Origin of the sequence: Agrobacterium sp. CFBP 3001 (assembly GCF_027871605.1) — a bacterium.
GTDB lineage: Bacteria > Pseudomonadota > Alphaproteobacteria > Rhizobiales > Rhizobiaceae > Agrobacterium > Agrobacterium leguminum.
Map to the genome: position 1 here is coordinate 1 of NZ_JAQAHD010000014.1, position 57,671 is coordinate 57,671.

General features: G+C 60.0%; 52 protein-coding genes (1 of these 52 running past the window's edge). 26 read left to right on the top strand and 26 right to left on the bottom strand.

Annotated features, from left to right (window positions below):
- Positions 1–107 precede the first annotated feature (107 nt).
- Together PH605_RS17310 and PH605_RS17315 are read right to left on the bottom strand one after the other, a co-directional pair.
- On the bottom strand, positions 108–2,351 hold the full coding sequence (locus tag PH605_RS17310) for a polysaccharide deacetylase family protein (RefSeq protein ID WP_142845532.1): 2,244 nt from the start codon (positions 2,349–2,351) through the stop codon (positions 108–110).
- Positions 2,352–2,524: 173 nt separating this feature from the next.
- Positions 2,525–2,914: an acyl-CoA thioesterase gene (locus PH605_RS17315; RefSeq protein WP_035260778.1), complete on the bottom strand. Its 390-nt coding sequence runs from the start codon at positions 2,912–2,914 to the stop codon at positions 2,525–2,527.
- A 173-nt stretch (positions 2,915–3,087) separates the two neighbouring features.
- Here PH605_RS17315 and PH605_RS17320 point away from each other — a divergent pair, with 173 nt between their 5' ends.
- The gene (locus PH605_RS17320) at positions 3,088–3,282 is read left to right on the top strand and encodes a hypothetical protein (RefSeq protein ID WP_003519634.1); all 195 of its coding nucleotides are present in this window, start codon (positions 3,088–3,090) and stop codon (positions 3,280–3,282) included.
- A 30-nt stretch (positions 3,283–3,312) separates the two neighbouring features.
- On the opposite strand, the gene PH605_RS17325 is transcribed toward PH605_RS17320, so the two are convergent.
- Positions 3,313–5,121 carry an ABC transporter ATP-binding protein/permease gene (locus PH605_RS17325; protein WP_142845534.1) on the bottom strand — a complete coding sequence of 603 codons (1,809 nt, stop codon included), beginning with the start codon at positions 5,119–5,121 and terminating at the stop codon, positions 3,313–3,315.
- Between the two features lie 292 nt (positions 5,122–5,413).
- On the opposite strand from PH605_RS17325, the gene PH605_RS17330 reads away from it, so the two are divergent.
- The 7 genes from PH605_RS17330 to PH605_RS17360 all read left to right on the top strand — a co-directional run bounded on the left by PH605_RS17330 (position 5,414) and on the right by PH605_RS17360 (position 17,142).
- A complete protein-coding gene (locus PH605_RS17330; RefSeq protein ID WP_142845535.1) occupies positions 5,414–8,740 on the top strand; it encodes a transglutaminase family protein in 3,327 nt (1,108 codons plus the stop codon).
- A 1-nt stretch (position 8,741) separates the two neighbouring features.
- Positions 8,742–11,147: a circularly permuted type 2 ATP-grasp protein gene (locus PH605_RS17335; RefSeq protein ID WP_020808587.1), complete on the top strand. Its 2,406-nt coding sequence runs from the start codon at positions 8,742–8,744 to the stop codon at positions 11,145–11,147.
- Between the two features lie 4 nt (positions 11,148–11,151).
- On the top strand, positions 11,152–12,030 hold the full coding sequence (locus tag PH605_RS17340; protein ID WP_142845536.1) for a transglutaminase family protein: 879 nt from the start codon (positions 11,152–11,154) through the stop codon (positions 12,028–12,030).
- A gap of 167 nt (positions 12,031–12,197) precedes the next feature.
- On the top strand, positions 12,198–13,436 hold the full coding sequence (locus PH605_RS17345) for a vWA domain-containing protein (RefSeq protein ID WP_142845537.1): 1,239 nt from the start codon (positions 12,198–12,200) through the stop codon (positions 13,434–13,436).
- Positions 13,437–13,560: 124 nt separating this feature from the next.
- Positions 13,561–15,183, top strand: coding sequence for an ABC-F family ATP-binding cassette domain-containing protein (locus PH605_RS17350; RefSeq protein WP_078052130.1), 1,623 nt, complete (start codon positions 13,561–13,563; stop codon positions 15,181–15,183).
- A 60-nt stretch (positions 15,184–15,243) separates the two neighbouring features.
- The gene (locus PH605_RS17355) at positions 15,244–16,254 is read left to right on the top strand and encodes a 2-hydroxyacid dehydrogenase (RefSeq protein ID WP_142845538.1); all 1,011 of its coding nucleotides are present in this window, start codon (positions 15,244–15,246) and stop codon (positions 16,252–16,254) included.
- A gap of 135 nt (positions 16,255–16,389) precedes the next feature.
- The gene (locus tag PH605_RS17360; RefSeq protein WP_080819594.1) at positions 16,390–17,142 is read left to right on the top strand and encodes a FadR/GntR family transcriptional regulator; all 753 of its coding nucleotides are present in this window, start codon (positions 16,390–16,392) and stop codon (positions 17,140–17,142) included.
- A 56-nt stretch (positions 17,143–17,198) separates the two neighbouring features.
- Here PH605_RS17360 and PH605_RS17365 read toward each other — a convergent pair whose 3' ends face one another.
- Positions 17,199–17,996 (bottom strand): carbohydrate-binding protein, encoded by a 798-nt coding sequence (locus tag PH605_RS17365; protein WP_142845539.1) that lies wholly within the window; start codon positions 17,994–17,996, stop codon positions 17,199–17,201.
- A gap of 10 nt (positions 17,997–18,006) precedes the next feature.
- Entirely contained in the window at positions 18,007–19,794 is a 1,788-nt protein-coding gene (locus PH605_RS17370) for a heparinase II/III domain-containing protein (RefSeq protein ID WP_142845540.1), read from the bottom strand.
- 247 nt (positions 19,795–20,041) lie between these two features.
- Here PH605_RS17370 and PH605_RS17375 point away from each other — a divergent pair, with 247 nt between their 5' ends.
- The 9 genes from PH605_RS17375 (at position 20,042) to PH605_RS17415 (ending at position 30,969) form a co-directional block, all read left to right on the top strand.
- Complete coding sequence (locus PH605_RS17375; protein WP_425292531.1) at positions 20,042–20,971, top strand: carbohydrate ABC transporter permease; 930 nt, start codon at positions 20,042–20,044, stop codon at positions 20,969–20,971.
- 3 nt (positions 20,972–20,974) lie between these two features.
- Entirely contained in the window at positions 20,975–21,811 is an 837-nt protein-coding gene (locus PH605_RS17380) for a carbohydrate ABC transporter permease (RefSeq protein ID WP_078052136.1), read from the top strand.
- 4 nt (positions 21,812–21,815) lie between these two features.
- The gene (locus PH605_RS17385; protein ID WP_142845541.1) at positions 21,816–22,988 is read left to right on the top strand and encodes a glycoside hydrolase family 88 protein; all 1,173 of its coding nucleotides are present in this window, start codon (positions 21,816–21,818) and stop codon (positions 22,986–22,988) included.
- 13 nt (positions 22,989–23,001) lie between these two features.
- A complete protein-coding gene (locus tag PH605_RS17390) occupies positions 23,002–24,111 on the top strand; it encodes an ABC transporter ATP-binding protein (protein ID WP_003519648.1) in 1,110 nt (369 codons plus the stop codon).
- Positions 24,112–24,130: 19 nt separating this feature from the next.
- Positions 24,131–24,835, top strand: coding sequence for a DUF624 domain-containing protein (locus tag PH605_RS17395; protein ID WP_142845542.1), 705 nt, complete (start codon positions 24,131–24,133; stop codon positions 24,833–24,835).
- A 48-nt stretch (positions 24,836–24,883) separates the two neighbouring features.
- Positions 24,884–26,164: an ABC transporter substrate-binding protein gene (locus PH605_RS17400; RefSeq protein ID WP_125145029.1), complete on the top strand. Its 1,281-nt coding sequence runs from the start codon at positions 24,884–24,886 to the stop codon at positions 26,162–26,164.
- A 70-nt stretch (positions 26,165–26,234) separates the two neighbouring features.
- A complete protein-coding gene (locus PH605_RS17405) occupies positions 26,235–28,100 on the top strand; it encodes a DUF2264 domain-containing protein (protein ID WP_142845543.1) in 1,866 nt (621 codons plus the stop codon).
- Positions 28,101–28,105: 5 nt separating this feature from the next.
- Positions 28,106–29,773, top strand: a complete 1,668-nt coding sequence (locus tag PH605_RS17410; protein ID WP_142845544.1) for an acyltransferase — start codon at positions 28,106–28,108, stop codon at positions 29,771–29,773.
- A 50-nt stretch (positions 29,774–29,823) separates the two neighbouring features.
- Positions 29,824–30,969 carry an alpha-hydroxy acid oxidase gene (locus PH605_RS17415; protein ID WP_003519654.1) on the top strand — a complete coding sequence of 382 codons (1,146 nt, stop codon included), beginning with the start codon at positions 29,824–29,826 and terminating at the stop codon, positions 30,967–30,969.
- A gap of 38 nt (positions 30,970–31,007) precedes the next feature.
- On the opposite strand, the gene PH605_RS17420 is transcribed toward PH605_RS17415, so the two are convergent.
- Entirely contained in the window at positions 31,008–31,352 is a 345-nt protein-coding gene (locus PH605_RS17420; protein ID WP_142845545.1) for a hypothetical protein, read from the bottom strand.
- 235 nt (positions 31,353–31,587) lie between these two features.
- Here PH605_RS17420 and PH605_RS17425 point away from each other — a divergent pair, with 235 nt between their 5' ends.
- Positions 31,588–32,529 (top strand): bifunctional helix-turn-helix transcriptional regulator/GNAT family N-acetyltransferase, encoded by a 942-nt coding sequence (locus tag PH605_RS17425; protein ID WP_142845546.1) that lies wholly within the window; start codon positions 31,588–31,590, stop codon positions 32,527–32,529.
- 73 nt (positions 32,530–32,602) lie between these two features.
- On the opposite strand, the gene PH605_RS17430 is transcribed toward PH605_RS17425, so the two are convergent.
- The 15 genes from PH605_RS17430 to PH605_RS17500 form a co-directional block, all read right to left on the bottom strand.
- Entirely contained in the window at positions 32,603–33,634 is a 1,032-nt protein-coding gene (locus PH605_RS17430; RefSeq protein WP_125145035.1) for an L-idonate 5-dehydrogenase, read from the bottom strand.
- Between the two features lie 65 nt (positions 33,635–33,699).
- Positions 33,700–34,374: a 4-carboxy-4-hydroxy-2-oxoadipate aldolase/oxaloacetate decarboxylase gene (locus PH605_RS17435; RefSeq protein WP_078052143.1), complete on the bottom strand. Its 675-nt coding sequence runs from the start codon at positions 34,372–34,374 to the stop codon at positions 33,700–33,702.
- A 90-nt stretch (positions 34,375–34,464) separates the two neighbouring features.
- On the bottom strand, positions 34,465–35,301 hold the full coding sequence (locus PH605_RS17440) for an ABC transporter substrate-binding protein (RefSeq protein WP_065656613.1): 837 nt from the start codon (positions 35,299–35,301) through the stop codon (positions 34,465–34,467).
- 32 nt (positions 35,302–35,333) lie between these two features.
- Positions 35,334–36,101: an amino acid ABC transporter ATP-binding protein gene (locus tag PH605_RS17445; protein ID WP_142845547.1), complete on the bottom strand. Its 768-nt coding sequence runs from the start codon at positions 36,099–36,101 to the stop codon at positions 35,334–35,336.
- The gene (locus PH605_RS17450) at positions 36,098–36,859 is read right to left on the bottom strand and encodes an amino acid ABC transporter permease (protein ID WP_035225052.1); all 762 of its coding nucleotides are present in this window, start codon (positions 36,857–36,859) and stop codon (positions 36,098–36,100) included. The genes PH605_RS17445 and PH605_RS17450 overlap by 4 nt, the downstream gene beginning before the upstream one ends.
- Positions 36,856–37,563 (bottom strand): amino acid ABC transporter permease, encoded by a 708-nt coding sequence (locus tag PH605_RS17455; protein WP_003519671.1) that lies wholly within the window; start codon positions 37,561–37,563, stop codon positions 36,856–36,858. Before PH605_RS17455 ends, PH605_RS17450 begins: the two co-directional genes overlap by 4 nt.
- The gene (locus PH605_RS17460; RefSeq protein WP_142845548.1) at positions 37,560–38,360 is read right to left on the bottom strand and encodes an SDR family oxidoreductase; all 801 of its coding nucleotides are present in this window, start codon (positions 38,358–38,360) and stop codon (positions 37,560–37,562) included. The genes PH605_RS17455 and PH605_RS17460 overlap by 4 nt, the downstream gene beginning before the upstream one ends.
- 169 nt (positions 38,361–38,529) lie before the next feature.
- A complete protein-coding gene (locus PH605_RS17465; RefSeq protein ID WP_142845549.1) occupies positions 38,530–39,465 on the bottom strand; it encodes a 2-hydroxyacid dehydrogenase in 936 nt (311 codons plus the stop codon).
- 9 nt (positions 39,466–39,474) lie between these two features.
- Positions 39,475–40,230, bottom strand: a complete 756-nt coding sequence (locus PH605_RS17470; RefSeq protein WP_142845550.1) for an SDR family oxidoreductase — start codon at positions 40,228–40,230, stop codon at positions 39,475–39,477.
- Complete coding sequence (denD, locus tag PH605_RS17475) at positions 40,227–41,213, bottom strand: D-erythronate dehydrogenase (protein ID WP_142845551.1); 987 nt, start codon at positions 41,211–41,213, stop codon at positions 40,227–40,229. Before denD ends, PH605_RS17470 begins: the two co-directional genes overlap by 4 nt.
- Before the next feature lie 43 nt (positions 41,214–41,256).
- Entirely contained in the window at positions 41,257–42,765 is a 1,509-nt protein-coding gene (locus PH605_RS17480) for a tripartite tricarboxylate transporter permease (RefSeq protein WP_142845552.1), read from the bottom strand.
- Positions 42,762–43,214 carry a tripartite tricarboxylate transporter TctB family protein gene (locus PH605_RS17485; RefSeq protein ID WP_142845553.1) on the bottom strand — a complete coding sequence of 151 codons (453 nt, stop codon included), beginning with the start codon at positions 43,212–43,214 and terminating at the stop codon, positions 42,762–42,764. The genes PH605_RS17480 and PH605_RS17485 overlap by 4 nt, the downstream gene beginning before the upstream one ends.
- 72 nt (positions 43,215–43,286) lie before the next feature.
- On the bottom strand, positions 43,287–43,955 hold the full coding sequence (locus PH605_RS17490) for a 4-carboxy-4-hydroxy-2-oxoadipate aldolase/oxaloacetate decarboxylase (protein ID WP_142845554.1): 669 nt from the start codon (positions 43,953–43,955) through the stop codon (positions 43,287–43,289).
- Between the two features lie 94 nt (positions 43,956–44,049).
- Positions 44,050–45,003: a tripartite tricarboxylate transporter substrate binding protein gene (locus PH605_RS17495; RefSeq protein WP_142845555.1), complete on the bottom strand. Its 954-nt coding sequence runs from the start codon at positions 45,001–45,003 to the stop codon at positions 44,050–44,052.
- Between the two features lie 94 nt (positions 45,004–45,097).
- The gene (locus PH605_RS17500; protein WP_065656623.1) at positions 45,098–45,985 is read right to left on the bottom strand and encodes a LysR family transcriptional regulator; all 888 of its coding nucleotides are present in this window, start codon (positions 45,983–45,985) and stop codon (positions 45,098–45,100) included.
- A gap of 197 nt (positions 45,986–46,182) precedes the next feature.
- Here PH605_RS17500 and PH605_RS17505 point away from each other — a divergent pair, with 197 nt between their 5' ends.
- A complete protein-coding gene (locus PH605_RS17505) occupies positions 46,183–47,112 on the top strand; it encodes a DMT family transporter (RefSeq protein ID WP_142845556.1) in 930 nt (309 codons plus the stop codon).
- Here PH605_RS17505 and PH605_RS17510 read toward each other — a convergent pair.
- Complete coding sequence (locus PH605_RS17510; protein ID WP_142845557.1) at positions 47,081–48,007, bottom strand: DMT family transporter; 927 nt, start codon at positions 48,005–48,007, stop codon at positions 47,081–47,083. The genes PH605_RS17505 and PH605_RS17510 overlap by 32 nt on opposite strands.
- Positions 48,008–48,200: 193 nt before the next feature.
- Between PH605_RS17510 and accB the strand changes: the two genes are divergently transcribed.
- Genes accB through PH605_RS17540 form a run of 6 tightly spaced genes read left to right on the top strand, consistent with a single transcriptional unit; the run spans position 48,201 to position 52,988 of the window.
- Complete coding sequence (accB, locus tag PH605_RS17515; RefSeq protein WP_065656626.1) at positions 48,201–48,665, top strand: acetyl-CoA carboxylase biotin carboxyl carrier protein; 465 nt, start codon at positions 48,201–48,203, stop codon at positions 48,663–48,665.
- A complete protein-coding gene (gene accC / locus PH605_RS17520; RefSeq protein WP_142845558.1) occupies positions 48,662–50,053 on the top strand; it encodes an acetyl-CoA carboxylase biotin carboxylase subunit in 1,392 nt (463 codons plus the stop codon). Before accB ends, accC begins: the two co-directional genes overlap by 4 nt.
- Positions 50,050–50,490 (top strand): acetyl-CoA carboxylase biotin carboxyl carrier protein, encoded by a 441-nt coding sequence (locus tag PH605_RS17525; RefSeq protein WP_142845559.1) that lies wholly within the window; start codon positions 50,050–50,052, stop codon positions 50,488–50,490. The genes accC and PH605_RS17525 overlap by 4 nt, the downstream gene beginning before the upstream one ends.
- On the top strand, positions 50,487–51,200 hold the full coding sequence (gene pxpB, locus PH605_RS17530) for a 5-oxoprolinase subunit PxpB (RefSeq protein ID WP_142845560.1): 714 nt from the start codon (positions 50,487–50,489) through the stop codon (positions 51,198–51,200). Before PH605_RS17525 ends, pxpB begins: the two co-directional genes overlap by 4 nt.
- Positions 51,197–52,195 carry a biotin-dependent carboxyltransferase family protein gene (locus tag PH605_RS17535; RefSeq protein ID WP_142845561.1) on the top strand — a complete coding sequence of 333 codons (999 nt, stop codon included), beginning with the start codon at positions 51,197–51,199 and terminating at the stop codon, positions 52,193–52,195. Before pxpB ends, PH605_RS17535 begins: the two co-directional genes overlap by 4 nt.
- 25 nt (positions 52,196–52,220) lie before the next feature.
- On the top strand, positions 52,221–52,988 hold the full coding sequence (locus tag PH605_RS17540; protein WP_142845562.1) for a 5-oxoprolinase subunit PxpA: 768 nt from the start codon (positions 52,221–52,223) through the stop codon (positions 52,986–52,988).
- A 148-nt stretch (positions 52,989–53,136) separates the two neighbouring features.
- Here the strand turns inward: PH605_RS17540 and PH605_RS17545 are convergent, their stop codons facing one another.
- From PH605_RS17545 to PH605_RS17560, 4 genes are read right to left on the bottom strand one after another with little or no spacing between them, the layout of a single operon-like run.
- Positions 53,137–54,240 carry an ABC transporter ATP-binding protein gene (locus PH605_RS17545; protein WP_142845563.1) on the bottom strand — a complete coding sequence of 368 codons (1,104 nt, stop codon included), beginning with the start codon at positions 54,238–54,240 and terminating at the stop codon, positions 53,137–53,139.
- Positions 54,241–54,249: 9 nt separating this feature from the next.
- A complete protein-coding gene (locus tag PH605_RS17550) occupies positions 54,250–55,326 on the bottom strand; it encodes an ABC transporter substrate-binding protein (protein ID WP_142845564.1) in 1,077 nt (358 codons plus the stop codon).
- Positions 55,327–55,351: 25 nt separating this feature from the next.
- Positions 55,352–56,155, bottom strand: coding sequence for an ABC transporter permease (locus PH605_RS17555; protein WP_003519698.1), 804 nt, complete (start codon positions 56,153–56,155; stop codon positions 55,352–55,354).
- Positions 56,152–57,066 (bottom strand): ABC transporter permease, encoded by a 915-nt coding sequence (locus PH605_RS17560; RefSeq protein ID WP_237680932.1) that lies wholly within the window; start codon positions 57,064–57,066, stop codon positions 56,152–56,154. The genes PH605_RS17555 and PH605_RS17560 overlap by 4 nt, the downstream gene beginning before the upstream one ends.
- Positions 57,067–57,514: 448 nt before the next feature.
- Here PH605_RS17560 and PH605_RS17565 point away from each other — a divergent pair, with 448 nt between their 5' ends.
- Positions 57,515–57,671 carry the beginning of a pyridoxal phosphate-dependent aminotransferase gene (locus PH605_RS17565; protein WP_078052162.1) on the top strand. Its footprint extends 1,046 nt past the window's final position, so only the first 157 of its 1,203 coding nucleotides appear in the window; it begins with the start codon at positions 57,515–57,517; its stop codon lies beyond the right edge, outside the window.

Consider the following 57,671-nt stretch of genomic DNA (forward strand, 5'->3'; position numbering starts at 1 on the left):
ACGCCCTATGGGATGCCGTCGGCACATTGATCCCCCGATTCACATCCGCAGAATGCGCAAACTACTTCAGGGCTGCAGGATATGACCCGGATTGAACAGGATCTGCTCTAGATGAACCGGAAGGGCAGGCCCGAGATGAGCGCCTTGACGAAGCGCTTTTTCTGAAAGCGTCCATTCAGCGATACACGCGGTAACTGCGTCGGCTTTTCAAGGCTGTGGGGACCGATAACGCCCGCCTGCGTGGTCACTGCCGCGGAAAATCCTGCATCTTGAACCGCTTTCGCTTCCCGTTCTCCCACGGCCTTTACCCAGCCATAGGGATAGGAAAAGGACCGTGGCCGATGGTCGGCATAGGCTTCCACCCGGCGCGTCGATTCCGCGATCTCATAAGCCAGACGCGCCGCATCGACCTTACGCATATTCACATGCGTCATGGTATGCGCGCCGAAATGCACCAGAGGGTCCTTCGCCAGCGCCCTGAGCTCATCTTCATCCATGACAAGTTCGTCCACGATCGCGATGGGATCGACGCCATGCTGCCTCGCGACATGATCGATCCTTTCCACCGCCTCGTCTTCGGAAAAGTTCTGGACAAAATCTTCAAGCCGCATGAATGCCTCCGCTTTCTGCGAAGGGCTGGCGCATGCCACATGCTCCGGCCCCGCCCCGAAATCGAATTCGAACGACGCGGCTTTCTGCGTCAGGGCAGCGGCGGTTTCCCACCAGAGGCTGCGTGTTCGCTCCACAAAACCCGGCGTGATGAAAATCGTGTAGGGAACGGCATATTTACGGAAGATCGGCGCGGCATAGTCGGCATTGTTTCGATAGCCGTCATCAAGCGTGAAGGCGCAGAACGACCGGCCCTCGTGATTATCGGCAAGCAGAGCCGGCAGATCGTGCAGATGCACGGGAACGAGACCGCATTCGAGTGCGGCCTGTATCGCCTCTTCCAGAAATTGCGGCGTGACGGACAATTGCACATTGGGTGCGAAAGCCGAAACAGCGCCTCCGGGGCGCACATGATGAAGCGTGAAGATCACACCACGGCCGGCAAAAGACGGAAATGCCGAACGGACGGCCGGGAGAGAACTCACCTCCAGCCCCGCCCTTATGGCTCCATATTTCACAAGGCGTTTTATCGGCTGAAAGAAAATTCTCCCCGATTGTCCTGATGTCAGGCTGGGAAGAAGGCGTTTTCTCACGACTCTCGAGACCGTCAACGGCAGATCGATCAGGCCCGGCAAGGGATCGTTCGGCGCAAAGGCGGCCCAGCTGCGGATATTGCGAAGAGAAGCGAAATAGTCGCCGATTTTCGCCTGCCCCCTTCGGGCCAATGTGAAGGCGGCAACGGAATCGCGGACAAGATAGGACCAGGAAACGCCCTGCCGCGCATTGCCGGGCTGGCCGACCGGCTCGCCATTGGCGACCCGCCATAGCAGGGCGCCAAGGTCGATGCCCGCTGCAGAGCAAAGGCCAAACCATGACCATGGGCGTGGATTGACATCGAGAAGCTTCAGTTTTCCGTCCCGGCCGTCGAGCTTGAATTCCGCCTCGACCAGCCCGCTATGACCGGCCGATTTCAGTATTTTTCGGGCCGCATCCACCGCCTGCCCGTTGTCGACGACCTCGACGCTGGTGCTGGTATAGCCGAAATCGACAGGATATTGCCGAGCGCGCCGGGCAGTGAATTCCGCTACCGGCTCTCCGTTCAGCCAGAGCGCGGCGTAGGAGAACTGGCTTTCTCCCCCACCCGGAATGAGTTCCTGTACGACGACATTGCCAGCGCCGATCTCTCCACTCGCATCGGCAAAAGCCGTTTTCAGAGCATGTCGGTCATCGGCGCGAATGACTTTCGCTCTGGCGATGGTGGTATCGCCACCGCCCATATTCGGCTTGAGAATGACGGGAAACAATATGTCCAGCGTATCGATGTCAGCGGCCGATGCCAGCGCATAGGTTCGCGGAATACTGACGCCAAGTTCTGCGGCGCGCTGGTAAAGCAGCGGCTTTTCGCAGAGCCATTGCAGCGCAGTCCAATCCGGCAGGATGATTTTGTAGAGCGAGGACAGTTCCTCACGATGCTGCGCAACAAGCTGGACCTCTCCATCGCCGGACGGCACCAGCAGACAGCCCTTCAAACCATGCTTGTCGGCCATTTGACGCAGGAACGGCAGTGCCCCGGCATCATGCGGGCCGGCCCAGCGGATTGTTTTCCGCACGAAACGCGACCAACCCGGCAAAGGAGAATCGTGGGTGAGGTAATAAACGGGCACATTCAGGGCGCCGAGGCTTCGGGCAAGGGCGAGCGTACCGTGAGCGCCGCCGACAATAACAACACCTGGAATGGTCAAAGCCTGATCCCCGTCCTATTCCATATCTTGATCGCAAAAATTGATAAATAAATTGGATATTTCTAAAGTATTGAGCGGACCGACATCGAATTGCGAAAAATCCGAAACGCCGATGCTTTTAATCTTTTGCAGGCGCTTCGGAATTGCTTTGAAAAGAAAATGAGGATGCCGCCTCACGCCTCCTTGCGGACGGGACGCGGATCGCCGTTGTCGTCCACCGCGACCATGATGAAAACGGCCTCCGTCACCTTCTCGCGTGAATCCTGATAGTGCCTGCGGGTCCAGGCCTCGATCTTCAACGTGACGGAGGTGCGGCCGATCTTTTCGATTTTGGTATAGACACACAATGTGTCGCCGATCTTGACCGGCTTCTTGAAGACGATCTCATTGACTGCGACGGTGACAGTGCGGCCGCCGGCCACATCATTGGCGCGGACGAAAGCGGCAAGGTCCATCTGCGACATGACCCAGCCGCCAAAAATATCGCCGGCGGGGTTGGCATCGGCGGGCATCGCAAGCGTTCTGAGCGTGAGTTCCATATCGGCGGGCGGTTGCTGGTCCATATCTCAAAGTCCTTTCACAAGCCTCCCGCTGCCGGACTTAAACAACCGCGCCCCATCCGCCAATAGCCGATTTGTCGCGGCAGCCCTTCCAAAACAGCAAGGAATCACAGAGCCATCGTAATCTTCGGTTAACCATGATGAGGCACGATTCCAAAAAACGCGAGGGCATCCGAATGGCCTACGACTGGAGTGGAAACAACACAATACAGCAGCGCTACGACCGTATCGTCCTGGCGGTCGCCAGCGTCGTCGCCATCAGCCTGGCGACCGGCACCCTTGCCCTGCGTTCTCAGGTAGAGCCGGACACCACCATAAGCCTTGCCAAACAGCAGCGGCTCGATTCGGACAAATGGCATTTGCGGCTCTAGTCCGCTCGGACCAGCCCGATATCCAATGCCCTATTGCGGAGCACTCCCGGGCCTGGAGATATTTTCCTTCTGCGCGGTGTGGTCGAGATGCGCCACAGCCGGGGCGAGCACCGACAGGAATGTTTCCGACCGGCCGATATAGACGATCGCCGCACCCTCGATCCCGTTCAGAACTTCCGCCAGCGTATCCTGCGTCTGTTTTTCCAGCCCTTCGAGCAAATCGTCGATAACGACGAATTTCGGCTTCAGCAGCAGGGCATTGGCAACCCGAATGCTGGCCTGCTCATCCGAATCCAGTTTTTTATCCCAGCGAATGTTTTCCTCGAGACGCGATGCCATCTCGCCAAGCCCGCAGGCTGTGAGCGCCGAGACATAATCCGCATCGGCGAAACGCTGGGGCGCGCGCGGATAGGCGAGAATTTCACGCAGCGATCCCGCCGGCAGATAGCCGTGCTGGGCGATGAAAAGCGTGTCGGACTGCTCGGGCATCTCAATCCTGCCCTGCCCCCAGGGCCACAGGCCCGCCATGGCCGCAAACAGCAGCCTTCGGTTCACGCCCTGCTCGCCATTGATCATCAGCCGTTCGCCCGGCCCGATCTCGACTTCGCTCTCGCGCAGCTGGAAGCCGCGATCCAGATCCTGCCCACCCGCATCGCGGCAGATCACCACCGACTGGAGACGGATTTTTTCATTCTCCGCGCTGCGTTGCAGATCGATCGCCAGGCCGTGCTGTTCGACGCTGTCCATCTGGATAAGGGCGTTACGGAACACCGAAACGCGCTGCAACGTCGCCTTCCAGCTGGCGATCGGCCCGAAATTGTCAATGTACCAGCGCAGTGCCGTGTTGACCTGGTTGAACGCACCGACAGCCATCATCAGCCCGCCGAAGGTGAGGTTGCCGGAGAAATAAACCGGAGCCGCGATCAGGATCGGCGCCACCACCGCCAGCCAGCCATATCCTGCCGAAACCCATGTCAGATGCGTTAGCGCCATAGCGAGCCCGCGAATGACGCCGAGCACCGCATCAATATCGATGCCTATCCGCCGCCTTTCGTTCTTTTCGCCACGTGCAAGGGCAATGGCGGCAAGATTTTCGCTGGCCCGCATCAGTGAGAAGCGAAGCTCCGCCTCTTTGGAATAACGCTCGGCATTCAGCCCCACCAGCCGATAACCGACGAGATTGCTGAGCAGGGAAGCGGAACCGGCGTAAAGGATCGCCGCCCAGACCATATAGCCGGGGATCGCATAGGTATCGCCGCTGATGGTGATGGCGAAGCCGGCCGAGAGCGACCAGAGGACGCCGATAAAGCTGACGAGCAGGATCGTCGCATTGACGAGACCGATGGAAAGCGCCGTGCTGCTTTCAGCCAGATTGCGGACATCGTCATGCAGGCGCTGGTCGGGGTTGATCGCAATCGTGCCGAAACCGGCAAGACGCGCGGCCCGTCCCGGTTTCAGCCATTGATCCACCATATCCTTGGCAAGACCCTCGCGCATGTTCAGCGCCGTCATCTGGTTCAGCCAGGTCTGGATGACGTTGAGGAGAAGCAACAGCCCCGCGATGATGGCGAAGACCTCCAGCTGGTGAATGAAGGCGGCAAGATCGCGCCGCTCCAGCGCGTTGTAAAACGGCGCGTTCCATTCATTGAGCCTGATCTGCCCATAGGCGGTGAGCAATATCACCGTGAGCAGCGCTATCGACAGCAAGATCAGCCGGGTGCGCACCGGCGAGGTCCAGAAGGCACGCCCCATCATGCGCAGCTGCGCCGGGAAATCGAGATCGAAACCCGAAGGATTAGCCGCGCTTTTGCGCTGATCGTCGGTCACCGTTGTTGCCATTCATTCCATTCCGAAACGTCAGTCGGCAAAGAAAGCGGGTCGCGATTCTGCGCCTTTCGTTGCCAAGCAATAACACGCCGTTCGACCTTGTCCACAATCCCGGCGAAATCTCAGCGGCGATGATTGAAAAGCCCGGACAATTCTTACCGCGGGCAAATATCGCGACCTCGACCAACAATGCGGTTGCCCCCGGAAATGATCCTTGCTTTCTTTTCCTGCATTGCACAAAATCCGAATAATTTCAGAGGGGCGGACAAACCGCATAAGCCGGAAAACCGGGCAAGGCAGATTAATGGCGATCAAAGCGAGCATCTATCATCTGACGCATTATAAATACGACAATCCGGTTCGCCTTGGACCACAGATCATAAGATTAAAGCCCGCCTCGCACTCCAGAACCCGCGTTATCAGCCATTCGCTCAAGGTTTCGCCCTCCAATCACTTCGTGAACCTTCAGCAGGATCCCTACGGCAATTACCTCGCCCGCTTCGTTTTTCCCGAGCCGGCGACGGAATTTAAGATCGAGGTCGATCTTGTCGCCGATATGACGGTTTACAATCCGTTCGATTTCTTTGTGGAGGAAGAGGCGACAAAGTGGCCCTTCGACTATCCGCAGGAATTGCGCGACGATCTCTCCATCTACATGAAGCCGGAGCCGACAGGCCCGCTGCTTGCCGCCTTTATGGCCACCGTCGACCGCACGCCGGGGCAGCAGACGGTGGATATGGTCGTTGGCCTCAATGCCCGCCTGCAACAGGAGATCGGTTACGTCATCCGCATGGAACCGGGCGTCCAGACGCCGGAGGAAACGCTTGCTTCCGGCAAGGGGTCCTGCCGCGATACCAGCTGGCTGCTCGTGCAGGTTCTGCGGCATCTTGGCCTCGCCGCCCGTTTCGTGTCGGGATATCTCATTCAGCTCACCCCCGATCTCAAAGCGCTGGATGGCCCATCCGGCACCGAAGTGGATTTTACCGATCTGCATGCCTGGGCCGAAGTCTATATGCCCGGCGCGGGCTGGATCGGCCTTGACCCCACCTCGGGACTTCTGACGGGCGAGAGCCATATTCCGCTGGCGGCAACGCCGCATTACCGCAATGCGGCGCCGATTTCCGGCGGTTATTACGGCCATGCCAACACGGAATTCGCCTTCGACATGCAGGTCCGGCGGGTTGCCGAAACGCCGCGCATCACCAAACCCTTTTCGGATGAAAGCTGGGAGGAACTCAACGCGCTCGGTCAGGAGGTCGATGACGTTCTGAACAGCCATGATGTCCGGCTGACCATGGGCGGAGAACCGACCTTCGTTTCCATCGACGATTTCGAATCCGACGAATGGAACACCGGCGCGGTCGGGCCGACAAAGCGTGAAAAGGCCGATGCCCTGATCCGCCGCCTGCGTGAGCGTTTCGCACCGGGCGGCTTTCTACATTACGGGCAGGGGAAATGGTATCCGGGCGAAAGCCTGCCGCGCTGGACCTTCTCGCTCTATTGGCGCAAGGACGGCCTGCCGATCTGGCAGAACCCGGCGCTGATCGCCGAGGAGGGCGCAAATACGGGCGTCAAGGCGGAAGATGCGCAAAAACTGCTGGGCGGCATAGCCTCCCATCTCGGCATCGAGCCTGAGCTGGTGCTGCCGGCCTATGAGGATCCGGCCGAATGGATCATCAAGGAAGGCAGCCTTCCCGACAATGTCGACCCGTCCAATTCCAAACTCAAAGACCCGGAGGAGCGAAACCGCATGGCCCGCGTCTTCGAACGGGGACTGACGACACCGACCGGTTATATTCTTCCCGTTCAGGCATGGAATGCGCGCGCCGCCGGCAAACGCTGGATCAGCGAAAAATGGAAGACGCGGCGCGGTAAAATATTCCTGGTTCCGGGTGACAGCCCGGTGGGTTACCGCCTGCCGCTCGGCACCCTGCCCTATGTGCCGCCATCCGCCTATCCCTATATTCATGAAGCCGATCCTTCGATCCCCCGCGGTCCGCTTCCCGATGTGCTGAGGCCATCGGGCCGCGCCATGCCCGAAGCCTCCTTCCATGCCAGCGAGGCCGCAGGGCAGGAGCGCATCGAACAGACGCTCGGCGAAATCGGCGGCGCGGTGCGCACCGCCATGTCGGTGGAACCGCGTGACGGAAGGCTCTGCGTCTTCATGCCGCCGGTCGAGCGCATCGAGGACTATCTGGAACTGATTGCAGCAGCGGAGGCGGCTGCCGCCGAGCTTGGACTGCCGGTCCATATCGAAGGTTATGCGCCGCCGCATGACGAGCGCGTCAATGTCATCCGCGTTGCACCCGATCCCGGCGTCATCGAGGTCAACATCCATCCCGCCGCGGGCTGGAAGGATTGCGTCGACATCACCACGGCTGTTTATGAGGAAGCGCGTCAGTCGCGTCTCGGCGCCGACAAGTTCATGATCGACGGCCGCCACACCGGCACCGGCGGCGGCAACCATGTGGTCGTGGGCGGCGCCAACCCCAATGACAGCCCCTTCCTGCGCCGGCCCGATCTTCTCAAAAGCCTCGTTCTGCACTGGCAGCGGCACCCCTCGCTCTCCTATCTCTTCTCAGGCCTCTTCATCGGCCCGACGAGCCAGGCGCCGCGTATCGACGAAGCCCGCCACGACAGTCTCTACGAGCTGGAGATCGCGCTTGCGCAGGTGCCTGCCCCCGGAGAAGGCGTGCCGCCCCTGCCATGGCTGGTCGACCGGCTGTTCCGCAATCTTCTGACGGATGTGACGGGCAATACCCATCGCGCCGAAATCTGCATCGACAAGCTGTTTTCCCCTGACGGGCCGACCGGCCGCCTTGGCCTTGTGGAATTCCGTGGTTTCGAAATGCCGCCCAACGCGCGCATGTCGCTCGCCCAGCAATTGCTGGTGCGCGCCCTCATCGCCCGTTTCTGGAAAAACCCGGCCGCCGGCAAATTCGTGCGCTGGGGTACGGCGCTCGCCGACCGCTTCATGCTGCCGCATTATATCTGGGCGGATTTCCTCGACGTGCTTGCCGACCTCAGGGAAAACGGTTTCGACCTCAAGCCGGAATGGTTCACCGCCCAGCAGGAATTCCGTTTCCCCTTCTTCGGGGAAGTGGAATATGAGGGCGCGAAGCTGGAATTGCGCCAGGCCCTGGAGCCCTGGCATGTGATGGGCGAACAGGGCGCCATCGGCGGAACCGTGCGTTATGTCGACAGCTCCGTCGAGCGCCTGCAGGTGCGGCTGGAAACCTCCAACCCTGCCCGTTACGCGGTTGCCTGCAACGGCCGCGCCGTTCCGCTGACCCCGACCGAAAACCGCAGTGTCGCGGTCGCCGGCGTTCGCTTCAAGGCATGGCAGCCCGCTTCCGGCCTGCATCCCGTTCTGCCCGTCAATTCACCCTTGACCTTTGACATTTATGATACATGGTCGAGGCGATCTATCGGCGGATGCATCTACCATGTTGCTCATCCGGGCGGGCGCAATTACGAGACCTTTCCCGTCAACGGCAATGAGGCCGAGGCACGCCGCCTCGCCCGTTTCGAACCATGGGGGCATACGGCAGGGCAATATCCGCTACAAGCGGAAACCATGTCGCCAGAATTTCCGCTGACGCTCGATCTGCGTCGGCCTTACGGAGTGTAAATTGTCCAAAGCCCCGGCAACGGAACGCAAGACGGAAACGAGCGCGCAACCGCGTGGGCTTGAATATTCCCCTTTGCCGGGCGTTGCCGACGAAATGCTCGATACCAACGGCAAGGTCAGGCCGGTCTGGAAGACCCTGCTCGACGCCCTGTCGCGCATGTCGGAACGGGAATTGCATGAGCGCTTTGCCCGCACCGACCGCTACCTGCGCGATGCCGGCGTGTTCTACCGCGATTACGGCAAGGGCAGCAGCGAAAGAAACTGGCCGATCTCCCATATTCCGGTGCTGATCGACGACAGGGAGTGGGCGGTTCTCTCCGAAGGGCTGAAACAGCGCGCCAATCTTCTCGAAGCCATGGTCGCCGATTTTTACGGCGAAAACCGGCTGGTCAAGGAAGGTTTCGTACCCCCGGCCTTGATCGCCTCCAATCCGGAATATCTGCGGCCCATGGTCGGCGTGAAACCGGCAAGCGGCCATTATCTGCATTTCTGTTCCTTCGAGATCGGGCGCGGACCTGACGGCAACTGGTGGGTGCTGGCCGACAGGACGCAGGCGCCTTCCGGTGCGGGTTTCGCGCTGGAAAACCGGGTGGCCACCACCCGTGCACTTTCCGATATCTATGCCGAAACCCATGTGCACCGTCTGGCCTCGTTCTTCGGCGCTTTCCGCGACACGCTGCAGGCGCAAAGAAAGCACCCCGACGACCGGATCGCCGTGTTGACGCCCGGCCCCGCCAACGAAACCTATTTCGAACACGCCTATATCGCCCGTTATCTCGGCTTCATGCTGCTGGAAGGCGAAGACCTCACCGTCGTCAACGGCCGCGTCATGGTCAGAACCGTAGCGGGGCTGAAACCGGTCGGGGTTCTCTGGCGGCGTCTCGACGCCTCCTATTCCGATCCGCTGGAACTGAACCAGCAATCCCATATCGGCACGCCGGGCATGGTGCAGGCGCTGCGCAATGAGGCGCTCACCGTCGTCAATGCGCTCGGCAGCGGCATTCTCGAAACGCGGGCGCTGCTCGCCTTCATGCCGCGCATCTGCCGCCACATTCTGGGCGAGGAGCTGAAACTGCCATCGATTGCCACCTGGTGGTGCGGGCAGGAATCGGAACGCCGCCATGTCGCCGGCAATATCGAAGGCATGGTCATCGGCCCGGCCTACTCAAGGCTTCCCTTCTTTGACGACAACGGACAATCCGTGCTCGGCTCATCGCTGCGCGAAACGGCAAAGGAATCGATCAGCGACTGGCTCGCCTCCGACGGCCACAGGCTGGTGGGACAGGAAGTGGTGACGCTTTCGACAACCCCGGCCTATATCGACAACAAGCTCGTGCCGCGCCCGATGAGCCTTCGCGTTTTTGCCGCGCGCACCCAGGATGGCTGGCAGATCATGCCCGGCGGCTTTGCCCGTATCGGCAGCAGCAACGATGTCTCCGCCATCGCCATGCAATCGGGCGGAAGCGCTGCGGATGTATGGATCGTCAGCGACAAGCCGGTGGAACGCACCACGCTACTGCCGGCGGAAGAAAGCTTTACACGCAATATGCCGGGCAGCCTCCCGAGCCGCGCAGCCGACAATCTCTTCTGGCTCGGCCGTTATATCGAGCGTTCGGAAGGCGCCCTGCGCATCCTGCGCGCCTGGCACGGACGTTATGCCGAATCCGCCGATCCGCGCCAGCCTCTGCTCGCGCATGTGACACGCTATCTCGAAGCGCTCGATGTGGAGATGAGCGATGCCGTGCCGGAAAGCCTGCTGAACAACATCAACAGCGCGCTTTATTCCGCCAGCAATATCCGCGACCGCTTTTCGCCTGACGGGTGGCTGGCGCTGAACGACCTTGCCAAGACCGCCCGCCGTTTCCACGCGAAAGTGGCCCCCGGCGACGACGCTACCCATGCCATGACGATCCTGCTGCGCAAGCTTGCGGGCTTTGCCGGTCTCGTGCACGAAAACATGTATCGCTTCACCGGCTGGCGTTTCCTGTCGATCGGCCGCTACCTGGAGCGCGGCCTGCATATGACGCGTCTTCTCGGCCATATGACCGGCCCGGACGCACCTGACGGCTCCTATGACATGCTGCTCGAAATAGGCGACAGTGTCATGACCCATCGCCGCCGCTACAACGTCAATACGGCCGGCCTGACCGTGACCGACCTTCTGGCGCTCGACCCGCTCAATCCCCGCTCGATCCTGTTCCAGCTGAACGAGATCCGCACCGAGGTGGAGCAGCTTCCGAACGCTTTCGTCAACGGCCAGATGTCGCCTTTCTATCGCGAGGCGATGCGTCTGCATTCCGGGCTCGCCGTTATGACGCCGGAAAACATGAACGGCGCGATCTATCGCCAGCTCGAAACCGACATGGAACATCTCTCCGATGTTCTGGCCCGGACCTATCTCGGATAATCCTATGCTTTACGATCTTTCCCTGCATATGGGTTACACCTACGACACGCTGGCCCACGGCGCGCGCCACATCATCCGTGTCCTGCCGCTCTCCATCCCCGGCCGGCAGCGGCTTGTCGCCGGCTCCATCGATGTTTCGCCGGTGCCGGAAGAACGTGCCACCTTCGAGGACTTCTTTCATCAATCGGCCACGTCAGTGCATCTGCGCGCTCCGCATGAAAAGCTGGATATCCGTATGCAGGCCCGCGTGATGGTGGAGGCGCCGGCGCTGACGGCGGATTTTTCGCCCGAGCTTTCCCGCCTGCCGCAGGACCTGGCCGATGTCTGGTCGCTCGATTTCCAGTCGCCGCACCACTTCATCGGCGCAAGCCCAAGGATCGGAATGGATGCGGCAATATCCGCCTATGCCCGGGAATTGCTGCAACCGGGAATGACCATTCGCGAAATCGCGCGCTCTCTGTGCAAACGCATCCATAAGGACTTTACCTATGACGGCGAAGCGACGACCGTCGATACGACGCCATCGGAAGCCTTCAAGCTGAAGCGCGGCGTGTGCCAGGATTTTTCGCATATCATGATCATGGCGCTGCGCAGCCTCGGCATTCCCGCAGGTTATGTCAGCGGTTTCCTGCGCACCATTCCGCCACCGGGCAAGGAACGGCTTGAAGGTGCCGATGCAATGCATGCCTGGGTTCGCGTCTGGTGCGGAGAAGCAGCCGGTTATCTGGAACTCGATCCCACCAATGATATCGTCGCCGGAAGCGACCATATCGTCGTCGGTTACGGCCGGGACTATTCCGATGTCGCCCCTGTGATCGGTGTCTTGAAGAGCTATGGCAACCAGCAGATAAAACAGGCCGTCGACGTCATCCCCGTCCAATAATGACACGATGTGTATTATTGCGGCCATCGCGCCAACAATTCTTGAAAATACTTCGAAAACTGCTCCAATTTGATCGCTGCGTAAAATTGAACCGATCACGTTAGCGGATTTTACATCGTTTGCGGCTTCTCTGTGCTCAGTCGAATATTCTAATCCGTGAGCCCGTCATGACCGCCTCTGCACATCAAAAACCGAAGCGCCGTTTTCTTGCCGATACCAGCGGGAATTTCGGCATGATGACGGCCATTCTGCTGCCGGTGTTGCTGGGTTTTGCCGGCGCCGGCATGGAGTTGGCCAATGTGATGCAGGTGAAAGCGGATATGCAGAATACCGCGGATTCGGCAGCCCTTGCGGCGGCCACCGAAGCCCGTTTGAAAATGGGCGACCTGACGGACGAGCAGATCAAGGAAATCGCCAAGAACTTCATCGCGGCCCAGATGGAAAAGAACCTGACCGAGGAAGAGAAAAAGGAACTGGAGCAGAATTCTCCGACCAATATCACAAAGACGGAAAATGCCCGCGGCAAAACCTACACCGTCGAGACCACGATCAACCACCGCGTACAGCTCAATCCGCTGCTCGGGTTCATTGGCGCAAAAACACTCGATCTTTCGGTAACGGGCACCGCAAAGAGCACCGTCAACAAGGGCGCACCGATCTCCATGTATCTGGCGCTTGATCGTTCCGGTTCGATGTCATTCAAGACGGATACCATCAATACCGCGAAAAAATCGTGCCCGGTTTATACGGCTGACAATTGGGGTACCAGCGAAGCGAAGGCCACATCCAGTCCCTGCTATGTCAACAAGGCCACGTCGCTCAAAACCGCCGTCGGGTTCCTCGTCGCAACATTGAACAAGGCTGATCCGACCTACACGGCCAACGGCGGTTCAGAACTCGTCCGCACCGGTGCCTCGGTCTATACGCACGAGACATATGCTGCTCAGCCCATCAGCTGGGGTACGGGCAGTGTCGCCAGCTATGTCAACAAACAGATCCCGGAATTTCCCTCCGGCGGCACGGATGCCCGCAGCAGCCTGAACGCCGCCTATAACGCCCTTAAAAAATCCAACACTGACGAAGCGAAAGCACACAAGGACAAAGGCAGTGAATCGTTCGAGCGCTACATTGTTCTCATGACCGACGGTGAAATGACGGGCAACAGCGCCTCGTGGAATTCCAGCATCGACCAGTCCGTGCGCACCACCTGCGAGACCGCCAAGAAAGACGGGATCAAGATTTTCAGCGTCGCCTTCATGGCGCCGGACAAGGGCAAGTCGCTGTTGCAATATTGCGCATCCAGCCTCGACAATTATTACGCGCCGGAAAACATGGAGCAGATCGTCACAGCCTTTGGCGAAATCGCCCGCAAGGCTGCCGGCAGCATAGCCACGCTCACCAACTAACTCTGTTTCCGGAGGGCTGCTCCGGAGCGTCTTGTCGGCTGCATGGCTGACAAGACGTGTGCGGCAGGTGACAGCGGCGGCGGCCCGTGGCATAGGAGGGCCGCTCCCATTCACAGGCCCTGTCATGATCCGCATCGAAAACATCAGCAAGTCGAACAGTCACCGCATTCTCTATATCGAGGCCTCCGCCGCGCTCAATCGCGGTGAGAAGATCGGCCTTGTCGGTCCGAATGGCGCCGGCAAGACCACGCTGTTCCGGATGATCACCGGCGAAGAGCAGCCCGACGAGGGCCAGGTCGTCGTCGAAAAGGGCATGACGGTCGGTTATTTCGATCAGGATGTCGGTGAAATGTCCGGCCGCTCGGCCGTCGCGGAAGTCATGGAAGGGGCAGGCCCGGTCAGCGAAGTGGCGGCGGAGCTTCGGGAACTGGAAGCCGCCATGTCCGATCCCGACCGGATGGACGAGATGGACACCATCATCGAACGTTACGGCGAAGTGCAGGCGCGTTATGAGGAACTGGACGGCTACGCGCTGGAAGGCCGTGCGCGCGAAGTGCTGGACGGGTTGAGCTTCAGCCAGGAGATGATGGACGGCGATGTTTCCAAGCTTTCCGGCGGCTGGAAGATGCGCGTGGCGCTTGCGCGTATCCTGTTGATGCGCCCGGACGTGATGCTCCTCGACGAACCGTCGAACCATCTCGATCTCGAAAGCCTGATCTGGCTCGAGGATTTCCTGAAAAACTACGACGGCGCTTTGCTGATGACGTCGCATGACCGCGAATTCATGAACCGCATCGTCACCAAGATCATCGAAATCGATGCCGGCAATCTCACCACCTATTCCGGCGATTACGGCTTTTACGAACAGCAGCGCGCGCAGAACGAAAAGCAGCAGCAGGCGCAGTTCGAACGCCAGCAGGCCATGCTTGCCAAGGAAATCAAGTTCATCGAACGCTTCAAGGCCCGCGCTTCGCACGCCTCGCAGGTGCAGAGCCGCGTGAAGAAACTCGAGAAGATCGACCGCGTCGAGCCGCCAAAACGGCGTCAGACGGTGGCTTTCGAATTTGCCCCCGCTCCTCGCTCAGGCGAGGATGTCGTGGCGCTAAAGAAGGTGAACAAGGCCTATGGCAGCCGCACGATCTATGGCGAGCTCGATTTCATGGTGCGGCGCAAGGAACGCTGGTGCATCATGGGCGTCAACGGCGCTGGAAAATCGACGCTGCTGAAGCTGGTGACCGGCACGACGGAACCGGATTCCGGCAATGTCACGCTCGGCGCCAGCGTCAAGCTCGGCTATTTCGCCCAGCACGCCATGGATGTTCTGGATGGCGACAGCACCATTCTCGAATGGCTGGAGGAGCGTTTTCCGAAGGCGGGGCAGGCGCCGTTGCGCGCCCTTGCCGGCTGTTTCGGCTTTTCCGGCGACGACGTGGAAAAACGCTGCCGTGTTCTTTCCGGCGGTGAAAAGGCCCGTCTCGTCATGGCCGCCATGCTGTTCGATCCGCCGAACTTCCTCGTGCTGGACGAGCCGACCAACCATCTCGATCTCGACACCAAGGAAATGCTGATCAAGGCCCTGTCGGATTATGAGGGCACGATGCTGTTCGTTTCGCACGACCGCCATTTCCTCGCCGCGCTTTCCAACCGGGTGCTGGAACTGACGCCCGATGGTATCCACCAATATGGCGGCGGCTATACCGAATATGTCGAAAGCACGGGACAGGAAGCACCGGGCCTTCGCAGCTAAGCCACCTGCCGGACGCGTCGCACTGTAACGGCAGCTTTCGTTTGGAGACTGGAGAAACAGATGCGGATCGTGGTCTACAGCGCCAAACCCTATGACAGGCAGTTCCTTGACGCTGCCGCTCACGCTGGCATGCGGATGCAATATTGCGAAGCACGCCTGTCTCTCGAGACAGTGGCGCTGGCGGAGGGAGCGGCGGCCATCTGCGCCTTTGTAAATGACGACCTGTCGCGGCCAGTGCTTGAAAAGCTTGCGGAAATGGGTGTTCGGCTCATCGCCCTGCGCTGCGCCGGTTTCAATCAGGTCGATCTAGCCACGGCCGAAAAGCTCGGCCTGACCGTTGCGCGCGTGCCGGCCTATTCGCCCTATGCGGTCGCCGAACACACCATGGCGCTCATCCTGTCGCTCAACCGCAAGATCCATCGCGCCTATAACCGTGTCCGCGAAGGAAACTTCGCCCTCGACGGTCTTCTCGGCTTTGATCTTCACGGCAAGACGGTCGGCATTGTCGGCACGGGTAAGATCGGAGCGATTTTCGCGCGCATTGCGGCCGGCTTCGGCTGCCGTCTCGTTGGCCATGACGTACGGCCAAATCCGGATTGCGAAGCACTGGGCATGGTCTACCTCTTGCGCGAGGAACTGTTTCGAACATCGGACATTCTGGCGCTGATGTGCCCGCTCACACCGGAGACCCGTCACCTCATTCGCCGGGAGACGCTGCCGCTTTTGAAAAAGGGCGTGATGCTCGTCAATACCAGCCGCGGCGCCATCATCGACACGCAGGCGGCAATTGCGGGTCTGAAAGACGGCACAATCGGCAGTCTCGGCATCGATGTCTATGAAGAAGAGGCCGATCTCTTTTTCGAGGATCTTTCCAACGACGTGCTGCGCGACGATGTTTTCGCGCGGCTGCTGACCTTCCCCAATGTTCTGGTCACCGGCCATCAGGGCTTCTTCACGCAGGAGGCCCTCAGGAACATCGCGGACACCACGATCGGCAATATCGAAAGCTTTTTCAGGACCGGCAGGGCGCTATATGCCGTTTCCACGGAACAGTTTGCCGGCCCGGTCTAGTGTCTCCCGGACGATTTTTAATACCATTCCGCGCGTCCTTTATATGAAAGCGGGTAAAATTGGTATGATCATTGAGTTTTACTGAAATTCATCATACATATTTGAGAGGCTTCACGCCTGCCTCGATTTTAATGCATGGTGACCGACGTGCCTGAACAGCAAAAACAGCGCAGCAAATCCTCCGGTTCTCTGGTCAGCAGAGTTAGCCTCAGCCTGAGAAATGCGATTGCCTCCGGGCAATATGGACCCGGCGACCGCCTGCCCAGCGAAATCGAGATGACGGAAACCCATGGCGTCAGCCGCACCGTGGTGCGCGAGGCGGTGACGGCGCTACGCTGCGACGGGCTGGTGGAGGTGCGTCAGGGGGCGGGCATTTTCGTGCTGAAACGTGAAAAAGACGCGTCACCCACACCCGGTATCGACCGCGCCCGGCTCTCTTCCGATCTGGAGGTGCTGGAAATCAGGACGCCGCTCGAAATCGAAGCGGCAGGGCTCGCCGCCCTCCGCCGTTCGCCTTCGCAGGAGGAAGCGATTTTCGACTGTCACGCCCGGCTTCTGCAATGTATCGAAGAGAACCGCTCCATTCGCGAGGCGGATCTGGCGCTGCATCTTGCCATTGCGGCCGCCACCAACAATCCGCTTTTCACACAGTTCCTCGAGCTGCACGGTCAGGCCGTGATTCCACAATCGCGCGTGGTTTCCGAAACCGGCGAGAACGACCAGACAGCTTACCGGCGATTGATCCACAAGGAACATGAAGCCATCGTCATCGCCATATCGGACCGGAACGAACAGGCCGCGAAGCTGGCGATGCAGGCGCATCTGCGCGGTAGCCAGCACCGCTACCGCGACATGATGCGCGACATGCGCGGCATCGCGCACAGCTAAAGGATTTTCAGTAAAACCGGGTCGTCGCTCTGTGCTCTGCAAGCCGCAATCAGGCGCTACGGTGCCTCCCGCAGATCCGCTCCCCAGACCTCGATCTGCGTCAGCGCGGGAAAGGGCGAAGGGTCGTCGGCTTTTTTAAGATCATGCAGACGGATCCATTCCACCTGGCGCGGCGCGACCGGGAAACTCTGGGCAGCCCCGGTTTTTTGCAGGAAAAAGCTCGCGCTTTCGCCGTCGGAAAAAGTGACGCTCGCTTTTTCCCACCAGGCATCATGGGGAAAGTCCGCCCGCAGGTAAAAAGTCAGCTGGTCGATGAGGACTGCGCGGCCGAATACGAGGGTCAGCGAAGCTTCGGGATCGCGGTTGATGCCCCAGCTTGTGTAGGGCCAGAAGCCGTGGCCCGCGCTCGCCTTTTCACCATCGATGACGTTGCGGGCTGCGAAGGCCGCCTCCCCACGCGTTTCCGTGCTCGCATAAACGTGCGGAAACAGCGAGGTGTTTTCATGATCGTCAAACGGGTTGAGGGCCAGATTCCTGCGAACCCCGATTTCACCGGCAAGTGTGCGGCGCGCGGCGATCCGGTGAAGGTTACCGCTGAAAGCCTGCGGCGGATAGGATTTGCGTTTTGCCGCAGAGGGAACGGGCAGGATGAATTGGTTTCCGTGCAGGAAAACCAGCGTCGGCGGCATGCCGGCATCGAGCGCAAGCCAGATATGACCGGGCTGCGAAACCTCGACGACAAGCCTGTCGCCCTCGCAATATTCTGCGCGATAGACGAGCAAAGCTTCGTCCTCCGCTCCGGCTTTCGCCAAAATATCACCCACCGCATTGACGACCTTGAGTGTAAGTTTCATCGGCACTTCCTTAACTGATCGTCAGGCACAGACGCTGGGCTGCGATGGGGATGAGAATGCGATAGATCACCGGCGGCCAGGACTGGCGAAGACGGGCATCGTTGATTGCTATGGCTTCGATGGCGGGTTCTCCTGCCCCTTCGCAGGCTATCTCTCCCAGCCCCGCAAAGATCAGCCGACCCGGCATGACAGCGGGCTTTTCGGCAGCCATCAGCGACAGAACCGCCTCCTGCCCGCCCTGATAGTCGTCAAGGACTTCCACATGGCTGCCACGCAGCAGTCGGACGCGGCGGCGATAGTGCTCAACACGCGCCACGGCGGGATAGGCCCCGGCTATATCGAAAGAGACTTCCGCCTGCTCTTCAGAGAATTCGGTCACAAAATCTCTCGCCGCAAACTCTGCCCCGGCGGCCTGCATGACGCCGCCGAAAGTCGGCAGATTGTGAAAGGCCGATTGCATCGTCCAGATGTCGTAGCGTTGCGGCGAGAAGGTTTTTGCGGTGTAGGTTTCCACCCCGACATCGATGATGAACGGCCGGCCGTTCTTATAAAGCGTGAAACTGCCGACATCGTTGTGGTTGTGGCTCTCGCCATTATTGCCCGCCTTCACGGCAAGATCGAAGACCCCATCGCGGGCAATCGCCAGACCGATGCCGGGATAGGCGATGTCGGTCTTTGCCGGTTGCACCGGAACAGGCGCGGACAATTCCGGGATGGCAAGCACCGCCTGAACCCGATACCAGAGGTTCCACTCCTTGCACATCAGCCGGTCCGGTGAGCGGTTCCAGCAGGCGGCAGCGAAAGCCTGCAGCGGCGGCGAAGAAACGGCCTTGCCGAAAAGATATTCCCGCACGCCGGATGTCTCGACCTTCGCCGGCGCATCGGCGAAGTTGAAGAACCGGTCTTCCGCCACGTGCATGTTGAGAATGAATTTGGCCATGCTGCGCAGCTTCGGCGCATGAAAGAGCGGCGCCATGGAGCCGGGCGCAGAGGCTTCGAGAATGCTCATCGCCCCGAACAGGCAAAGTGCCGCATGGCCATAATAAAGAACGCCCTCTTCGCAGGCGCCGTCTTCCGCATAATCCTTCTGAAACGCATCGAGACTCTTGAGCGCCTTTTCCACGACCGAACGCCTTGTCGACTGGTCTGTGGGCAATAGCAGGGTCGAGAGAAGGACATTCTGGGTAATCCAGGCCGTCCAGTTGTTCATCCGCTCGTCGCCATTCCCCATCCACCAGAAAGGCCGGGTGAGATAAGGCGTGGTGATGCGCCGGTCGATCTCGACGCGGACGCGGGAAACGAGGTTTGCATTTGCCCTTTCCAGTTCCGGTGCCAGCAGATGCAGGCACAAAGCGAGATTGGCGCCCGTTTCGGCAGCGAACAGGTCGATCACCGGGTTTTGCGGATCGGGCAGCGGATATCGCGGGCCGCCGCGAATATGGGAATTATGGGCGGGCAATTGCCAGCCGCTCTCCTCGCATATCAGCCAGAGACCATCGATGATGGCGTCGAGAAAGCGGCCCTGCCCCTCGGCGCATTCTCCAAGAACAAGCGCGTTCAGCTTCAGTCGTCGGGAAAAATAAAGCGCCTCGAAACGATCGCGATTGCCGGTGCGACTATATTCCCGGTAGTCGCCCGCGAGAATGACGGACCAAGGCTCGTCAAGGATCTGCTCCGCCGCCTCGATGAGACTACGGGAAACCGCGCCCGGTGCTGAAGACCTCATTTTCTGCGCCGTCAGTTCCGCGCCGAAATCGGCGAACCGTTCTGGCAGAAGCCGCACCATTTCGACAAACACGCCCTCAAACCTCCCGCGCGTTCCGCAATCCGATATGGGCCTCCTATCATACGTATTTTTGAAAAACCAGAAAATTTGTCTGACTTTATGCAAAGTTGTTTGACCAATATCGATATTGTGTTATCCAGAGCGCGGGAGGCGGCAGGGCGAAGACCCGGACCGCAATGGAAAATGCAGGCAGCCGACACGGATGAAACAGTGAAACGGCGGCAATGGGAGATATGCTGTGGCAATCGCAACCGCGACCATGTCCGACAAGCAGGCGACTCCGTATCGCAGGAAAAAACTCCGCATCGTCTCTAAACGGCGGCGCAGAATAGAAAATGCGCTCGTCGCCTATTCCTTCATTGCGCCCAATTTTCTCGGCTTTGCGATTTTCACGCTCGGACCGATCCTCTTTGCCTTTGCTCTGGCCTTCATGCATTGGGATGGCTCCAATGCGATGCGTTTTGCCGGTCTCGATAATTTCTGGCGACTTTTCGAGGACAGGGCCTTCATCGCGGCCTTCTGGAACACGGTCATCTACACCGTCGCGTCGGTGCCGGCCACGCTCGCCTGCGCACTCGGGCTTGCGATCCTGCTCAACCAGAAAATCCTCGGCCGCAATTTCTTCCGCACGGCCATGTTCTTTCCCTATGTCGCATCGCTGGTCGCCGTGGCCGTCGTCTGGAACATGATTTTCAATCCGGAGATGGGTCCGGTCAACATGCTGCTCTATACGCTCGGCCTCGATCCCGCCGACATGCCGGGATGGGCGGCGGACCGTCACTGGGCCATGGTCACGGTCATTCTCTTCGGCGTGTGGAAAAGCATGGGTTATTACATGGTCATCTATCTCGCCGGGCTGCAGGGCATCAATTCGGAGCTTTATGAAGCCGCGGGACTGGATGGCGCCAATGCCTGGCAGAAATTCATCCACGTCACCCTGCCACAGCTTGCGCCGACGACCTTTTTCGTGACCGTCATGCTGACGATCCAGTCCTTCAAGGTTTTCGATCAGGTCTACATGATCACACAGGGCGGTCCCGGCACCTCAACGCTGGTTCTCGTCTATCACATCTACAATGAGGCCTTCATCTCCTGGGATCTCGGCTATTCCAGCATGATCGCCCTCGTCCTGTTCTTCCTCGTCCTGCTGGTCACCATCGTCCAGTTCAAACGGCAGCGGGAGGATTGATCCATGCGCATCATGGGCCGCAAAATCCCCGCCGCCACGGTTGGCATCTATCTGACGGTCATCGTCGTCACCATCGTCATGCTTCTGCCCTTCGCATGGATGCTGTCGGCGTCGCTGAAGCTCAGCCGCGATGTCTTCGCGTTCCCGATCGAATGGATCCCCTCGCAGCCGCGGTGGGAAAACTATGTGGAAATCTGGACGAAAATCCCGCTGGCGCTGTTCATCTACAACACGTCGAAGCTGACGATCATCGTCACATTGCTGCAATTGCTGACTTCAAGCTTCGCAGCCTACGCCTTCGCCAAGCTGCATTTTCCCTACAAGAACACGCTGTTTCTCGGCTATATCGCCACCATCGCCATGCCCTGGCAGGTTTATATGGTGCCGCAGTTTCTGTTGATGCGCGAATTCGGGCTCAACAACACCCATCTCGCCCTGATTTTCCTGCAGGCCTTTACCGCCTTCGGCGTTTTCCTGATGCGGCAGTTTTACATGTCGATCCCGAACGAACTCTGCGAGGCGGCGCGCATCGACGGCATGAACGAATACCAGATCTGGGCGAAGATCATGCTGCCGCTTTCCAAACCGGCGCTTTCCACCTTGACGATTTTCACCTTCGTCACGACCTGGAACGACTTCATGGGTCCGATGATCTATCTCACCAAGACCGAGCTGAAGACCATCCAGATCGGCCTGCGCATGTTCATTTCGCAATATTCGGCGGAATACGGATTGATCATGGCCGCCTCGGTCGTGGCGCTTGTCCCGGTTCTCGTCGTTTTCCTCGCATTGCAGCGCTTCTTCGTCGAAGGCGTCGCCTCCACCGGCCTCAAGGGTTGATTTCATGCTCGATTTGACCACGTCCCTCCCAACCCCGATCACCGCCGCCGAAATCGATGCGGCGCTGGCCGTGGCCGTCGCGCAGGTCAGGCGCAACCTGCCGCAATTTACCTATGCGGCGCAGAACCATTCGAGCGTGAAGAATTTTTACCCGGCAGTCGCCAACGATCAATGGACCGCCGGTTTTTGGCCGGGCCAGATATGGCTCGCCTTCGAACATACCGGCGACAGGACCTTTCAGCATGCGGCGCAGATTCAGGTGCAGAGTTTCCTGCACCGTATCGAAAACCGCATCGAGACCGATCATCACGATATGGGCTTTCTCTACTCGCCCTCCTGCATCGCCGCATGGAAACTGGTGGGCGATGAGGATGGAAGACGCGCGGCGCTGATGGCGGCAGACCAGTTGATGGAGCGGTTCCAGCCGGTCGGGCAATTCATCCAGGCCTGGGGCCGCAGGGACAATTCCAACGAATATCGCTACATCATCGACTGCCTTTTGAACCTGCCGCTGCTTTATTGGGCAAGCCGCGAAACCGGCCGGGAAGACTACCGCACCGTGGCGCTTGCCCATGCCCGCACCACGCTTGCCCACTCCGTCCGGCCGGACGATTCCACCTATCATACATTTTACATGGACCCGGAGACCGGCGCGCCGGTGCGCGGCGTCACAAAACAGGGTTACAGCGATGAGAGCTACTGGGCCCGCGGACAGACCTGGGGCATTGCCGGCATGGCCATTTCCTATCGATATGAGCGCCTGCCCGCCTATCGCGACACCTTCGAGCGGCTTCTCGCCTTCTATCTCAAACGCCTGCCCGACGATCTCGTACCCTATTGGGATCTGATTTTTGCGGATGGCGATGGCGAACCGCGCGATAGCTCGGCGGCCGCCATCGTCGCCTGTGGCCTCCTGGAAATGGCGGAGCTGGAGACGCCGGAAAAGGCGGCGGAATATCGCGATCTGGCAAGGCGCATGGTGAAAAGCCTCGCCGACATCTATTCGGTGCGCGATCCCGCGATCTCCAACGGGCAGCTTCTGCACGGCACCTATTCCAAGAAGACGCCCCATAATACCTGCCGGGGCGAAGGCGTCGACGAGTGCGTTTCCTGGGGCGATTATTATTATCTGGAAGCGCTGATCCGGCTTTCGCGCAACTGGTCTTCCTATTGGTGAGCGCGAGGAACAGATGGCTAGCATTTCCCTGAAAAAACTCAACAAGACCTTCGGCGCGCTCAAGGTCGTTCACGATATCGATCTGGATATTGCCGACAAGGAATTCATCATCCTGGTCGGCCCTTCCGGATGCGGAAAATCCACGACGCTCAGGATGATCGCCGGGCTGGAGGAAATCTCCGGCGGCGAGTTGCGCATCGGCGAGGACGTGATGAACGATGTCCCCTCGAAGGATCGCGACATCGCCATGGTGTTCCAGAACTATGCGCTTTACCCGCACATGACGGTCTACAAGAACATGGCCTTCGGTCTGGAACTCAGAAAGGCGCCGCGCGATCTCATCGACACCAAGGTCAAGGATGCGGCGAAAATTCTCGACATCACCCATCTCTTGAACCGCAAGCCGAAAGCGCTCTCCGGCGGCCAGCGCCAGCGTGTCGCGCTCGGCCGGGCCATGGTGCGCAATCCGGAAGTCTTCCTGCTCGATGAGCCACTTTCCAATCTCGACGCCAAGCTGCGCGGCACCATGCGTTCGGAAATCTCCAAGCTCCACAAGCGGCTGGACGCCACCTTCATTTACGTTACCCACGATCAGGTGGAAGCCATGACCATGGCGGACCGCATCGTGGTGATGAAGGACGGACATATCCAGCAGGTGGATACGCCGCAAAACCTTTACGACCGGCCGATCAACATGTTCGTTGCGGGTTTCATCGGCGCGCCGCAGATGAACATGCTGCCAGTCACGCTGCGCCGCGACGGCGACCGCTTCACCGCCCTGTTCGACGGCAATCCGCTGCCTCTGCCGGCAGGCATCGATACCGCACGCCTGCTCCCCCATGAAGGAAAGGACATCGTTCTCGGCATCCGGCCGGAAAACTTCCACGAATTCGCCCCGGCGGATATCGATGCCGCCAATGTCGCACCCTTCCGGGCGACGGTGGAACTGGCGGAGCCGATGGGATCGGAAGTGCATCTCAACCTTGTCTCCGGCGGCAGAAACCTCGTCGCACGCGTCTCGCCGCGTTTCAGGGCGAAGATCGGCGATCCCGTCGAACTGGTGGCCGATCTGACGAATGCGCAGCTTTTCGATCCCGCCACCGAGCGATCGATCCTTTATTGAGGCGATGGGGAGAAACGCGATGCAATGGCTGGAAGGGTTATGGACGAAGGAAGGGGCCGGGATCGACAAGAACGCCCCGCCGCTGACCGGCCTTGCCCTTTTCCTCGATATCATCAAGCGCGAATGGTGGGAGATGGTGAAGCTCAACCTCCTCTTCATCATCGCCAGCCTGCCGGTGGTGACGATGCCGGCGGCGATGCTGGCCATGGCCCGCATCTCTGTTTCCTTCGCAAATGACGAGAATACCTATCTGCTGCGCGACTTTCTCGAGGCCTTGCGGAAATTCGCCCTGCGCGGCACCGCGCTTGTGGTTTTAAGCGCGCTGCTGGTGAGCGCCGGTGCTTATGCGACCGTCAGCTATGCCAGTGCCGCCCGGCTTCAACTCGTCTATAGCCTGCCTTTTGCGATCAGCCTGGCGGTCACGCTGTTTCTAATCCTCCTCAGCGCCTATGCCAGTGTTGTTCTGGCCAAGCGGGACCTGCGGCTTTCGGAGACCCTGCGGCAGGCGGCGTTTCTGGCGCTCACCAGGCCATTGCCGATGCTTGCGGTGCTCGGCTTCGTCGCGGCGCTCTGGCTCGCGCATATCCTCTTTTATCCGGTGTCAGTGTTCATGCCGGCCACCATCAATTTTTCGCTCGGCATGTTCGCCCTCTGTTTCGCAGCGAGAAACGCCGCCGCAAAAACACGCGCGCGGATGCCCGAACCGGCGGGGAGCGGCACTTAAAGCAGACCAGAATCAAAACGACATCAGTCAGGGAAGGAGAAACGGGCTATGGAGTTTAAGACAACCAGACGTGCATTCGCTCTCGCAACCGCCGGTCTCGGCATTGCCATGGGCATGGGAGGAACGGCGTCCGCTGCGGGCGATGCGCCCGTTACGCTGAAATGGGCGCTGTGGGATCTGGACAAGGGCGCATATTTCAAGCCCTTGATGGAGGCCTACAAGCAGAAGCATCCGAATGTGACGTTCGAGGTGGTCGACCTCGGCTCACAGGATTATACGCAGATGATATCCACGCAGCTCACCGGCGGCTCCAAGGATATCGATGTCGTCACCATCAAGGATGTGCCCGGCTACGCCAATCTGGTGCGCGCCGGCAACATCACCGATCTCAGCGGCTTCATCAAGGACCAGAAGATCGAGACGGCCCCCTATGGCGGCCTGATCGAGGAGCTGACCATTGACGGCAAGATTTACGCCCTGCCGTTCCGCTCGGATTTCTGGGTGGTCTATTACAACAAGGATATTTTCGACAAGGCGGGCGTGCCTTACCCCACCAATGACATGAGCTGGGCGCAGTTCGATGAGATCGCCGGCAAGCTGAAGGGCGGCATGGGCGCAAACCGCACCTATGGCGCGCTGCTGCACACCTGGCGTTCGACGGTGCAGCTCCCCGGTATTCAGGATGGCAAGCACACGCTTGTGGACGGTAATTATGAATTCCTGAAACCCTGGTATGAGCGTGCGCTTGCCCTGCAGAAGAGCGGCGCGATACCGTCCTATGCCTCGCTGAAAACATCGAACACCCATTATTCCGCTCTGTTTTTCAACGGAACGATCGGCATGCTGCCCATGGGCACATGGTTTGTCGGCACTCAGATCGCCAAGGTGAAATCCGGCGAGTCGAAAAGCGTCAATTGGGGCATCGTGAAGTTCCCCCATCCGGATGGTGTGGCGGCAGGCGCGACGGCCGCGCAGATTGCCGGATTGTCGGTCAATGCCAATTCCGGCCACAAGGAAGCGGCGCTTGACTTCATCCACTTCGTTACCGGACCTGAAGGTGCGGCGATCATCGCCTCTACCGGCACTTTCCCTGCACTCAGAACCGATGATGTGGCCGAGAAGATCGCAGCGCTGCCGGGCTTCCCGCAGGACCAGAACAGCAAGGACGCGCTGCAGGCCGGCAAGGCCTATCTGGAAATGGCGGTCAACCCGAATGCGGCGAAGATCGAAGTCGTTCTTAACCGCGTGCATGACGCGCTGATGACCGACAATATCTCCATTGATGACGGCATCAAGGACATGAATGACGGCGTCAAGGCCATCAAATAATTGCCACAGGGCCGCGGGCGATGAGCCTGCGGCCCTTTCCTTTGATCATGAATTCCGGACATCCGTCACCGTGCCTCACGAGACCGCCACAGCCAATCCGCTCTTTCACAATCCGCTTCTCGGCAGGGACGATCTCGCAAAGGCGGTGATCGATCTCTTCAACCCGCTGCTTGCCTGTTTTTCACCGGGCGGCTCGCGCGTCCGGCTTGGAGCAACGGGGGCGATTTTCGATTTTCCTGCGGCGGAGCTGGAGGGTTTTGCCCGGCCATTATGGGGCATCGTTCCGCTCGCCGCCGGCGGTTATGATTTTCCCCATTGGGATCTCTACAGGCGTGGACTGGCCAAGGGCGCCAACCCCGCCCATCCCGAATATTGGGGCGATACGGCTGATCGGCACCAGCGGCTGGTCGAACTGGCGGCGATAGGATTTGCGCTTGCCATGGTTCCCGAACATATCTGGGAGCCGCTTGCCGAAACGGACAGGCAGGCTGTCGCCGCCTATCTTCTGTCCGCCCGCGAGCGGGAATTCGTCGACAATAACTGGAAATTCTTCCGCGTTCTGATCGATCTCGGGCTGGAGCGGGTCGGTGTGGAATTCGACCGGACCAAGACCCAAACCTATCTCGATGAACTCGAGGCTTTCGATATAGGCAACGGCTGGTATCGCGACGGGCCGGTGCGCCGGGTCGACCATTATATTCCCTTCGCCATGCATTTTTACGGCCTGATCTATACGGTGCTGGCGAAAGGCGACGACACGCGAAAGACACGCTTGCTCGAACGCTCGCGCATTTTCGCGCGTGACATACGCCACTGGTTCGGCCCCGACGGGGCCTCGCTCGCCTTCGGGCGCAGCCAGACCTACCGTTTTGCGGCAGGCGGTTTCTGGGGCGCTCTTGCCTTTTCCGGTCTGGAAGCGCTGCCGTGGCCAGAGATCAAGGGTTATTACATGCGCCATATCCGCTGGTGGTCGAAGCGGCCGATCGCGGACCGCGACGGCGTCCTGTCGGTCGGATACGCCTATCCAAATCTTCTGATGAGCGAGAGCTACAATTCTCCCTGCTCGCCCTATTGGGCGCTCAAATTTTTTCTGCCGCTGGCGCTGCCCGCCGATCACCCGTTCTGGACTGCGGAAGAAGCCGAACCGCAGGAATTTGCCGAACCGGTTCCCCTCGCTGAGCCGGGCATGGTGGCCTTTCATACGCCGGGCAATATCGTGGTCCTGTCCTCCGGGCAGCAGCACGACAGGATGCGCGGCGCGCAGGAAAAATATTCGAAATTCGTCTATTCCACCCGTTATGCCTTCAATATCGAGGCGGATGACCGGCATTTCGCCGCTGCGAGTTTCGATGGCATGCTCGGCCTCTCCGACGACGGCGTGCACTTCCGCACCCGCGAGACGATGGAAGAGGCGTTGATCGCCGAGGATTGCCTCTATTCTCGCTGGCGGCCATGGGCGGATGTCGAGATCGAAACCTGGCTCGTGCCGCAAAACCCCTGGCACATAAGGCTGCACCGCATCCGCACACCGCGCCCGCTGCAAACATCAGAAGGCGGATTTGCCATAGAACGCGCCGATTTCAACCGCGACCGCACCGAGGCGAGTGAAGGTCGCGCCGTCTGTTACGGACAGACTGACACCAGCATCATCGTCGATCTTTCGAGAGATATAAGGCGCGAAGGCGTGTGCCATCAGGCAATCGCCAATACCAACCTCATTCACGCCAGAACGCTTGTTCCGCAATTGCGCGGCGCCATCGCCTCCGGCGAAACGCTGCTGGTGACGGCGGCCCTGGCACTGCCGGCCGGCAAAGAGGCAGAGGCCGCATTGGCTGCCCTCCCCGAAAGTCCCGATCTCCCGAGGTTGGAAGAGATATTCAAGCGAGCGGGGCGGCGCATTCCCGCCCATGCTCTCGATGAAAACCGCGCAGGCTGACGGAGATGACATACGACACACCGGGTGTTCCCCAGAGACCGGATCGGCTGAACATCCTGACCTGGGAGCGGAAGCAGGAGGATATCGACAGCCCCGACCATCAGGCGCGGCTGCGTGGCCTCGAGCGCTCTGCCAACGCCGTTTTCGGGCAGGGCGTGTACATTGCCGACAAGGCGGAGGTGCATACGGACAGGCTATTGATGGGTGCGCAGTCGTGGATCGCCGGTTACGCAATCGTACGCGGCGATATCGAACTCGGCGAAAATGTCTCGATCAACCCCTATGCCTGTCTTTCCGGTAAGGTCACAATCGGCAACGGCGTGCGCATCGCCTCACATGTCAGCATCGTTGGCTTCAACCATGGCTTCGACGACATTGAAACTCCGATCTATCGCCAACCGCTGACCTCACTCGGGATAGAGATCGGCGACGACGTCTGGATCGGCGCCAATGCGGTTGTGCTGGATGGCGTGAAGATAGGGTGCGGCGCAATTATTGCCGCAGGCGCCGTGGTGGCGAAGGACATTCCCGCCATGGCCATGGCAGGCGGCGTTCCCGCCCGGGTTCTGCGATATCGCGGAGAAAAAGCGGCTGCGCCGACGCTGATGGAACCCGATGGCCTGCTGCAACAACTCGGCAAGGAGATTGCCGACGACTGGCTTGCCGCTATCCGCTCCTATGGCGAGGATGGCATCTATCGTTCCGCCGATGCATCCGGACGTGAGGTCGAAAGCGTCAGGCACCTGTGCGATGCCATCGAGATCGCAGCAGCCTTCGGGCAGGAGACTATTGCTTTCGATGCCGTAAAAACCGTGGCCACTCTTCAGGCCCTGCAGAATCGGGAAACGGGGCTGTTTCTTAACCGTCACCACCGCCCCTCGACGCCTCCCGAGAAGGACCCTGCCGTCCTCTATAATATTCTGGCTGCCGGATATGGGCTTGAATGTTTCGGTGCTACGCCGAAACAGCCAATCGCTTTCGTGGAGCGTCTGCGCGCCGACGAACTCATCCTCCTGCTGGAAGAATTGCCATGGCAAAGCCGTGCATGGCATTGCGGCGCCACCATAGACGCCATTGCCACCGCGCTTTATTTCAACAGGCGCTATTTCACATCCGGCGACAACCTCACCGTTCTCTTCGGCTGGCTGGCGATGAATGTGGATAAAACCACCGGGCTTTGGGGTGAGCCGACTGCCGCACAGGGCCTGCTGCAACCGGTCAACGGCTTTTACCGGCTTACCCGCGGCTCTTACGCACAGTTCGGCCTGCCCCTTCCCCATCCGGAAGCAGCAATTGACTCCGTTATCGCCAATTATCGTGCCTATGGCGGTTTCCATGGCGAGGATTTTAATGCCTGCAACCTGCTCGATACGATCCATCCGCTTCTTCTGTGCCTGAAACAGACGGATCACCGGCAGGACGAGGCGAAGGAAATCGCCCGCGAAATTCTGCGCCAAAATGAGGGACGCTGGCAAAGAAACAGGGGATTTGCCTTCGCCGAGGGGCATCCGGCCGGGCTGCAGGGCACGGAAATGTGGATGTCGGTTCTCTGGCTTTCAGCGAAGCTTCTCGATGCGGAACATCTCCTGCCGTTTCAACCTCGCGGCATCCATCGCTTCGAGCCTGCGGAAATCGTCCGTGGCCTGATTGCCCGCTCTAAATCTCCGGTATAGGTTTCCGACACTCTTTTGAAAGCTTTCAAACCGGACCGGTCGAGTAAAAGATGCAACTCAAAGACTGCTATAATTTCCACGATTTTCGCCGCATGGCCAAACAGCGTCTGCCCGGACCGATCTTCAATTATATAGACGGCGCCGCCGATGACGAGGTGACGTATCGGCGAAACACGGCCGCCTTTGAAAAATGCGATCTCGTTCCCGATGTGCTGCGGGGCGTAGCGGATGTGGATATGTCGGTCACCGTCATGGGGCAGAAGCTTTCCATGCCGGTCTATTGTTCGCCGACGGCGCTGCAACGCCTCTTCCACCATCAGGGGGAACGGGCGGTTGCGGCAGCGGCGGGGAAATACGGTACGATGTTCGGCGTCTCCTCGCTCGGCACCACGAGCCTTGAAGAAGCGCGCCGGATCAGCGGCGGCCCGCAGGTCTATCAGTTCTATTTCCACAAGGATCGCGGCCTCAACCGCGATATGATGGCGCGCGCCAAGAGCGCCGGTGTCGAGACGATGATGCTGACGGTGGACAGCATTACCGGCGGCAACCGCGAGCGCGACAAGCGGACCGGCTTTGCCATTCCGTTCAAGCTCAATCTTTCCGGCATCGCGCAATTCGCCATCAAGCCGGCCTGGGGCATCAATTACCTAACGCATGAGCGCTTCAGCCTGCCGCAGCTCGACGACCACATTAAAATGGACGGCGGCGCTCTTTCCATCAGCCGCTATTTCACCGACATGCTCGACCCTTCGATGAACTGGGACGATGTGGCGCAAATGGTGCGCGAATGGGGCGGGCCGTTCTGCTTAAAAGGCATCATGTCGGTGGATGACGCCAGACGCGCCGTGGAGATCGGCTGCAGCGGCATCGTGCTTTCCAATCACGGCGGGCGTCAGCTCGATGGCTCCCGCAGCGCCTTCGATCAGTTGGCCGAGATCGTCGATGCGGTCGGCGACCGGATCGACGTGATGATGGATGGCGGCGTACAGCGCGGCACCCATGTTCTGAAAGCATTGTCTCTCGGCGCAAAAGCGGTGGGGCTCGGCCGCTATTATCTTTTCCCCTTGGCTGCTGCCGGGCAACCGGGCGTCGAACGGGCGCTCGAGCTGATGCGTATCGAAATAGAGCGCGGCATGAAGCTGATGGGCTGCACCTCCGTCGATCAGCTCACACGCCGGAACCTTCGGTTCCGTTGAACAGGCGGGCGTTAGGGAAGAACTGGGGCGAAGCGCGGTCACAACCGACTACTGAAACCGCATGCCGTTTCAGCCGCGTTTCGTCGCTGTTCCTGAAGAGCTATGCCGATATTCCAGACGAGCGCCAGGCAAACAAGTCCGCAAAAACAGGCTGAAATCAGCGAGCGATGGCGTTTGGCTCCGGAGAGAAACATCCAGCCGATAATTGCATAGGCCGCAAGCGCCGGCACGGCGGCAATCAGAACGGATATGGGGCCATCGCAATCGACGGCCTCGACGCCGATGGCGCGATATTCGTTCGGGGTTGCCACCAGACCGAGGACGGCCACGGGAAACATGGCCGCTAAAACCGCGTAACGGAAAAATCGGGGCGTGTCGGGCATGCCTGCTCCATAGCCGGATAATCAACTGCCGCAAACGGCGCAGGTAAAGTCCCGCCGCGCGATCTCAGCGAATATCCATCTTGCCGATAATATCGGTTTAGCCGCCATTGTCGGCGACCGGAAGAGCAGATTGCCCGCTTTTGCTGAGAAAGCCAGCCTTTTACGTCGGGAGCAATCTTGGCAAGTCAGGCGGAATATGATTATGGTTGCATGATGCAACCATAATGGATTGAACGTGCCCCAACAGCCATTCCCCATAAACGACATACGGTCCACCTCCCGCCGGCTCGTCCGCGAACTCGGCTTCATGGGGGGAGATTTTGCAGGCACCGATCTGCCGCCCTCCGCCGTGCATGCCCTGATTGAGATCGAGGCATGCCCCGACATCACGGCGCGGGATCTGGGAAAACTTCTGCGGCTTGAAAAATCGAGTGTCAGCCGCATGCTGCGCAAGCTCGTCCTGTCGGGCGATGTTCGCGAAGAAACGGATGAAGGAGACAGCCGCATCAAGCGGCTGCGTCTTACAGGTCAGGGACAAGAACAGGTGAGCGCCATTCATGGCTTCGCGAACCGGCAGGTCTCCGGCGCCCTGACGCAGCTTACATCGACGGATGCCGACACGATCCTCCAGGGGCTTCGTCTTTACGCCGATGCGCTGGGAGACAGGACCGATACCGTTGCTCCCTCCATGGAGATACGGGAAGGATACAGACCCGGCATCATTGCCCGGATCACGCAGATGCATGCGCTTTATTACGCCCGGACATCCGGCTTCGGCCAACGTTTCGAATCCGTCGTGGCCGAAGGCCTCGCCGCTTTTTCCAACCGGCTCGAAAGCCCGAAGAATGCCATCTGGGTCGCAATGCGCGGACAGGAGATCATCGGCTCCGTCGCTATCGATGGCGAAGATCTCGGAGCGGATATTGCACATCTGCGCTGGTTCATCGTTGATGACGGCGTGCGCGGTGGCGGTGTCGGACGCAGGCTGCTGGAAACCGCACTGGCCTTCGTCGATGAAAAGGGCTTTGCCGAAACCCATCTCTGGACATTCAACGGCCTTTTGGCCGCACGGCACCTTTACGAAGCCCATGGTTTCGCATGCGTCGAGGAACATCCGGGCAGCCAGTGGGGAAGCGAGGTTCTGGAACAGCGCTTTGTCCGGTCACGGCCCGAATGATCTTTCAACCGCGCACAAACGGCCGCAATCGGAATCGTCCTGCGGCCGTTTCGAAATCGGGTACCGGCACCCGTTAAAAGGCGAGTTGAACCTTCATCGACCTGCTCCTGTCACCGGCGGTTTCGAATGCCGCAACCGCCTCTTCTAGCGGAAAGGTTCCAGTCAGCAGGGGCTTCAGGTCGACACGGCGCTGGTTGATGAAATCGACGGCAAGTCCGAATTCCTCATGGAACCGGAAGGTGCCCTTCATCTCGATTTCCTTGGCGACCACCATATTCTGCGGAATGGACACATCGCCGCCAAGACCGAGCTGAACCACGGTGGAACGCGGTTTCAGCGCTTCAAGACCAGAACGGACGGCTCTTTCATTGCCGGACGCCTCGAATTGCACATCGAAATAACCCTTGTTTGCCGAATAGGCGGAGAGCGCATCCGGGTCATCGGCGACATTGATGACACGGTCGGCGCCGATGGCGAGCGCCTTTTGCAGAACCGCATCCATGACATCGGTTGCGACGATTTCCCGGGCGCCATGGGCGCGGGCGGCGATGATGGCAAGCGCACCGATCGGCCCACAGCCGGTGACGAGAACGCGTTTGTCGGTCAATGCGCCGGCACGGTTGACGCCATGCAGCGTTACCGCGAAAGGTTCGGCCATGGCCGCTTCATGGATGGAGACGCCATCCCGTACCTTGTGGCACTGATATGCCTCGGCGACGAGACGCTGACGGAATGCCCCCTGAATATGCGGCATGGGCATGGCGGAGCCATAAAAGCGCATGTTCAGGCACTGGTTCTGCTGACCCTTCAGGCAGAATTCGCAATGGTTGCAGGGCCGGCTCGGCGATACGGCAACGCGGTCGCCAACGGCAAGGCCGGAGACACCCTCTCCCAAAGCCTTGATGGTGCCGGCCACCTCATGGCCGAGGATCATCGGCTCCCGCACGCGCACGGTGCCGAAGCCGCCATGATTGTAATAATGCAGGTCGGAGCCGCAGATGCCACCCGCTTCGATAGCCACCTCGACCTGCCCCGGACCGGGCTGCTCGGTCTCCCGTTCCTCGATCCGCAGATCCTTCGCCGCGTGGATGACAACCGCTTTCATAGTCTCTCCTCCCATAAGGCTCACACGGCGGCAGTCGCCGCCGTTGCCCATTGTCCGGACTTGTCTCAGATATCGACCACGAGGCCCTTGGCTTTCAGAACCGGCTCGAGCTTGCTGACCTCGATCACCGACTTGCCCTGCTTGTAGGCTTCGATGTAACCGGCCTCGGCATCTTCGCGGGCCTGCGAAAGCCTGGCCGCTTCCTGTGCCTCCTCGCGCCTGACGACCACAAGGCCATCAGCGTCGCCGACGATGATATCGCCCGGATTGATGATCTCGCCGCCGACGATCACCTGATCGTTGACCGCCGCAATGGTCTCCTTGACCGTACCCTTGATGCAGACGCTGAGCGAGAAGACCGGAAAGCCGAGGTCCCGCAGCTGCAGCGTGTCGCGCACGCCGGTATCCGTTACCAGGCCGCCGATGCCTTTTGCGAGGCAAGCATTGGCGAGCACGTCACCGAAGGAGCCGGCTTCTTCATATTCGCCGGCGGAAACGACGATGATGTCACCCGGCTTGGCATAGTTGATGGCAAGCTGCAGCATGATGTTGTCGCGCGGCGCGCATTTGACCGTGAAGGCCGGGCCGCAGAGTTTCATGCGATAATCGACCGGCTTCAGCCGCGAGGACAATGCGCCGCGACGTCCCTGCGCCTCATGGATCGTGGCGGGAGAGAATTTGGCAAGCGCTTCGACATCCGCCTTGGCCGGACGCTGCGCGATATCTTTAATGTGGATCATGAAAACCTCCCACGTTGAAGCTGTCGGCGAGAGCGTCTCGCCGACCGATAGTGTTGAAGAGTTGGAAATTGGCCGAGGCTGAGCCGAAGCTCAGGGGATCGGGTCGAACTTCAGTTCGGACAGAGGCACGACCTTGTCGGTCCGCGTCATCTTGTATTCGGTGTTCGGGCCAAGCCACTTGTCCCAGATGCGGTTGATTTCACCATCCGCATCGAGCTTGCGCAGGATTTCGTTGATCTTCGCGGTCAGCGCCGGGTTGTCCTTGGCCATGCCGATGCCGATGGGCTGGAAGAGCATCGGCTCTTCGATCATGCGCATCTGCTTGCCCTTGGTCTTGGATTCATTGACGAACTTGGTCATCGTCATGGTGTTGCCGACGATGCCGCGCGCCTTGCCCTGCTGCACGGCGAGATAGGCGGATGCCGTGTCTTGGAACGTCAGCGGCTCGGACTTGTTGAGCTTGACGGAGAGTTCCGATGTCGAGCCCTTGCTGGACGCGATGCGCTGGCCGACGAAATCGGACTTCTTGGTGCCGGGGTCATCGACCGGAACGATCAGCATTTCCTTCGCCAAGTAATATGGGTCGCTGAACTGGATCTGTTCGGCGCGGCTCTGGGTGTAAGCGAGGTTGGCGACCGAGAGGTCGACGCGGCCGAGCTTGACTTCGGGAACGCGCGCTTCGACCGACACTGGCTTGATCTCGGCCTTGACGCCCAATTCCTTGGCGATAGCGCCACACAGATCGACGTCGAAGCCTGCCATTTCGCGCGTCTTCGGGTCCGGCGAGGCGAAAGGCGGCACATCGGCGAATGTCGCGCAACGCAGCGTCTTGTTCGCCATGATCGTGTCGAGCTGGTCGGCCTTGGCCGGCAGAACCGCAGCCGAGGTTGCCAATATGGCGGTAAGAGTAATGCACTTCCAGTTCATTTCAGTTCTCCCTGTTATTATAGAGGTTGGGTCTAGTGTCTCAAATCGGCAAGAAACCGCTGGGCACGCGGATGTTGCGGATTTTTGAAAAACTCGTCCGGTTTTGCCGTTTCGAGAATGCGCCCTGCATCGATGAACCAGATGCGATCGGCCACTTCACGGGCAAAACCCATTTCATGGGTGACGCAGAGCATTGTCATGCCTTCGGCGGCGAGGCTCTTCATGACGGCGAGCACTTCGCCAACCATTTCCGGATCGAGCGCTGAGGTCGGCTCGTCGAACAGCATGACCGGCGGCTCCATGGCGAGCGCCCGCGCGATGGCGACGCGCTGCTGCTGACCGCCGGAAAGCTGGGCGGGATAGGAACTGGCTTTGTCGGCCAAGCCGACGCGGTCGAGAAGCTTCAGCGCCTTGTCATGGGCGACGGCCGGAGAAACGCCCTTCACCCGGACCGGCGACATGGAGACATTCTCCACCACCGACAGATGCGGGAAGAGGTTGAAGCTCTGGAAGACGAAGCCCACCCGGCTGCGCAGTGCATTCAGCTCTTTTGCGCGCATCTGGGCATGGATGTTCCTTCCGTCCAGCATGATCGAGCCGCTGCTGATCTCTTCCAGACGGTTGATCGTGCGGATGAGGGTGGACTTGCCGGAGCCCGACGGCCCGCAGATGACCACGACCTCGCCACGGGTGACGTTTTCGTTGACATCCTTTAGCACCTGATAATCGCCATAGCTTTTGCAGACCTGCGAAAGCGTGATGGTGTAGGCGTCCTGAGTGGCGGAAACTGGCGCGGTCATAGCTGCTCCGTAGCGATATTGGCGGGGGCCGGTGCCGTGTCTGCGGCAAGCTTGCCGCGCGGGCCGGCCCGGCGGCGGGCGATGCGCCGCTCGAGAAGGTTGGCGACATGGGTGAGCGACCAGCAGATGATGTAATAGACCAGCGCCAGAATGAGGAAGACCTGGAAGGGCTGGGTCAGAAGCTGATTGTTCACCTGGTTCGCCGCAAAGGTCAGGTCCGGCACATTGATGACGTAACCGAGCGTCGTATCCTTGATGGTGGATACGAAGGTCGAGATCAGGCTCGGGATCATGTTGTAGAGCGCCTGCGGCAGGATGACATAGCGCATCGCGCCGAAATAACCGTGGCCGAGCGCCCGTGCCGCATCCATCTGCCCCGTGCCCAGCGATACGATGCCGGCACGGACGACTTCGCTCATGAAAGCGCCCTGATAGATGACGAGCGTGGTGAGCATGGTGACGAAGCTCGGCACATCGGCGCCGGTCCAGAGCGGAACGAGAAAATAGCTCCAGAGAATGAGCATCAGCAGCGGCACTCCACGGGTGAAATAAACCACTGCGGTCACCGGCCAGCGCAGGGCCCGCCATTTCGACAGCCGCGCCAGCGCCATCAGAATGCTGACGGGGAAGGCAAGCGCAATGCTGAGAGCCGACAGGATGAGCGTGTTGGCAAGGCCGCCGAGCGGACCGTTGGGATATTGGCCGATCAGGAGCAGCAGCCAGTAATCCTGGATGATTGCGATCATGTCGTGGATCATGCCCGCGCCCTCCGCAGAGGATCGGCACGCATGGAGATATAGGCTCCGAGACCCATGATCAGCAGCGAGAAGAACAGATAAAGCACGGTGGCGACCAGATAGACCTCAAACGTCCGGAAACTCAGATTTTCGACTTCCTTAACCGCATGGGTGAGTTCCGGTGCGCCGATCAGAACGCCGAGACTGCTGTTCTTGAAAAGCGAGGTGCTGTGGTTGATAAGCGGCGGCAGCGCGTTGCGAACGCCCTGCGGCATGATGACGAACCGCATGGCCGAGACATAGCTATGCCCGAGTGCACGTGCGGCCTCCATCTGGCCGGGATTGATGGAGCGAACGCCCGAACGCAGATCCTCGCTGAAATAGGCGGCCTGACAGAGACCGAGGCCGATAATGGCGAAGATCGCTTCCGCATTATGGCTGGAAAGCCAGCTGGCCAGCCCGCTCGGCAGCAGCGTGAAGACGCCGAAATACCAGAGCATCAGCTGCACAAGCGTCGGCACGTTGCGGTGATAGGACACATAGGCCGCCACCAGCGGATCGCCGAAGCGGAAGGGCGAGAGGCGGATGGCGAGAAGCACGATGGCGAGCGACATGGCGAGCAGCCACGAGCCGGCATAGATGATGAACGTCATCTGGATGCCATGCAAAAGCATCGAGACGTAGTCCGCATTGTTCAAGATTGCGCCGAGGTCAAAACCGCTCACGCGACTTTTCCTCCGGCTCCGCCCGCCGCGACCTTTTCAGCCGGCCGATTTTCAACCGCTTGGGGCTTGGCCGTCTGCAGCCCGCCCATGACCTGAAGCGTCGGGGTAATTTCCATGTGGCCGATATTCATGGCCACGGGTGCGGCGATGGCAAAGGCAATCGCATCGGCGATATCGGATGCCTGCGGCAATTCGAAACCATCGATGAAACGTTCGCGAATGCTCGGATCATCGCCATGCACATGGTTGAAGATATCGGTCGCGACGCGGCCGGGGCAGATTTCCGTCACCCGCACGCGTTTACCGAAAGCATCGATGCGCAGCTGGTTGGACAGCATCGCCACGCCGGCCTTGCTGGCATGATAGGTGGAATTGCCGCCGAAATTATAATTGCCGGCAATGGAGGAGATGTTGATGACGTGGCCGCGATCGCGCGCCACCATGCCCGGCACGACCATGCGGCACAGATGCAGCACGGCGCGCAGGTTGACGTCGATCAGGAGATCGATATCGCTCTCATCCGCTTCCAGAAACTTCTTCGGGCGGTCGACGCCGGCATTATTGACGAGGACATCGAACGCAATCTCACTGGTGAGCTTTGCAAGCGCCGGCCGGTCCGTCACATCGATGGCATGGGCAAAGCAGCCCGTGCGCTTCGCCAGCTTGTTGAGAGCGTCCGCGCTTCTGGCAACCGCATGCACTTCCAGCCCTTCGCGGCAAAGGCGCTCCACGACGGCGGCGCCAATTCCGGAAGATGCGCCGGTTACGAGTGCGGTCTTGTAGTCTGAGAATGGCATGTTTGTCCCCTATCGTTGAGCAAACATTAGTGAAGCTTTCATCGCTTGCCTAAGACCGATTTTTTTTGGAGTAATAAGCAACTTGTATGGATGGCGATTGCACCACTTTAAGCGATGCGGCAATCCGGCCGGCGGGGCATATGTTCCCCGTGCCGGCCACTGGTACATTCTAGACCACCGCCGTCGGCAGGTCCTGTCCTGCGAAATGCGCATCCAGATTGGCGAGAACCAGAGCGCCCATCTGAAGCCGCGTCTCATGGGTCGCAGCGCCGATATGCGGGGCGAGAACGACATTGCGCATGCCGATCAGCGCCTCGGGAACATGCGGCTCGTTCTCGAAAACATCGAGTGCCGCACCCTTCAGCCCGCCTGCCACAAGAATATCGACCAGCGCCTTTTCATCCACCAGCGATCCTCTGGCGACGTTGACGAGCACGCCATCCGGCCCCAGCGCCGCCAGCACCTCGCGGTTGATCGCGTGCCTGGTCTCCGGCGTCGCCGCCGCCGCGACGATCAGGACATTGCAGGCGCTTGCGAGCGACACTGCCGTTGAATGATAGCCATAGGCCACGTCCTGTTTCCGCCGGCTGAAATAGGAAATCTCCGCATCGAAGGCTTCCAGCCGCGCCGCGATGGCGCGGCCTATGCGGCCAAGCCCGTAAATCCCGTAACGCCGCCGCGAGGCCTTGTTGCCAAGCGGCATCTCGGCTTTTTTCCACTCCCCCGAGCGGACATGGTGATCCGCGCTGACGAGCTGGCGCAGCAGCATGATGGAAAGGCCGATGGCGAGATCGGCGACATCCTCGGTCAGCACGTCCGGCGTGTTCGTGACCCTGAAGCCGCGCGCGCGGGCCTGATCAAGATCGACCTTGTCGAAACCGACGCCGTTAATGGCGACGATTTCGAGAGCGGGCAGGCAGGCGGCGAGATCAGGGGCAAGGCCGATATGACCGCCCGTGACGACAGCCTTTATCGAAGCCGCCTCCGCCTGCAGAAACGCCTGTTTGTCGGATATTTCGTGCCAGCGATGGACCCGGAAGCGCTTTTGCAGTTCGGCTTCTATCTGTGGCTGAAGCGGGTAGGTTTGCAGAAGATCGGGCTTCATGCGCGCTCCTTAGCCGCGACCGACGAAAGGCATGCCGCTCGCCATCACCGTCATGGTCAGCACATTCGCTTCCAGCGGCAGCGAGGCCATATGCACCACGGCTTTGGCGACGATGCTGGCATCGATGGTCGGTTCGACGGCGGTGCTGCCATCCGCCTGCAGCACACCGGTCGCCATGGCGCGCGTCATTTCGGTGCTGGCATTGCCGATATCGATCTGCCCGCAGGCAATGTTGAATGCCCGGCCATCCAGCGCGGCCGACTTGGTAAGGCCGGTGATCGCGTGTTTGGTCGCGGTATAGGGCGCCGAACGCGGCCGCGGCGTGGTGGCCGAAATCGAGCCGTTATTGATGATGCGCCCGCCCTGCGGCGACTGCGCCTTCATCTGGCGAAATGCCGCCTGGGTGCAGAGAAAGGCGCCCGTGAGATTGGCCCCGACCACCGCGTTCCAGGTTTCGAACGGCACATCTTCGATATGGACAGCCGGCGCCGACATGCCGGCATTGTTGACCAGAAGGTCGAGGCGGCCGAAACGTCCAGTGACCTCCGCAAACAGCCGTTCGACATCGGCCGGAACGGAAATATCGGCCGCGACGGCAAGAATACGGTCTCCATATTCGCGCCATTCGCCAACGGCGGCATCCAAAACCTCACGCCGCCGCCCGGTGATCGCGACGCTGTAACCATCCTCCAGAAGCGCCTCGGCAATCGCCTTGCCGACTCCTGTTCCTCCGCCCGTAACGAGCGCGATCTTTCCATCACTCATGCTGCTTTCCCCTCCAGCTCATCTTCCACATGCGCCTGAATGATCTCGGCAAAGGACGTTTCCGCCCTGAAGCCAAGCGACAGCGCCAGTTGCGGATCGTAATCCTCGGCCCAGCCGTCGACGATCCGGATGATACGCTCGTCGGGAACACGCTTGATAAGCGCCACGGCCTTTTCCCCGGCAAAGGCGCGCAGGGCCTCGATTTCATCGGCCACCGTCGCCGAAAGTCCCGGCATGATGAGATTGCGGCGAACGCCGAGCCCGGAGAGATCGACGCTCGCGGCGCGCAGCAGGAAGGCGACGGCCGAGCGCGGGCTGGCGAACCAGTGGCGCACGGTATCGGCAACGGGCAACACCGCTTCCTGGCCCACCAGCGGTTCGCGCAGAATATTGGAGAAGAAGCCGGAGGCAGCCGCATTCGGCTTGCCGGGGCGGATACAGATGGTGGGCAGGCGGATGCTGACGCCATCGAAGAAACCGCGACGGCTATAATCCGCAAGCAACAGCTCCACGATCGCCTTCTGCGTGCCATAGCTGGTCAACGGCGCCGGCAGGAACTCGTCGCCAATTACCTTGGGGAAAGGCGACCCGAAAACCGCGAGCGACGAGCAGAAGACCACACGCGGGCGGTATCCATCCTTCTGATGCTCCAGACGAATGGCCTCGAACAGCGAACGCCCGCCATCGAGATTGATGCGATAGCCCTTCTCGAAATCGGCCTCCGCCTCTCCCGAAACCACGGCGGCGAGGTTGAAGATCACATCCGGTCGCTTGGCAATCAGCTTTTCGGCGACGCCGGCATTCGACAGATCGCTGCGCTCGACGGTCACTACGTCGCCAAAGCCCTTCGGCGCGGTCGGCTCGAAAACATCCGTCAGCGTCATTTCGGTGATATTCGCACCGCCAAGCTCTCCGTCAGAAGCGAGACGTTGCGTCAATTTGCGGCCGATCATTCCGGCGGCGCCGATTATCAGAATATGCATTGTTTCACCTTTGTTTGGCCGGCCGTGCCGGCTCGATTGATCGTCAGTCGTCATCACCCTGGAACACCACCTCGCGACGGCGCATGATCGCCGGCATCGCCATCATGATGACGACCATGCCGGACAATGCGAGCAGGGTGGCGCTGATCGGATGGGTGACGAATGTCGAGAAACTTCCCTGCGAAATCAGCAGCCCTAGGCGCATGTTCTGCTCCAGAAGCGGACCGAGAACGAAGCCCAGCACCAGCGGCGCCGGCTCGCAGCCGATCTTGCGCAGGAAGCCGACAATGCCGAAGACCGCGCAGAACAGAACATCCACGACACTATAGGACAGGCCATAGGCCCCGATGGCGCAGAACATCAAAATGGCGGGGCACAAGAAGCGATAGGGTATGCCGAGAAGGCGAACCCAGATGCCGATGAGCGGCAGGTTCAGCACCAGGAGCAGAAGATTGCCCACCCACATGCTGGCGATAAGCCCCCAGAAGAGATCGGGCCGCGACTGCATGACTTCAGGTCCCGGTGTAATGCCCTGTATCATCATCGCCCCGACCATCAGCGCCATCAGGCCGTTGGCGGGAATACCGAGCGTCAGAAGCGGGATGAAGGAGGTCTGCGCGCCGGCATTGTTGGCGCTTTCCGCCCCCGCCAGCCCTTCGATTGCGCCCTTGCCGAAACGGGATGGATCCTTGGCGATCTTGCGCTCCAGCGCGTAGCTCGCGAACGAACTCATAATCGCACCGCCGCCGGGCAGCACGCCGAGGAAAGAGCCGAGCGCCGTGCCGCGCAGCACGGCCGGAAAGGCCTGTTTAAAATCCTGCCGGGTCGGCATCAGCGATCCGGTTTTTACCGTGTCCGCATCGCGCTCCACGCCCTGCTGCAGGTTGAAGAGGATTTCGCTGACGCCGAGAAGCCCTATGGCAAGAACGACGAAATCGATACCGTCGAACAGTTCCGCCATGCCGAAGGTGAAACGCTGCTCGCCCGATGTCGGATCGATGCCGACGAGGCTGAGTGCAATGCCGAAGGCGACCATGCCGACCGCCTTGACCGGCGATCCGCTGGACAGGAACACGGCAAATAGCAGCCCGAAGATCACCAGACTGAAATAATCGGCCGGGCCGAAGGCAAGCGCAATGGCCGAAAGCGGCTTTGCGACAACGACGATCAGGACCGTCGCCACCGTGCCGGCGAAAAACGACCCGAGCGCCGCCGTGGCCAGCGCCACACCCGCCCTGCCCTGCCGGGCCATGGCATATCCATCGATGCAGGTGACAACGGATGAGGATTCACCCGGCAGATTGACGAGGATCGCCGTGGTCGAGCCACCATACTGCGCGCCATAAAAAATGCCTGCGAGCATGATCAGCGCCGCCGTATCCGGCATCGTATAAGTGATGGGCAGAAGCAGTGCGACGGTGGCGGAAGGGCCGATGCCCGGCAGGATGCCGATCATGGTGCCGAGCGTGACACCCAGCAGGCAATAGAAAAGATTGACGGGTGTGACGGCCACGCCAAAACCGAGAACGATATTGGAAAGAAGATCGGTCATGGCAGCAACGGTATCCTCTGTCCGAGGCCCACAACGAAAATGAGGATGCAGGCGAGGATGAGCACGGCAGAAAGCAGCAGAACCTCAACCGGCCGGATCCTGCCATAAGCGATGCAGGCGAGCGCGATCAGCACGAAGGCAGCGGCGATAAAGCCCAATGGCTCGATCAGCAGCGCAAAACCGGCAATGCCGGCGACCGCCAGAAACGGACGCATTTTCGGCGCCACCCAAGCTTCGGACGGTGTCTTTCCCAGCAGATCCTGCAAGAGGAGCGCGATACCCAGCGCAAACAGCAAGGCTGCGATGACCGTTGGCATATAGCCGGGCCCGGGCTGGAAATTGGTGCCCATGCTCAGCGGCCGCGCACCATAATAAAGCCCGGCGGCGGCCACCAGAAAGAAAGCCCCGGACAGAATATTCGCCGTCAGTTTCGAGCCGTTTTCGGCCATGATTATCTCCCCTCCTCATCGAGAAATACGCCGCGCCTCCCGACACGGCGTATCCAACGTTTAATCACTGGCTCAATCGGCCCAGACACATCCCTTCGAGCGCATCATTTCATAGCGATCCTCGATATCCATCTTGCCCTGACGGTGCAGCTCCATCATGTGGTTCTCGTGGTCGTCACGCTCCTGGCAGGCCTTGACGAGCTTTGCGATATCCTTCTCGCGAACAACGACAACGCCGTCATCATCGCCGCAGACGATATCGCCGGGGCTGATCAGTTCACCGCCGACCACGACCGGATGGTTGATGGTGCCGAGTGTGTCCTTTGAGGTGCCCTTCATGCAAAGCCCGAGCGAGAACACCGGGAAACCGATCTCGCGCAGCCCCTTGCCATCACGCACGGCGGCGCTGACCACGAAACCGACAATGCCCTTGCCGATGCAAGCGGCAGCCAGCACATCGCCAAAGCCGCCCTGATTGGGATTGTCACCGCCATCGATGACCAGCACATCGCCGGGCTTCGCCAGATTGATGGCTTCGAAAATCATCAGATTATCGCCGATGTGGCATTTCGCGGTGATCGCCGGGCCGCAGATTTTCAGGCCGGGCTTGATCGGCTTGATACGATAGTCGAGAGCGCCGAGCTTGCCCTGCGCCTCGTGAATGGTGGCGGGGCTGAATTTGCTGATTGCCTCGATATCGGCTTTGGAAGGGCGCTGGAAATTGCGGATGACATGGGCCACTGGCCGGATTCCTTTCAACAGTGGGTCATAGCCGGGCCGCAGACCGGCCCAGGCATCATTTGGTGGGGGTGAGAGAAGCGGTCGTACCGGCCGCTTATTTTGTCCAGGGCTTGCTTTTCCAAAGCTCGGCCAGATTGGCGTTGCCCTTCTTGAGCGCCTCGGCAAATTCGGCCTGTGTCAGCGGCAGCATCGTCAGCTCACGCTTTTTGGCATCGGCAAGATAATCCGGATCCTTCAGCGCCTTCTGGAAGGCATCGACCAACTTTGCCTCCACATCCGCCGGCAAGCCCTTCGGCGCGCCGAAGCCCGCCAGCAGGCTGAACTGAACATTGTAGCCGGCTTCCCTGAAGGTCGGCACATCAGGCGAAAGCGGCGAACGCTCGGCACCGGAGGTCGCAAGCACACGCAGCGCGCCCGAGCGATTGTCGGCAAATACCTCGTTGAGGTTCATGAACCCGAGTGTGACGTGGTTGCCGAGCATCGCAAGCCGTGCCGGCCCACCGCCATTGAAGGGCACAAAATTGAGCTTCACGCCCGCCGCCTCTTCGAACAGCAGGGCTGTAATCTGGCTTGGGTGACCGATACTCGTCACGCCAACGACGACCGGGTTCGCCTTGGCCGCCTCCACGAACTCCTTGGCGGTCTTGATTGGCGATACCTTGTTGACCGTCAGCGCCAGATCGCCGCCGATCTGGTTTGCGAGCGGGGTGAAGGCGTCTTCCTTGTAGCTGGCATTGCCCTGCACGATCGGCGAATACATGGATGGGAAATTCAGCGCTCCGATGGTGTAACCGTCAGGCTTCGCATTGGCGATATAGGTCGCGCCGATCAACCCGCCGGCACCTTCGCGGTTTTCCACCACGACCGATGTGCCGAGATATTTTTCAAGATAGGGCACTAGCGCCCGCGACTGGATATCGGTGCCGCCGCCGGCCGGATAACCGATGACGAGCGTCACCGGCCGCTCCGGATATTCCGCCGCCGCCCCTCCCGCAGCCAGCATTCCCGCCGCCGCCAGCATGCCAAACAGAGATGTCTTCAAACGCATATCTTTTCCTCCCCGATACGCTTTCACCGGGGAGGCTAGGAAGAAGCCATCAACAATACAAATACCGAGTTTTCAATTTACCCATACAGATCGTTTATGGGTTGAATGCCGGCTCGCGTCTTGCGACAGCCCGCAAAAGGTCGCGGAACAGCCTGAACGTTCGCTCATCCACTTCCCTACCCTTTAACAGATGGATGGAGCGATAAATGACGGGCTGGGTGATATGGGCGGCCTGAAGCTGACCAGCCTCCTGCTCCTGCTGCACCGAATTCCATGACAGGATCGTCGCACCGATACCGGCGCTGACGGCGCGTTTGATCGTGTCCTGCCCGTCGATCTCCATGGTCACGTTCAGTGTTATTCCGGCGCGGGCGGCGGCCTCGTCGATCGATATGCGCAGTGGATTGTCTTTCGGCGGCAGGATCAGGTTGAGCCCTGCTGCAGCCTCAAGCGGTATCGACCGGCCGATAGGCCTTGAGGAAACGGCAAACAGGCTCTCCTTGACGATAAGATCGTCGGCCTTGTCCTCCGCACCCACCAGCGCAACGGCCATATCCACCTTGCCGAGACGAATAAGGCGCAGGGATTCGTCATTGCGCGCCTCTATCAGCCGCAGCGACACCTTGGGCATCGAAGCGGCAACTTCGCTGATGATGCTCGGCGCAAAGGCGGTCGCCCAGGAGGGGATGAGGCTCAGCCGGATCACCCGCTCATCCAGATAGGCCATGGCCCGGATTTCCGCTTCCGCCTGCCGAACCTTCTCGGTAATCTCCCGTGCATGGGAAAGCAGGACTTCACCCTTTTCCGTCGCCTTCACACCCCGCGCCAGCCGGTGCAGCACTGGAAAACCAACCAGCCGTTCCAGTTCCGTAATGTGATGGCTGAGCGCCGGCTGGGCTATCCCCAATTGCCGCGCCGCCGCCGACATGGAGCCGCAATCGGCAATCGCGACCAGATATCGCAGCCTGCGCAAATCCAACATGCCCGCTTAACCTCCCGCCGGTTAGAAATGCGATCATGACACCAAATCACCGCGGGGGCCTAGGGGAAAAGCGTCGTCCGGTGGTCCTGCCGGTCTTCAAGGGAGTAATGGGGTAAGACAAGATTCTTATGACAGCCGGCTAAGGCTTTTCTCCGCTTCTTCCCCATGACACGGTTTGGGCTGCGATGGGGAGCGGGATGAATCCTAAGACCGGAATTTTGCTCAAGCTGACGGCCATGCTGGCATTCACAGTCATGTCCGCCTGCGTGAAGGGCCTGGACGGGGCGATCCCGGTCGGCGAAGTCGTTTTCTGCCGGGGATTTTTTGCCCTCATTCCCCTCTGTCTCTGGTTCATCGCCTCCTCGGAGCGGATAACCGTGCCGGCCGCGAAGAACATCGGCAGCCTGCTCGCGGGCAGCTCGGCCGGGCTAGGCGGCATGTTCTTCGGCTTTCTCGCCCTCGCCTATCTGCCGCTGGTGAATGTGACGGTGCTGAGCTACACGACACCGCTTTTCACCATCATGTTGGCGGCGCTGCTGCTTGGCGAAAAAGTGCGGATATATCGCTGGTCCGCCGTACTGACCGGTTTCATCGGTGTCTTCATCACGCTCTCGCCGAAACTGATCTTCGATGCCGCCTCAGGCCCCGCTCAAACAGACTGCGTCGCAATGATCGGAACCGCGCTGGCGCTCACCGGTGCGCTTTGCGCAGCCTTTTCCTCCATCGCCGTCCGCCATCTGAACAGCATCGAAAAGCCGTCGCGCATCGTGCTCATCTATACGCTGACGAGTGTGGTGGCCGGCCTCGCCACGCTCGGATTTGGATGGAAGATGCCGGATTTTCACCAGTTCCTGCTGCTCGCCGGCGGGGGCCTTGCCGGCGGCATCGGCCAGATCGCCATGACGCTCAGCCTGCGCCACGCCCAGGCCTCGCTGCTGGCGCCGTTCGATTACACCACCATGATATGGGCAATCGCCCTCGGTTATCTCTTCATGGCCGAAGTGCCGACGGGTGCGACCATCATTGGCGCCTTGACTGTCATCGCCGCCGGGCTTTTTGCCATGTGGCGCGAAAACCGGCTGGCGAAACAGGCCGTCAGGGAGCCGACAGCGTCAGCTGTTCCGTAACGCGCTTTTTGTGCAGCCGCCTTTCCCGCCACAGCGTGAACAAACCGGCGGCAACCACGATGGAAGCCCCCAGAATGGTCGTCAGGGCCGGAACCTGATCCATGAAGGCATAACCGATCAACAGCGCCCAGATCATCGTCGTATAGTCGAACGGCGCGAGCAGGGACGCCTCGGCATAACGCAGGCTGAGCGTCACCAATATCTGCGCGATACCGCCAATAAGACCGGTGCCGATCAGCAGGGTCCATTGCCACGCGGTCGGCATTTTCCAACCCATGCCGATGCTGGCAAAGCCGATGACGGTGGTGAGCAGGGTGAAATATAAGATGATTGCGCCGGTGTTTTCCGTCTGCGTCAAATGCCGGATCTGGATCATCGATATGGCGGAGAAAAAAGCCGCCGCCAGACCGAACAGGCCGCCGAGCATGGCGACGCCGGAACCGGAAGCGACATCCGAAACATCGAAGGAAAAATGCGGCGACAGGATCAGCACGATGCCGCAGAGCCCGACGACCACCGCCGTCCAGCGGTCAATCCTGACGACTTCCTTGAGAAGCAGCACCGCCATAATGACGGTGAAGAGCGGTGTCGCATAACTGATGGCCGTCGCGTCGGCCAGCGGAATGTAGGCCAGCGCCAGATAGCTGAAGACCATGCCGCCGGTGCCGGAAAAACTCCGCACCAGATGGCCGCCAATATGGCTGGTTGCCACCTGCCTTCGAAAACCGCCCTGCGCCGCCATCCACAGACAGAGCGGCAACATGGCCACAGCCGACCTGAAAAAGACCACCTGCCCGATGGGTATTTCGCCCCTCAGGCTGCTGATGCAGGCGCCCATCAGCACCAGAGCGAGCGCTGCGGAGATTTTGAGGAGAATGCCTTTGCGGGAATCCATGGTTCGTTCCTTCGGAGTCTTCGAACCGTTTCACCACGCGGCGGCGGGATATCAAACCGGAAAGCAATGTCCATAGGAACTTCGTCTGACCCCATCAATCCCGCCCCCATGGTAGCTATTGCTGATGGACAGGGTGCGGATTCCGCTCCGCCCGCCTGCCGCCGTGGGGACAAAAAAGACGTTGGAAACCAATATGGATCTGGAAAAGATCAAGAAACTGATCGAGTTCGTTGGCTCTTCGCGAGTATCCGAATTGACCGTGAGCCAGGAGGGAACCACGGTCCGGATCATCCGCGAAAACAATGCCGTTTCGCCACAGGCGCCATCATCGCAGCCCCGGCCCGTTGCGGTAGCCGAAACGGCATCCGCGACACCCCGTGCCGAAGAACATGCGCCGGCATCCGCCGCAGCCGCACCGGCGTCATCCGGCATCGTCGCAGCACCCTCATTCGGCCTTTTCCATCGCGCCCCGAGCCCGGGCGCGGCGCCTTTCGCCGAAGCCGGCGACGAGGTCAGGCAAGGACAGGAACTCTTCATCATAGAGGCGATGAAAGTGTTCAACACCGTGAGGGCCGAACGAAGCGGCAGGATCGCCAGATTTATCGCCAATGACGGCGAAGACGTCGAACTTGGACAGCCGGTGCTGGAGTTCGAATGATGGACGCGACACTCCCAAAAGTGGCTGAGCCAAGAGCATTCGATAGCGTCCTGATCGCCAATCGCGGCGAGATTGCCTTGCGGGTACAGCGCGCCTGCCGTGAACTCGGCCTGAAGACCGTCATGATCTATTCGGAAGCCGATAAGGATGCCGACTATCTGAAGGCAGCCGACACCGCCATCTGCATCGGCCCGGCCTCTCCCGCCCAGAGCTACCTCAACGTGCCGGCCATATTGCTTGCGATGGAGCTGACCGGCGCTGGCGCGGTTCACCCCGGCTATGGTTTTCTGTCCGAAAGAGCGTCCTTCTCGGAAGCCGTGGAGGCGGCGGGGGCGGTCTTCATCGGCCCGCGCGCCGACGCCATCCGCACCATGGGTGACAAGATCGCGGCGAAGCGGGCGATGATGGAGGCCGGCGTGCCCTGCGTTCCCGGTCCCGATTCCGCCCTGCCGGATGACATGGCCGAAGTCTCGAAAATCGCCGCCGAAATCGGCTACCCCGTCATCGTCAAGGCGGCCGGCGGCGGCGGCGGCCGCGGCATGCGTGTCGTGCACGAGGCCTCTGCTCTTCAGGATGCCGTTCTCGTCACGCGTGAGGAGGCAAGCCGGGCCTTCGGAACGCCGGAACTTTATATCGAGAAATTCCTCGAACATCCGCGCCATGTCGAAATTCAGGTTCTCTGCGATGGTCAGGGCAACGGGGTCTGGGTGGGCCTGCGCGATTGTTCCATGCAGCGCCGCCACCAGAAGGTTGTCGAAGAAGGTCCGGCCATCGGCATCCCGCCCGATGTCGCGGCTTTCGTCGGCAATCGCTGTGTCGAAGCCTGCCGCCAGATCGGTTATCGCGGCGTCGGCACCTTCGAATTTCTCTACGAAAATGGCGAATTTTATTTCATCGAGATGAATACCCGCCTGCAGGTCGAACATCCGGTTACGGAAATGACCTCGGGCGTGGATCTGGTGCGCCAGCAGCTTCTCGTCGCTCTTGGCCATCCGGTTGAGATTTCGCAGGAGGATATCGTCTGCGAAGGCCACTCCATCGAGTGCCGCATCAATGCCGAAGACCCCTATAGCTTCATTCCCTGCCCCGGCCTGATCACGTCTCTGCACTTGCCGGGCGGTCCCGGCGTCAGGGTCGATACCCATGTGACGGCGGGTTACAGAGTTTCGGCTCACTACGATTCGCTGATCGCCAAGCTCATCGTCCATGCGCCGACCCGCGAGCAGGCAATCCTGCGCATGCGGCGCGCGCTTGGCGAAATGCGCATCGAAGGCGTTTCCACGAACCTGCCGCTGCATCGGGAAATATTGCAGGACCCGGCCTTTTCCGAAGGCGGTACGGATATTCATTACCTCGAACATTGGCTTGCAGCGCGGGGTGCAAAGTGAAGCGACAGCCTGTTTCCGTATCCCGCTACAGCGAGCCCGGCACAATTGCCGATCTTGCCGCTCACCTCGAGCGCAACAATGTCTCCGCCATTGAAATAGAGACGCCGGATGGATCATTGAAGATCGTTGCCATGGCAGGCGGTCAGACCCCTGCCGCACAGCGGCCCATTGAAGCGGCCAAAGCGCCGGAAAAGGCGGGGGATATTCTCGCCCGTGCACCGATGGCCGGCATCTTCACGCCCGCGCATCCGCAGCGCCCCGATCGGGCGGTTCGGGCAGGACAATCCGTAGCGAAAGGCGAGATCGTCGCATTCGTCGCAGCCGGACCGGTGCTTGTTCCGGTCATCGCCGAAAAAGCCGGCACCGTCAGCGAAATCGTGACGGAAGCCGGCGCGCTTGTCGGCTATGGCTCCACACTTCTCAAGACCGAAACATGATGGTGACGTCAATGAGCAACCTCCCGCTGAAAACGCCCCACCTCACCCCCGCCCATCTGGGCCTGCCGAAAATCTCGATGATCGGCAACAAGACGTTTCTGATCGAAGCGCCCGGCGAGCTGGACTTGCCCGCCCAGCGGCGTATCTGGGCGCTGACGCGCGCATTGAAGGACCGCCCCGAGGTGCTGGAGCTGATACCCGGCATGACCAACCTGCTGATCGTGCTACGCAGCACGCCTGAAGATGCCGGGCATCTGCAGGATGAGCTTCTCGACATCTGGCAAAGGACGGCGGAACTCGATCTTCTGGGCAAGACCATCGAAGTGCCCACGACCTATGGCGGCGAGCACGCCATAGACCTTGCGGCGATCTGCGATTATTCCGGCCTGCCGGACAGTGAAGTCGTGCGGCTGCATTTCGAGCCAACCTATACGGTTTTCGCCGTCGGCAGCGCACCGGGCTTCGGTTATCTCGGCGGCCTCGATCCGCGCATTTTCATGCCGCGCAAGAAAGTCCCGTCGCTTCGCATGTTGAAGGGCATGGTGACGATCGGCGGCATGCAGTCCGGCATCTCGGTTCTGACCGGACCGAATGGCTGGAATTCGCTGGGCTTCACCGAAATCACCATGTTCGACGCCACCGCCGAACAGCCGGCGGTGCTGGCGCCCGGCGACCGCGTTCGTTTCCTTCCCGAAAGGATCGAACTATGATCCATATTCTTGCCTGCGGGCCGCTGAACACCGTGCAGGATCTCGGCCGCGCGGGTTACCGCAATATCGGCATCACCGCCACGGGCGCGATGGACCCCATCGCGCTCAGGGTCGGCAATATTCTTGTCGGCAACGGCGAGGACGCCGCTGCGATTGAAATCCAGACCTTTCCGTTCCGCATCGAATTCGAAGAGGCGCTGACCTTCGCCGTAACCGGTGCGGATTGCGCCGCCCGGCTCAATGGTGCCGATCTGCCGCCCTACTGGTGCGCGCGGGCAGAAAAGGGTCAGATTCTCGAATTTTCGACGCCGCTGAAGAATGCGCGCGCCTATCTCTGCCTTCAGGGCGGCATAGACGTTCCCGTGGTGATGGGATCACGAAGCACCTCACTTCGCGGCTCCTTCGGCGGCCATGAGGGACGCCACCTCACCACCGGCGACAGGCTATCCGTTCTGCCATCCGAACCAACGGCGCTGCCGGCAAGCGGCCTCGGCGTCATGCCGCTTGCCGAGGCGATGCCGGACATGTTTCCGGTATCCGAAAATGGCGAATTACTGCTGAGAGCCATTCCCGCCGCCGAACACGATCTTTTCGGCGAAGGTGCGGAACGTTTCTGGTCCGAAGCCTGGAAAATCACCTCGCAGAGCGACCGCACCGGCTACCGGCTTGCCGGCACGCCGATGACACTTGCGGCTCCGGTGGAGCTACGTTCTTACGGCGTCATTCCCGGCGTGGTTCAGGTTCCGCCAAGCGGCGAGCCGATCATCCAGATGAGCGACGCCAACACAGCCGGCGGTTATCCGAAGATGGCTGGTATCATCGACAGCGATCTTTGGCGGCTCGGACAGGCGCGCATCGGCAGTCGCATCCGTTTCGTGCAGGCGACGGTGCGCGAGGCGCTGGAGGTCGAACAGGCAATCGACGCCTATTTCGCCGATATCCGCAAAACCCTGCCGCTGGTTACCGCCGCACTCGGCACGCTCGCAAAACGATAATCCTTAAAAATACGGAGAGGGAACCATGAAGATCGATGTTAATTCCGATATGGGCGAAGGTTTCGGCGTCTATAAGGTCTGCGACGACGAGAAGCTTATGGAAGTCGTCTCTTCGGCGAATATCGCCTGCGGCTTCCATGCCGGCGATCCGGAAATGATGGCGCGCATGGTGCGTCTCGCCAAACAGAACGGCGTCGGTGTCGGCGCTCATCCCGGCCTCGCCGACCGCCTCGGCTTCGGCCGCCGCGAAATTCCCGTCGATGCAGAAGAAATGGAACAGCAGGTTCTCTACCAGCTCGGCGCGCTTTCGGCGATTGCCAGGGCGCAGGAGGTTGCGCTCTCCCATATCAGCTTCCATGCCGCCATGGGCAACATGATCAACCGCGATGCGGCGCTTGCCGAACGGATCATGAAAAAGATCAAAGCGGTCGATCCCGATCTCATCGTCTTTTCGATGCCGGACATGCTGATCGAAAAGGCGGCTCTGGATTGCGGGCTGAAAGTGCTCAACCTCTTTCTCGCCGACCGGGCTTATGATGTGAAGGGCCAGCTCGTGCCACGCAAGCTGCCGAATTCCGTCATCAAGGAAGAGGGAAAAGTTCGTGCGCGCGTGCGCCAGTTTCTGGAAAAAGGCACGGTCACGACCATCGAGGGCGAGATCATTCCCGTTCGCGCCAGATCGATCCTCGTCCACAGCGATACGCCCGGCTCGCTGGAGCTTGCGCGCACCGTGCGCAGCGAAGTGGAAGCCTGCGGCCGCAGCGTCGTGCCGGCTCGCGAAGTGGTTGCCTGAAGCGGCATACGCCTCATATCCAGCACAAAAAGCACGGGACCGCATTCCATTTCAGGAGCGCGGTGCCGTAATTTTGTCACCTATGGATACGGACCGGATTTCAATCCGTCGCCAGCCGGGCCGCCTGAGCGACCCAGCCGCGAAATCATCAATTCAGCTGGATCACGTGATTGCTGTCGGTCGTCCAGCTCAGTCTCACCCGGTCGCCAGCGGCGCTGACGGCATTGGTGAACCCTTCGGTCTGGGTCTGCCGGTAAGCGATCATCGGCTCGCCATTGTCCAGACGCAGGTAATAATGCAGCATGAAGCCGCGATAGACGACCTGCTCCACCCGCGCCGTGGTGGAATTGCCGGTGTTTTCACCTGCGTCCACCGCAAGCGGTGAGACCGAGATTGCTTCGGGGCGAACGGTGACCACGACCTTGTCGCCCTGAACCGCCCCCATATCCTCGACATCGAGCCGCACGCCGGAACCGGTGACCAGCCTTGCGGAACGACCATTGCGCTCTGCCACGCTCGCCTCGAAGAAGTTCGAAGCGCCGATGAAACCCGCGACGAAGCGGGTCAGCGGCTTCTGGTAGATTTCGCCGGCCGGTGCGATCTGCTCGAGATTGCCATCCCGCATCACGGCGATCTGGTCCGCCATGGTCAGCGCCTCGTCCTGATCGTGGGTCACCATGATGGTGGTGAGGCCAAGCCGCTGCTGCAGGCTGCGGATTTCGACCTGCATGCTTTCCCTCAGGCCCTTGTCGAGCGCACCGAGCGGCTCGTCCAGGAGCAACATCGAAGGCTCGATCACCAGCGCGCGCGCCAAAGCCACACGCTGCTGCTGGCCGCCGGAAAGCTGCACCGGCAGTCGGTCGCCGAAGGCGTGCAGCTGAACGAGATCGAGCGCCTGCTTCACGCGCCCTTCCCGGTCAGCCTTGGAAACGCCCCGCATCTCCAGCCCGAAGGCGACGTTTTCGGCAACGGTCATGTGGGGAAACAGGGCGTAGTTCTGGAAAAGCATGCCAACATTGCGGCGGTGAACCGGGGTGCGCGTGGTCGGCTTGCCGCCGACCACGATTTCACCCGAGGTAGGATCGACAAGCCCCGCAATCATGCGCAGGCAGGTCGTTTTACCGCAGCCGCTCGGGCCGAGAAGCGCCAGGATTTCCCCTGCCTTGACGGTAAGCGAAACATCATCGACGGCAACGACCTGACCGTTGTAATGCTTGGTCAGTCTTTCCAGGCGGACTTCTACGGATTTCATCAGCGTTCCTCAGCCGTTAAAGGTCTGGTTGTATTTTTCGAGCCATTGGGCGCGACGCGGAATGATGTATTTCCAGTCCGGTGTGAACAGGTTCAGCGATTCCATCTTCGTTTCCGGGTAGGCAAGGAACTTCGCCGTATCTGCGCCGAACTCGATGCCCTTGACGGAGGGAGCGCTCAGTGTCGCTTCCGAAAGCATCTTCTGCACACCGGGATCGAGGATGCGGTTGATATAGGCAAGCGCGAGATCGCGGTGCGGTCCGCCCTTTACCAGGGCGATGGAATTGATGCCGGTGAATGCCCCTTCCTTCGGGAAGGTCATGTCCAGCGGCACGCCCTTCTTGGTGTGCGGATAAACCGCCTTGGAGTATTCGATACCGCCGAAATCCGCCTGGCCCTGCGCCACCATCATCGTCTGCGCTTCCGCGTCATAGATCGAGAGCACGTTCGGCTTCAGCTCGGCGAGTTTCGCCCAGCCGGCATCGGTATCATATTGCGCTTCCTTCAGCGGCTTGCCGGTCGCAAGGGCGGCCGCCACCATCAGCATCAGAACGCTCTGGGTGTTCTTCGGTGTGTTGAGAAGCATGCGGCGGGCATATTTCTTGTCGAACATCTGTTCGTAGCTTTCGAACGGCTTGCCCGTCGTCGGATTATAGAACAGGCCGGCAATCGAGATTGCAAAACCGACGCCGAAATTGTCTTCGAAAAGATAGCGAGAATAGACGTTCTTGAGGTTGGGGATTTCGTCCGCCGGCAATTGCTCGATCAGGCCTTCCTCCTTGGCCTGCGGAACGCCGACATCGTCCATCGACATCACGCTATATTGCGGATTTTCGCGGGTGGCGCGCAGCGTGGCGATATTGGCGAGCGTCGCGCCTTCGGTCGTCAGGACCCGGCACTTATATTCCTTTTCGAAAGCCGGGATCACTTCCTTCTTGATCAGCCCGCCCTGCGCCGAATTATAGACGCCGACATACATGGTGCGGTCCTGTGCGGAAGCCGCGGTGTAGAAATAGGGTGTGGCGAGCGCGCCTGCGGTGACTGTCAGGAAACTGCGCCGTTTCATGATGCTGGTCTTGTCTGTCATTTCCGGTACCCCTCTTGTTGTTGATTTACATAGCCATTGCCCGGCGCAGACCCACCAGCCTGTCGAGGACGAGCACGACGGTCACCGCCAGAAGAATGATGATGGTGGACATGGTCGCGACCGAAGGATCAAAGACCGTGCCGATCTGGCGATAAAGAACGATGGGCACCGGCAGGTTCGCGGAATCCGCCAGCCACATCGAAACGGGATAATTGTCGAAAGAAACCATGAAGCAGAAGATCGAGCCGGAGGCGACGCCGGGCGCGATCTGCGGAAAGATCACCCGCGTGAAGGTTTTCCAGCGCGTGGCGCCAAGCGTGCGCGCCGCTTCCTCAAGGCTGACATTGACGAGCTGAAGGCTGGTCAGCACCGTGCGGATCACATAGGGCGACGTCACGACGGTGTGGGCGATGAGAAGCTTCAGCTTGGTATCCATCCAGCCATAGCCGGAGAAAAGCTGCAGCAATGCCAGGCCGGTCACCAGCACGGGAAAGATCAGCGGCGAAAGCAGCAGTCCCTTCATCAACGAGCGGCCGATGAATTTTCCGCGGGAGAGTGCGAAGGCTGCCGGAACGCCGAGCGCCAGTGAAAGGATGGTGGTCGCCACCGCCAGCGCCGCACTGAAGGTGAGGCCAGCGGTAAATTCCTCGTTCTGCATTACCGCCGCATACCAGCGGAAGGTGAAACCCTGTGGCGGGAAGGTGACGAAATAACTGTCGGAAAACGAGATGGCGACGACGAGAACGATGGGGGCCAGGATGAAGACCATCATGGCGGCGGTGATCGCGTAAAGGACGATGGCGGAAGTGCCGGTCAGCTTGTTGTTCATGACGCGCTTGCCTTGATACGACGCCCGCCGAGCAGCCGCATCGAGACGGCGTTGATCAGAATGACGATGAAAACGAGGATGGTGGCGATGGTGGCGCCGAACGGCCAGTCATAGACCGCGAGAACCTGCTGTTCGACCATGTTGCCAAGCATCTGCGAGCCGGGACCGCCGATCAGAGCGGGAATGACGTAGGATGCGGAAGCGAGCGAAAACACCAACGTGAAACCCGCTAGCAGACCGGGAAGGCTGAGCGGGAAGGTGATCCGCAGGAAAACTTTCCATGCCGGCGCGCCGAGCGTGCGGGCGGCCTGCTGCAGGTTCGGATCGATCTTGCCAAGCGCGGAGGACAGCGGCAGCACCATCATCGGGAAGAAAATGTGCAGGGAGCCGATAATGACGGCGGCATCCGAAAACAGCAGCGTCATCGGACTGTCTATGATGCCAAGATTCATCAATACGTAGTTCAGAAGGCCGGTCGGACCGTTGCCGAGAATGAGCTGCCAGCCATAGGCGCGCACCACGACGCTGACGGCCAGCGGCGCAATCACGATCAGCGTGATGATACGGGTCGTGACGATATTGCCGCGCACGAGAACGGTCGCGACCGGATAGGCCAGTATCGCCGCAAGAACCGAGGTGATCAGGCTGATGCGGATCGTCGCCCAGAGCACCTTCTGGTAAAGATCAACCTCGAAAAACCTGACATAATGGGCAAGCGTGAAGGGGGAGCCGATCAGCCCCTGCGAATTCTGGGTCATGACGCTGAAGCTCATCAGCCGAACCGCCGGCCAGAAGAAAAAGATCAGCAGAAAGATCAGCAGCGGCAGGATGAGGATGCCGGGCGAAAACAGCCGACGCTCGAGGGCCTTCCAGCCGGAAACTCCGCGGCGTGGCGGGGCATGTGGTTCCATGATCGCAATATCCGACATCTATACTCCCGTCGCGTTGAATACGGCACGAGGCATCGCTTTGAGCCGAACGAGATCGTCCAGACCCTATGACTAGAATTTGCTGGGTGTGCTCCCTGTCGAGGCATCCGGTCTTTTGCCGGCGCCTGTCGCATATTTCTGCATTTTCGCGCCGGTTACCTCTCTGGGTAACATTGCCCGACGCGTCGTTCCCTTGTTGTTGCGCCAAGCTTAGGGGCTAAGCCGACGGGCTGCATAATATTTTATTCCTCTGAGGTCATCGCATACGCATATGGACTGCCCACCCCATCTTGGCGGCGATGCATCAAAATCCCGTATGACCTCACATCGAAGTCGTATTGGGGAAACGGCCGAAAATTCTCGTAACCTCTTTGTCATGCACTGGCGTCGCGACGATGCCTGTCTTCACCGTTACAATCGGAAATAATCCATGCCCACCATCGCCCAACGCCTTAACAACGTCACCGTGTCAGCTTCGCTCGCCATGACCCAGAAAGCGCGCGATCTCGCCGCTCAGGGCATCAAGGTCATCAGCCTGTCATCCGGCGAGCCGGATTTCCCGACCCCTGCCCACGCGGTCGAGGCAG

What these genes read in the sequence shown, in the direction of transcription:
- PH605_RS17420 (WP_142845545.1), bottom strand. Translation starts at nt 31,352, where the DNA reads ATGCCCGACACGCCCCGATTTTTCCGTTACGCGGTTTTAGCGGCCATG.
- PH605_RS17440 (WP_065656613.1), bottom strand. Translation starts at nt 35,301, where the DNA reads ATGAACTGGAAGTGCATTACTCTTACCGCCATATTGGCAACCTCGGCT.
- PH605_RS17365 (WP_142845539.1), bottom strand. Translation starts at nt 17,996, where the DNA reads ATGAAACTTACACTCAAGGTCGTCAATGCGGTGGGTGATATTTTGGCG.
- PH605_RS17445 (WP_142845547.1), bottom strand. Translation starts at nt 36,101, where the DNA reads ATGACCGCGCCAGTTTCCGCCACTCAGGACGCCTACACCATCACGCTT.
- PH605_RS17340 (WP_142845536.1), top strand. Translation starts at nt 11,152, where the DNA reads ATGCTTTACGATCTTTCCCTGCATATGGGTTACACCTACGACACGCTG.
- PH605_RS17485 (WP_142845553.1), bottom strand. Translation starts at nt 43,214, where the DNA reads ATGGCCGAAAACGGCTCGAAACTGACGGCGAATATTCTGTCCGGGGCT.
- PH605_RS17545 (WP_142845563.1), bottom strand. Translation starts at nt 54,240, where the DNA reads ATGAAATCCGTAGAAGTCCGCCTGGAAAGACTGACCAAGCATTACAAC.
- accC (WP_142845558.1), top strand. Translation starts at nt 48,662, where the DNA reads ATGATGGACGCGACACTCCCAAAAGTGGCTGAGCCAAGAGCATTCGAT.
- PH605_RS17480 (WP_142845552.1), bottom strand. Translation starts at nt 42,765, where the DNA reads ATGACCGATCTTCTTTCCAATATCGTTCTCGGTTTTGGCGTGGCCGTC.
- PH605_RS17395 (WP_142845542.1), top strand. Translation starts at nt 24,131, where the DNA reads ATGCAATGGCTGGAAGGGTTATGGACGAAGGAAGGGGCCGGGATCGAC.
- PH605_RS17505 (WP_142845556.1), top strand. Translation starts at nt 46,183, where the DNA reads ATGAATCCTAAGACCGGAATTTTGCTCAAGCTGACGGCCATGCTGGCA.
- PH605_RS17560 (WP_237680932.1), bottom strand. Translation starts at nt 57,066, where the DNA reads ATGGAACCACATGCCCCGCCACGCCGCGGAGTTTCCGGCTGGAAGGCC.
- PH605_RS17495 (WP_142845555.1), bottom strand. Translation starts at nt 45,003, where the DNA reads ATGCGTTTGAAGACATCTCTGTTTGGCATGCTGGCGGCGGCGGGAATG.
- PH605_RS17325 (WP_142845534.1), bottom strand. Translation starts at nt 5,121, where the DNA reads ATGGCAACAACGGTGACCGACGATCAGCGCAAAAGCGCGGCTAATCCT.
- pxpB (WP_142845560.1), top strand. Translation starts at nt 50,487, where the DNA reads ATGATGGTGACGTCAATGAGCAACCTCCCGCTGAAAACGCCCCACCTC.
- PH605_RS17510 (WP_142845557.1), bottom strand. Translation starts at nt 48,007, where the DNA reads ATGGATTCCCGCAAAGGCATTCTCCTCAAAATCTCCGCAGCGCTCGCT.
- PH605_RS17550 (WP_142845564.1), bottom strand. Translation starts at nt 55,326, where the DNA reads ATGACAGACAAGACCAGCATCATGAAACGGCGCAGTTTCCTGACAGTC.
- PH605_RS17450 (WP_035225052.1), bottom strand. Translation starts at nt 36,859, where the DNA reads ATGATCCACGACATGATCGCAATCATCCAGGATTACTGGCTGCTGCTC.
- PH605_RS17555 (WP_003519698.1), bottom strand. Translation starts at nt 56,155, where the DNA reads ATGAACAACAAGCTGACCGGCACTTCCGCCATCGTCCTTTACGCGATC.
- PH605_RS17430 (WP_125145035.1), bottom strand. Translation starts at nt 33,634, where the DNA reads ATGAAAGCGGTTGTCATCCACGCGGCGAAGGATCTGCGGATCGAGGAA.
- PH605_RS17540 (WP_142845562.1), top strand. Translation starts at nt 52,221, where the DNA reads ATGAAGATCGATGTTAATTCCGATATGGGCGAAGGTTTCGGCGTCTAT.
- PH605_RS17330 (WP_142845535.1), top strand. Translation starts at nt 5,414, where the DNA reads ATGGCGATCAAAGCGAGCATCTATCATCTGACGCATTATAAATACGAC.
- PH605_RS17500 (WP_065656623.1), bottom strand. Translation starts at nt 45,985, where the DNA reads ATGTTGGATTTGCGCAGGCTGCGATATCTGGTCGCGATTGCCGATTGC.
- PH605_RS17320 (WP_003519634.1), top strand. Translation starts at nt 3,088, where the DNA reads ATGGCCTACGACTGGAGTGGAAACAACACAATACAGCAGCGCTACGAC.
- PH605_RS17410 (WP_142845544.1), top strand. Translation starts at nt 28,106, where the DNA reads ATGACATACGACACACCGGGTGTTCCCCAGAGACCGGATCGGCTGAAC.
- PH605_RS17400 (WP_125145029.1), top strand. Translation starts at nt 24,884, where the DNA reads ATGGAGTTTAAGACAACCAGACGTGCATTCGCTCTCGCAACCGCCGGT.
- PH605_RS17345 (WP_142845537.1), top strand. Translation starts at nt 12,198, where the DNA reads ATGACCGCCTCTGCACATCAAAAACCGAAGCGCCGTTTTCTTGCCGAT.
- accB (WP_065656626.1), top strand. Translation starts at nt 48,201, where the DNA reads ATGGATCTGGAAAAGATCAAGAAACTGATCGAGTTCGTTGGCTCTTCG.
- PH605_RS17470 (WP_142845550.1), bottom strand. Translation starts at nt 40,230, where the DNA reads ATGAGTGATGGAAAGATCGCGCTCGTTACGGGCGGAGGAACAGGAGTC.
- PH605_RS17315 (WP_035260778.1), bottom strand. Translation starts at nt 2,914, where the DNA reads ATGGACCAGCAACCGCCCGCCGATATGGAACTCACGCTCAGAACGCTT.
- PH605_RS17415 (WP_003519654.1), top strand. Translation starts at nt 29,824, where the DNA reads ATGCAACTCAAAGACTGCTATAATTTCCACGATTTTCGCCGCATGGCC.
- PH605_RS17350 (WP_078052130.1), top strand. Translation starts at nt 13,561, where the DNA reads ATGATCCGCATCGAAAACATCAGCAAGTCGAACAGTCACCGCATTCTC.
- denD (WP_142845551.1), bottom strand. Translation starts at nt 41,213, where the DNA reads ATGCATATTCTGATAATCGGCGCCGCCGGAATGATCGGCCGCAAATTG.
- PH605_RS17385 (WP_142845541.1), top strand. Translation starts at nt 21,816, where the DNA reads ATGCTCGATTTGACCACGTCCCTCCCAACCCCGATCACCGCCGCCGAA.
- PH605_RS17355 (WP_142845538.1), top strand. Translation starts at nt 15,244, where the DNA reads ATGCGGATCGTGGTCTACAGCGCCAAACCCTATGACAGGCAGTTCCTT.
- PH605_RS17380 (WP_078052136.1), top strand. Translation starts at nt 20,975, where the DNA reads ATGCGCATCATGGGCCGCAAAATCCCCGCCGCCACGGTTGGCATCTAT.
- PH605_RS17435 (WP_078052143.1), bottom strand. Translation starts at nt 34,374, where the DNA reads ATGATCCACATTAAAGATATCGCGCAGCGTCCGGCCAAGGCGGATGTC.
- PH605_RS17390 (WP_003519648.1), top strand. Translation starts at nt 23,002, where the DNA reads ATGGCTAGCATTTCCCTGAAAAAACTCAACAAGACCTTCGGCGCGCTC.
- PH605_RS17460 (WP_142845548.1), bottom strand. Translation starts at nt 38,360, where the DNA reads ATGCCATTCTCAGACTACAAGACCGCACTCGTAACCGGCGCATCTTCC.
- PH605_RS17375 (WP_425292531.1), top strand. Translation starts at nt 20,042, where the DNA reads ATGTCCGACAAGCAGGCGACTCCGTATCGCAGGAAAAAACTCCGCATC.
- PH605_RS17535 (WP_142845561.1), top strand. Translation starts at nt 51,197, where the DNA reads ATGATCCATATTCTTGCCTGCGGGCCGCTGAACACCGTGCAGGATCTC.
- PH605_RS17360 (WP_080819594.1), top strand. Translation starts at nt 16,390, where the DNA reads ATGGTGACCGACGTGCCTGAACAGCAAAAACAGCGCAGCAAATCCTCC.
- PH605_RS17465 (WP_142845549.1), bottom strand. Translation starts at nt 39,465, where the DNA reads ATGAAGCCCGATCTTCTGCAAACCTACCCGCTTCAGCCACAGATAGAA.